At 65.4% G+C, this 57,671-nt stretch carries 53 protein-coding genes and 1 pseudogene (2 of these 54 running past the window's edge); 39 read left to right on the top strand and 15 right to left on the bottom strand.

Features of this window, described 5'->3' with window-relative positions; genetic code table 11:
- The 5 genes from AB0362_RS14870 to proB form a co-directional block, all read left to right on the top strand.
- On the top strand, positions 1-1,006 hold the final stretch of the coding sequence (locus AB0362_RS14870) for a translation initiation factor IF-2 N-terminal domain-containing protein (RefSeq protein ID WP_366235748.1). The gene continues 2,360 nt to the left of window position 1, outside the view; the window shows 1,006 of its 3,366 coding nt (coding positions 2,361-3,366); the start codon falls outside the window, past its left edge; the stop codon is at positions 1,004-1,006.
- Positions 1,007-1,241: 235 nt separating this feature from the next.
- Positions 1,242-1,553 (top strand): 50S ribosomal protein L21, encoded by a 312-nt coding sequence (rplU, locus tag AB0362_RS14865; protein WP_032394581.1) that lies wholly within the window; start codon positions 1,242-1,244, stop codon positions 1,551-1,553.
- Positions 1,554-1,613: 60 nt separating this feature from the next.
- On the top strand, positions 1,614-1,877 hold the full coding sequence (gene rpmA / locus AB0362_RS14860) for a 50S ribosomal protein L27 (protein ID WP_032379202.1): 264 nt from the start codon (positions 1,614-1,616) through the stop codon (positions 1,875-1,877).
- Positions 1,878-2,052: 175 nt separating this feature from the next.
- Complete coding sequence (gene obgE, locus AB0362_RS14855) at positions 2,053-3,504, top strand: GTPase ObgE (RefSeq protein ID WP_366235747.1); 1,452 nt, start codon at positions 2,053-2,055, stop codon at positions 3,502-3,504.
- 2 nt (positions 3,505-3,506) lie between these two features.
- Positions 3,507-4,646, top strand: a complete 1,140-nt coding sequence (gene proB / locus AB0362_RS14850; RefSeq protein WP_188078663.1) for a glutamate 5-kinase — start codon at positions 3,507-3,509, stop codon at positions 4,644-4,646.
- Here proB and AB0362_RS14845 read toward each other — a convergent pair.
- The 5 genes and pseudogenes from AB0362_RS14845 to AB0362_RS14825 all read right to left on the bottom strand — a co-directional run bounded on the left by AB0362_RS14845 (position 4,619) and on the right by AB0362_RS14825 (position 10,149).
- Entirely contained in the window at positions 4,619-5,485 is an 867-nt protein-coding gene (locus tag AB0362_RS14845; RefSeq protein ID WP_255183236.1) for a Sir2 family NAD-dependent protein deacetylase, read from the bottom strand. The genes proB and AB0362_RS14845 overlap by 28 nt on opposite strands.
- A gap of 103 nt (positions 5,486-5,588) precedes the next feature.
- Complete coding sequence (locus AB0362_RS14840) at positions 5,589-5,987, bottom strand: ectoine synthase (protein ID WP_032379201.1); 399 nt, start codon at positions 5,985-5,987, stop codon at positions 5,589-5,591.
- Positions 5,988-6,028: 41 nt separating this feature from the next.
- The gene (gene ectB, locus AB0362_RS14835; protein ID WP_317532873.1) at positions 6,029-7,306 is read right to left on the bottom strand and encodes a diaminobutyrate--2-oxoglutarate transaminase; all 1,278 of its coding nucleotides are present in this window, start codon (positions 7,304-7,306) and stop codon (positions 6,029-6,031) included.
- Positions 7,307-7,354: 48 nt separating this feature from the next.
- Positions 7,355-7,855: pseudogene (gene ectA / locus AB0362_RS14830) on the bottom strand (diaminobutyrate acetyltransferase); the annotation flags it as partial.
- A 176-nt stretch (positions 7,856-8,031) separates the two neighbouring features.
- Positions 8,032-10,149, bottom strand: coding sequence for a DEAD/DEAH box helicase (locus AB0362_RS14825; RefSeq protein ID WP_366235746.1), 2,118 nt, complete (start codon positions 10,147-10,149; stop codon positions 8,032-8,034).
- 83 nt (positions 10,150-10,232) lie between these two features.
- Between AB0362_RS14825 and crcB (AB0362_RS14820) the strand changes: the two genes are divergently transcribed.
- Complete coding sequence (gene crcB, locus AB0362_RS14820; RefSeq protein ID WP_317532785.1) at positions 10,233-10,676, top strand: fluoride efflux transporter CrcB; 444 nt, start codon at positions 10,233-10,235, stop codon at positions 10,674-10,676.
- Entirely contained in the window at positions 10,673-11,047 is a 375-nt protein-coding gene (gene crcB, locus AB0362_RS14815; protein WP_149406230.1) for a fluoride efflux transporter CrcB, read from the top strand. Before crcB (AB0362_RS14820) ends, crcB (AB0362_RS14815) begins: the two co-directional genes overlap by 4 nt.
- Positions 11,048-11,130: 83 nt before the next feature.
- On the opposite strand, the gene AB0362_RS14810 is transcribed toward crcB (AB0362_RS14815), so the two are convergent.
- Positions 11,131-11,958 (bottom strand): ribokinase, encoded by an 828-nt coding sequence (locus AB0362_RS14810; protein WP_366235829.1) that lies wholly within the window; start codon positions 11,956-11,958, stop codon positions 11,131-11,133.
- Between the two features lie 138 nt (positions 11,959-12,096).
- Here AB0362_RS14810 and AB0362_RS14805 point away from each other — a divergent pair, with 138 nt between their 5' ends.
- The 9 genes from AB0362_RS14805 (at position 12,097) to AB0362_RS14765 (ending at position 24,926) form a co-directional block, all read left to right on the top strand.
- The gene (locus AB0362_RS14805; protein WP_366235744.1) at positions 12,097-13,362 is read left to right on the top strand and encodes an aminotransferase class III-fold pyridoxal phosphate-dependent enzyme; all 1,266 of its coding nucleotides are present in this window, start codon (positions 12,097-12,099) and stop codon (positions 13,360-13,362) included.
- Positions 13,363-13,415: 53 nt separating this feature from the next.
- On the top strand, positions 13,416-16,271 hold the full coding sequence (locus AB0362_RS14800) for an FAD-binding and (Fe-S)-binding domain-containing protein (protein ID WP_366235828.1): 2,856 nt from the start codon (positions 13,416-13,418) through the stop codon (positions 16,269-16,271).
- Complete coding sequence (locus AB0362_RS14795) at positions 16,268-17,740, top strand: NAD-dependent succinate-semialdehyde dehydrogenase (protein ID WP_317808887.1); 1,473 nt, start codon at positions 16,268-16,270, stop codon at positions 17,738-17,740. Before AB0362_RS14800 ends, AB0362_RS14795 begins: the two co-directional genes overlap by 4 nt.
- A 15-nt stretch (positions 17,741-17,755) precedes the next feature.
- Positions 17,756-18,469, top strand: a complete 714-nt coding sequence (locus AB0362_RS14790) for a GntR family transcriptional regulator (RefSeq protein ID WP_230596661.1) — start codon at positions 17,756-17,758, stop codon at positions 18,467-18,469.
- A gap of 223 nt (positions 18,470-18,692) precedes the next feature.
- On the top strand, positions 18,693-19,871 hold the full coding sequence (locus AB0362_RS14785) for a Xaa-Pro peptidase family protein (RefSeq protein WP_366235826.1): 1,179 nt from the start codon (positions 18,693-18,695) through the stop codon (positions 19,869-19,871).
- A complete protein-coding gene (locus tag AB0362_RS14780; protein ID WP_366235743.1) occupies positions 19,868-21,232 on the top strand; it encodes a PLP-dependent aminotransferase family protein in 1,365 nt (454 codons plus the stop codon). Before AB0362_RS14785 ends, AB0362_RS14780 begins: the two co-directional genes overlap by 4 nt.
- Positions 21,229-22,425, top strand: a complete 1,197-nt coding sequence (locus tag AB0362_RS14775; RefSeq protein ID WP_366235742.1) for a M20 family metallopeptidase — start codon at positions 21,229-21,231, stop codon at positions 22,423-22,425. The genes AB0362_RS14780 and AB0362_RS14775 overlap by 4 nt, the downstream gene beginning before the upstream one ends.
- Before the next feature lie 114 nt (positions 22,426-22,539).
- The gene (locus AB0362_RS14770) at positions 22,540-23,970 is read left to right on the top strand and encodes an MFS transporter (RefSeq protein WP_366235741.1); all 1,431 of its coding nucleotides are present in this window, start codon (positions 22,540-22,542) and stop codon (positions 23,968-23,970) included.
- A gap of 20 nt (positions 23,971-23,990) precedes the next feature.
- Positions 23,991-24,926 carry a D-2-hydroxyacid dehydrogenase gene (locus AB0362_RS14765; RefSeq protein ID WP_366235825.1) on the top strand — a complete coding sequence of 312 codons (936 nt, stop codon included), beginning with the start codon at positions 23,991-23,993 and terminating at the stop codon, positions 24,924-24,926.
- A gap of 4 nt (positions 24,927-24,930) precedes the next feature.
- On the opposite strand, the gene AB0362_RS14760 is transcribed toward AB0362_RS14765, so the two are convergent.
- Positions 24,931-26,049, bottom strand: coding sequence for an NADH:flavin oxidoreductase/NADH oxidase (locus AB0362_RS14760; protein ID WP_317548658.1), 1,119 nt, complete (start codon positions 26,047-26,049; stop codon positions 24,931-24,933).
- 113 nt (positions 26,050-26,162) lie between these two features.
- Between AB0362_RS14760 and AB0362_RS14755 the strand changes: the two genes are divergently transcribed.
- The 11 genes from AB0362_RS14755 to holA all read left to right on the top strand — a co-directional run bounded on the left by AB0362_RS14755 (position 26,163) and on the right by holA (position 36,829).
- A complete protein-coding gene (locus AB0362_RS14755) occupies positions 26,163-27,440 on the top strand; it encodes a glutamate-5-semialdehyde dehydrogenase (protein WP_366235740.1) in 1,278 nt (425 codons plus the stop codon).
- A 45-nt stretch (positions 27,441-27,485) separates the two neighbouring features.
- On the top strand, positions 27,486-28,367 hold the full coding sequence (locus AB0362_RS14750; protein ID WP_366235739.1) for a MoxR family ATPase: 882 nt from the start codon (positions 27,486-27,488) through the stop codon (positions 28,365-28,367).
- Position 28,368: 1 nt separating this feature from the next.
- Positions 28,369-29,784: a VWA domain-containing protein gene (locus AB0362_RS14745; RefSeq protein WP_366235738.1), complete on the top strand. Its 1,416-nt coding sequence runs from the start codon at positions 28,369-28,371 to the stop codon at positions 29,782-29,784.
- Positions 29,785-29,882: 98 nt separating this feature from the next.
- Positions 29,883-30,605 carry a nicotinate-nucleotide adenylyltransferase gene (gene nadD, locus AB0362_RS14740; protein WP_262498407.1) on the top strand — a complete coding sequence of 241 codons (723 nt, stop codon included), beginning with the start codon at positions 29,883-29,885 and terminating at the stop codon, positions 30,603-30,605.
- Positions 30,602-30,991 carry a ribosome silencing factor gene (rsfS, locus tag AB0362_RS14735; RefSeq protein ID WP_032394567.1) on the top strand — a complete coding sequence of 130 codons (390 nt, stop codon included), beginning with the start codon at positions 30,602-30,604 and terminating at the stop codon, positions 30,989-30,991. The genes nadD and rsfS overlap by 4 nt, the downstream gene beginning before the upstream one ends.
- Positions 30,988-31,641, top strand: a complete 654-nt coding sequence (locus AB0362_RS14730; RefSeq protein WP_317808890.1) for a histidine phosphatase family protein — start codon at positions 30,988-30,990, stop codon at positions 31,639-31,641. The genes rsfS and AB0362_RS14730 overlap by 4 nt, the downstream gene beginning before the upstream one ends.
- A complete protein-coding gene (octT, locus tag AB0362_RS14725) occupies positions 31,628-32,377 on the top strand; it encodes a diglucosylglycerate octanoyltransferase (RefSeq protein ID WP_317808891.1) in 750 nt (249 codons plus the stop codon). The genes AB0362_RS14730 and octT overlap by 14 nt, the downstream gene beginning before the upstream one ends.
- Complete coding sequence (locus AB0362_RS14720; protein ID WP_317808893.1) at positions 32,374-33,222, top strand: DegV family protein; 849 nt, start codon at positions 32,374-32,376, stop codon at positions 33,220-33,222. The genes octT and AB0362_RS14720 overlap by 4 nt, the downstream gene beginning before the upstream one ends.
- Before the next feature lie 108 nt (positions 33,223-33,330).
- Complete coding sequence (locus AB0362_RS14715; protein WP_317808895.1) at positions 33,331-34,215, top strand: helix-hairpin-helix domain-containing protein; 885 nt, start codon at positions 33,331-33,333, stop codon at positions 34,213-34,215.
- Positions 34,212-35,804 (top strand): ComEC/Rec2 family competence protein, encoded by a 1,593-nt coding sequence (locus tag AB0362_RS14710; RefSeq protein ID WP_317808897.1) that lies wholly within the window; start codon positions 34,212-34,214, stop codon positions 35,802-35,804. The genes AB0362_RS14715 and AB0362_RS14710 overlap by 4 nt, the downstream gene beginning before the upstream one ends.
- Before the next feature lie 50 nt (positions 35,805-35,854).
- Positions 35,855-36,829 (top strand): DNA polymerase III subunit delta, encoded by a 975-nt coding sequence (holA, locus tag AB0362_RS14705; RefSeq protein WP_317808899.1) that lies wholly within the window; start codon positions 35,855-35,857, stop codon positions 36,827-36,829.
- 81 nt (positions 36,830-36,910) lie between these two features.
- Here the strand turns inward: holA and rpsT are convergent, their stop codons facing one another.
- Entirely contained in the window at positions 36,911-37,171 is a 261-nt protein-coding gene (gene rpsT, locus AB0362_RS14700; protein ID WP_027497522.1) for a 30S ribosomal protein S20, read from the bottom strand.
- A 355-nt stretch (positions 37,172-37,526) separates the two neighbouring features.
- On the opposite strand from rpsT, the gene AB0362_RS14695 reads away from it, so the two are divergent.
- The 3 genes from AB0362_RS14695 to AB0362_RS14685 are packed head-to-tail and all read left to right on the top strand — an operon-like array spanning position 37,527 to position 40,900.
- Positions 37,527-39,086, top strand: a complete 1,560-nt coding sequence (locus AB0362_RS14695) for a circularly permuted type 2 ATP-grasp protein (protein WP_255183248.1) — start codon at positions 37,527-37,529, stop codon at positions 39,084-39,086.
- The gene (locus AB0362_RS14690) at positions 39,087-40,061 is read left to right on the top strand and encodes an alpha-E domain-containing protein (protein WP_068052387.1); all 975 of its coding nucleotides are present in this window, start codon (positions 39,087-39,089) and stop codon (positions 40,059-40,061) included.
- 8 nt (positions 40,062-40,069) lie between these two features.
- Positions 40,070-40,900 carry a transglutaminase family protein gene (locus AB0362_RS14685; RefSeq protein WP_094671346.1) on the top strand — a complete coding sequence of 277 codons (831 nt, stop codon included), beginning with the start codon at positions 40,070-40,072 and terminating at the stop codon, positions 40,898-40,900.
- Between the two features lie 48 nt (positions 40,901-40,948).
- On the opposite strand, the gene AB0362_RS14680 is transcribed toward AB0362_RS14685, so the two are convergent.
- Positions 40,949-41,518, bottom strand: coding sequence for a type II toxin-antitoxin system PemK/MazF family toxin (locus AB0362_RS14680; protein ID WP_269593796.1), 570 nt, complete (start codon positions 41,516-41,518; stop codon positions 40,949-40,951).
- A gap of 156 nt (positions 41,519-41,674) precedes the next feature.
- Here AB0362_RS14680 and lepA point away from each other — a divergent pair, with 156 nt between their 5' ends.
- Together lepA and AB0362_RS14670 are read left to right on the top strand one after the other, a co-directional pair.
- Positions 41,675-43,516, top strand: coding sequence for a translation elongation factor 4 (gene lepA / locus AB0362_RS14675; protein ID WP_032379185.1), 1,842 nt, complete (start codon positions 41,675-41,677; stop codon positions 43,514-43,516).
- 147 nt (positions 43,517-43,663) lie between these two features.
- Positions 43,664-44,671: a nitronate monooxygenase gene (locus tag AB0362_RS14670; RefSeq protein ID WP_317808900.1), complete on the top strand. Its 1,008-nt coding sequence runs from the start codon at positions 43,664-43,666 to the stop codon at positions 44,669-44,671.
- Between the two features lie 10 nt (positions 44,672-44,681).
- Here AB0362_RS14670 and AB0362_RS14665 read toward each other — a convergent pair whose 3' ends face one another.
- Positions 44,682-46,727 carry a glycoside hydrolase family 15 protein gene (locus AB0362_RS14665; protein WP_094640199.1) on the bottom strand — a complete coding sequence of 682 codons (2,046 nt, stop codon included), beginning with the start codon at positions 46,725-46,727 and terminating at the stop codon, positions 44,682-44,684.
- Between the two features lie 93 nt (positions 46,728-46,820).
- Here AB0362_RS14665 and AB0362_RS14660 point away from each other — a divergent pair, with 93 nt between their 5' ends.
- The 6 genes from AB0362_RS14660 to AB0362_RS14635 all read left to right on the top strand — a co-directional run bounded on the left by AB0362_RS14660 (position 46,821) and on the right by AB0362_RS14635 (position 51,240).
- Entirely contained in the window at positions 46,821-47,054 is a 234-nt protein-coding gene (locus tag AB0362_RS14660) for a hypothetical protein (RefSeq protein ID WP_317548650.1), read from the top strand.
- Between the two features lie 118 nt (positions 47,055-47,172).
- Positions 47,173-47,262, top strand: a complete 90-nt coding sequence (locus AB0362_RS14655; RefSeq protein ID WP_310180897.1) for an Ms4533A family Cys-rich leader peptide — start codon at positions 47,173-47,175, stop codon at positions 47,260-47,262.
- 203 nt (positions 47,263-47,465) lie between these two features.
- Positions 47,466-48,488 carry a sulfate ABC transporter substrate-binding protein gene (locus AB0362_RS14650; protein ID WP_317548649.1) on the top strand — a complete coding sequence of 341 codons (1,023 nt, stop codon included), beginning with the start codon at positions 47,466-47,468 and terminating at the stop codon, positions 48,486-48,488.
- 6 nt (positions 48,489-48,494) lie between these two features.
- Entirely contained in the window at positions 48,495-49,388 is an 894-nt protein-coding gene (cysT, locus tag AB0362_RS14645) for a sulfate ABC transporter permease subunit CysT (RefSeq protein ID WP_262498381.1), read from the top strand.
- Positions 49,385-50,185: a sulfate ABC transporter permease subunit CysW gene (gene cysW / locus AB0362_RS14640; protein WP_149406210.1), complete on the top strand. Its 801-nt coding sequence runs from the start codon at positions 49,385-49,387 to the stop codon at positions 50,183-50,185. The genes cysT and cysW overlap by 4 nt, the downstream gene beginning before the upstream one ends.
- Complete coding sequence (locus AB0362_RS14635) at positions 50,185-51,240, top strand: sulfate/molybdate ABC transporter ATP-binding protein (protein ID WP_300522287.1); 1,056 nt, start codon at positions 50,185-50,187, stop codon at positions 51,238-51,240. Before cysW ends, AB0362_RS14635 begins: the two co-directional genes overlap by 1 nt.
- On the opposite strand, the gene AB0362_RS14630 is transcribed toward AB0362_RS14635, so the two are convergent.
- The 5 genes from AB0362_RS14630 to AB0362_RS14610 are packed head-to-tail and all read right to left on the bottom strand — an operon-like array spanning position 51,200 to position 56,703.
- Positions 51,200-52,036, bottom strand: a complete 837-nt coding sequence (locus AB0362_RS14630; protein WP_317808901.1) for a sirohydrochlorin chelatase — start codon at positions 52,034-52,036, stop codon at positions 51,200-51,202. The genes AB0362_RS14635 and AB0362_RS14630 overlap by 41 nt on opposite strands.
- On the bottom strand, positions 52,033-53,337 hold the full coding sequence (locus AB0362_RS14625) for a GTP-binding protein (protein ID WP_317548647.1): 1,305 nt from the start codon (positions 53,335-53,337) through the stop codon (positions 52,033-52,035). Before AB0362_RS14625 ends, AB0362_RS14630 begins: the two co-directional genes overlap by 4 nt.
- Positions 53,337-54,281, bottom strand: coding sequence for a sulfate adenylyltransferase subunit CysD (gene cysD, locus AB0362_RS14620; RefSeq protein ID WP_037193075.1), 945 nt, complete (start codon positions 54,279-54,281; stop codon positions 53,337-53,339). Before cysD ends, AB0362_RS14625 begins: the two co-directional genes overlap by 1 nt.
- Complete coding sequence (locus AB0362_RS14615; protein ID WP_317784451.1) at positions 54,278-54,988, bottom strand: phosphoadenylyl-sulfate reductase; 711 nt, start codon at positions 54,986-54,988, stop codon at positions 54,278-54,280. The genes cysD and AB0362_RS14615 overlap by 4 nt, the downstream gene beginning before the upstream one ends.
- Entirely contained in the window at positions 54,985-56,703 is a 1,719-nt protein-coding gene (locus AB0362_RS14610; protein WP_317784450.1) for a nitrite/sulfite reductase, read from the bottom strand. The genes AB0362_RS14615 and AB0362_RS14610 overlap by 4 nt, the downstream gene beginning before the upstream one ends.
- A 334-nt stretch (positions 56,704-57,037) precedes the next feature.
- Between AB0362_RS14610 and hemW the strand changes: the two genes are divergently transcribed.
- Positions 57,038-57,671, top strand: partial view of a radical SAM family heme chaperone HemW gene (hemW, locus tag AB0362_RS14605; RefSeq protein WP_317808904.1) — the 5' portion only. It continues 578 nt past the right edge of the window; 634 of the gene's 1,212 nt are visible here — the first part of the coding sequence; it begins with the start codon at positions 57,038-57,040; the stop codon falls past the right edge of the window.

The following is a 57,671-nucleotide window of genomic DNA, read 5'->3' as shown; positions in this document are numbered from 1 at the left end:
CGCCGAGGAAGTCGTGCGCCAGATGCGGCTGCGAGACATCGGCGGCATGATTGTCGTCGACTTCATCGACATGGTGCTCGAGTCCAACCGCGATCTCGTACTCCGACGACTCACCGAGTCCCTCGGACGCGACCGGACTCGCCACCAGGTCTCCGAGGTGACCTCGCTCGGTCTGGTGCAGATGACTCGCAAGAAGCTCGGCACGGGGCTCGTCGAGGCGTTCTCCACCACGTGTGAGCACTGCCAGGGTCGTGGCATCGTCGTGCACCCGTTCCCCATCGACGCCAAGCCGGACAACGACGGCGGTCGGTCGAACTCGTCGCGTTCGGAATCGGGCAACTCGGGAACCAGCAGCAGGCGTCGTCGTGGCAAGGACAACAAGGCCGAGGTCAACGATCGGTCCGACGGCAACGAGCGGGCCTCCTCGAACGATCGTGCCGGTGCGGCAGACGGTCAGGAACACCCCGTGGTCGATCCGTCGATCAAGCGGGCGCATCCGGTGGCACTGGCCATGGCGGCGCACCACGACGACGTGGTGGCCGACGTCAGCCCCGCCGATGTCGAGACACCGGCCCCCGAAGCTCCCGGCGGCGACGCCGAGGTGACCGTGGTCTCCGCCGACGATGTGGAGGTTGCGGCCGCTGCGGTCGCCGACGCGGAGACGAACGTCACGGCAGCCGATGCGGCCACCGAGACCGAGGCCGACCGGCCTTCCGTCGAGCCGGTGGCACCGAAGGCTCGACGCGGACGGCGGGTGGCGCGCAAGGCAGCCGCGCCGACCGGCACAGCGCCCGACGCGGGCATGGTGATCGTCGTTCCTGTCGCGGACGACTCCGCGGACGCCACGGCCTCCGACCAGGCGGGGACGGCACCCGACGAGGCGGCGGCTCCGCTCACGGCGGCGGCCGAGCAGTCCGTGGAGCCGGTGGAGGTGCCGGCGGCACGTCCTCGCAGACGGCGCGCAGCAGCGCGGCCTGCAGGGCCTCCGGTGGACATCGATGCCTAGCAGCGCGGGGCAGTTTGACCCTGGCCGTCTCTCTGCCGTAACCTTGATAAGTCGCTCCCGGTGACACCGTTCTGTTGTGCCGTAGTGGCCTTGCAGGAAACAACGGTTCTCGAGCGGGCCTAGGTGAACATCGCCGTGGCCGGCCGATAGGGAGCAAGCAAACACGTTTTACCAGACCAGTCGTGTTGCCATGCGCAACGCGAGCAAGTTCGAAGAAGCAAGGGGTAGCCCTCCGATGGCAACGTACGCGATCGTCAAGACCGGCGGAAAGCAGTACAAGGTCGCTGTTGGTGACCTCGTCAAGGTCGAGAAGATCGAGGGAGCGCCCGGCACTGCTGTCTCGCTTGCTCCGGTCCTCGTCGTAGACGGATCCGACCTGACCACAGATGCAGACAAGCTGGCGAAGATCTCGGTCGCCGGTGAGATCGTCGAGCACACCAAGGGCCCGAAGATCCGCATCCACAAGTTCAAGAACAAGACCGGATACCACAAGCGTCAGGGACACAGGCAGAAGCTCACTGTCCTCAAGGTCACCGGCATCAAGTAACCAGGTCCCCGCAGGACCTGAATTCTTCCAAGCTGATTCACCCCGAGGAGGGTATGCAACATGGCACATAAGAAGGGTGCATCAAGCTCCCGTAACGGTCGCGACTCGAATGCTCAGCGCCTCGGCGTCAAGCGTTTCGGCGGCCAGACCGTAGGCGCAGGCGAGATCCTGGTTCGTCAGCGTGGCACGCACTTCCACCCCGGCGTCAACGTCGGCCGTGGCGGCGACGACACCCTGTTCGCACTCGCCCCCGGCGCAGTCGAGTTCGGTGCCAAGCGCGGTCGCAAGACCGTGAACATCGTTCCGGTTGCTGTAGAGGCCTAGTCCTTCTGCAGCGCTGGCGCTCACGATGGCCGACGCGACCGGGCAACTGCTCGTGTCGACCATCCACGGCGTACGTTCACAGCTCCCGATAGGGGCGGACCAGGGTCATGAGACCGGTCCGCCCCTATCGCTTTTTTCTCCCGCTTTCTCTTTCACGAAAGGATCGAAGACAGCTATGTCACGATTCATCGACCGCGTGGTGCTGCACGTCAGCGCCGGCAAAGGTGGCAACGGCTGCTCTTCGGTTCACCGCGAGAAGTTCAAGCCTCTCGGCGGCCCGGACGGCGGTAACGGAGGGCAGGGCGGCGGAGTCGTGTTCGTCGTCGACAGCAACGTCCACACTCTGCTCGACTTCCACTTCTCCAGCCATGCCAAGGCAGGCAACGGAACTCAGGGCATGGGTGGCAACCGTGAGGGTGCCAACGGCGAGGACCTGATTCTCAAGGTTCCCGACGGCACCGTCGTGCTCGACAAGAAGGGCAACGTGCTCGCCGACATGATCGGCGAGGGAACACGTTTCGACGCCGCTCCCGGCGGCCGCGGCGGCCTCGGCAACGCAGCTCTGGCCTCGAAGGCTCGACGGGCACCCGGATTCGCGCTGCTCGGCGAAGAGGGCATCGAACGCGAGCTCGTCCTCGAACTCAAGTCCGTCGCAGACGTTGGCCTCGTCGGTTTTCCGTCGGCCGGTAAGTCGTCGCTGGTCTCGGTGCTGTCCGCAGCGAAGCCGAAGATCGCCGATTACCCCTTCACCACATTGGTGCCCAACCTCGGCGTGGTCTCCAGCGGAGACACAACCTTCACCGTCGCAGACGTTCCCGGGCTGATCCCCGGCGCGAGTCAGGGCCGAGGTCTCGGTCTCGACTTCCTGCGTCACCTCGAACGGTGTGCCGTTCTCGCGCACGTCGTCGACTGCGCCACACTGGATCCCGGCCGCGATCCGATCTCCGACGTCGACGCCCTCGAAGCCGAGCTGGCCGCGTACAAGCCGGCGCTGTCCGGAGACGCCAGCCTCGGCGATCTGGCCGATCGGCCCCGCATCGTGGTGTTGAACAAGGCCGACATTCCCGAGGGTGCCGAGTTGGCCGAGATGGTCACCGCCGAGTTCGAGTCCCGTGGCTGGCCCGTGTACACCATCTCCGCGGTGACGCGTGCCGGTCTCAAGCCGCTGACGTTCGCATTGGCCAAGCTCGTCGAGGAGTACCTCACCGCGCATCCGGCTCCCGAGCCGCGGCGTCAGGTGCTGCGCCCGGTCGCTCGGAACGACGACAGCTTCAAGGTCGTCAAGGATCCGGACATCCCGGACGGCTTCATCGTTCGCGGTACCCGACCCGAGCGTTGGGTGCGTCAGACGCAGTTCACCAACGACGAGGCCGTCGGTTACCTCGCCGACCGTCTCGCGCGGCTCGGAGTCGAGGACGCACTCATCAAGGCCGGCGCTCAGCCCGGTGCTTCGGTCACCATCGGCGACGTGTCGTTCGACTGGGAGCCGCAGACTCCGGCCGGTGTCGAGATCACGATGACAGGCCGTGGCACCGATGCCCGCCTCGATCAGGTCGAGCGCATCGGCGCATCCGAACGCAAGCATGCCCGCCAGGTACGTCGCGGGCTCGATACCGAACAGGAGTAGACGTGGCGGCGGTGCGTGAATCCGATTCGCTCGCAGAGGCTCTCACCGATACCCGTCGCACGATCGCCGATGCCAAGCGCATCGTGGTCAAGATCGGTTCCTCGGCGCTCACCAGCCTCGACACCGGTCTGGATCTGACTCGACTCGACCTGCTCGCCGACGCCATCGAGTCTCGGATGCGCAGCGGCACCGATGTGGTGGTCGTGTCCTCCGGTGCGATCGGCGCAGGGATGGCACCGTTGGGCCTGACCAAGCGTCCACGGGACCTGGCCACAAAGCAGGCCGCTGCGAGCGTCGGTCAACTCGCTCTGGTTCATGCATGGAGCTCGTCGTTCCACCGGTACGGGCGCACGGTCGGACAGGTTCTGCTGACCGCCGAGGACATCGCGCGGCGAACCAACCACCGCAACGCTCAGCGCACCCTGGATCGGTTGCGCTCGCTCGGTGCCGTGGCCATCGTCAACGAGAACGACACGGTCGCCACCGCGGAGATCCGGTTCGGCGACAACGATCGCCTGGCTGCTCTGGTCGCCCACCTCGTCGGTGCGGACGCACTGTTCCTGCTCTCGGACGTGGACGGTTTGTACGACGGTGATCCCCGCAAGGGCAAAGCGACACTGATCCCGGAAGTGACCAGCCCCGAGGATCTCGACGGTGTCGTCGCCGGTTCGGGGGGAGCGCTCGGCACCGGCGGAATGGCCTCCAAGCTGTCCGCTGCGCGTCTCGCGGCCGACGCCGGCGTTCCGGTGTTGCTGGCCGCGGCATCCGATGCTGCTCATGCGCTGACGACGTCCGCGGTGGGTACCGCTTTCGCTGCCCGGCCGACGCGGTTGTCGGCGCGCAAGTTCTGGGTCCGTCATGCCGCCGATGCTGCCGGAGAACTGCACCTCGACGCCGGGGCAGTGCGTGCCGTGGTGGAGCGGCGACGATCGTTGTTGTCCGCTGGTATCACGTCGGTGACGGGTTCTTTCCACGGCGGAGACGTGGTCTCGTTGGTCGATCACGCGGGCGTACTGGTGGCTCGCGGGGTCGTCGCGTACGACTCGGGGGAACTCGCCGGGATGCTCGGGCGGTCGACAGGGGAGTTGGCCGCAGAGCTACAGCGCCCGGTGGTTCATGCCGACGATCTGGTTCCTGCCTGATCGACGTCGTCGGCCAACGCGGTCGCTACCTCGGAACACCCGGCGTGCAGTGTGAGAGAAGCGAATTCGTCGCCCCGAGTGGTGCCGCGGTTGACGATGACGATGGGCTTCGACGTCTTGGACGCGTGTCTGACGAACCGCAGGCCCGACATCACGGTCAGTGAGGATCCGAGCACCAGCAGCGCGTCGCTTCGGTCGACGAGATCGTATGCCTCGGCCACGCGCGGCTTGGGCACGCTCTCACCGAAGTAGACGATGTCGGGTTTCAGTATGCCCGAACATGATTCGCAGTCGACCATGCGGAAGTGCGCGGTCGAGGAAATGATGGCGTCGGCATCGGGGGCGATCTCGACGCCGTCCGCGGGCGCAACGGACTCGAGAAAACCGGGATTGGCGCGATCGAGTCGGCGGGCCAACTCGAAACGCGAGATCAACCGCTCGCAGTTCAGGCAGCGAACTCGGGCGTAGACGCCGTGCAGGTCGATGACGCGTCGGCTGCCCGCCTTGGTGTGCAACATGTCGACGTTCTGGGTGATGATCCCGGTGACGACGCCTGCTCGTTCGAGTCGGGCGAGAGCCCGGTGGCCGTCGTTGGGCACGGCGGCGTCCATGTGTCGCCACCCGACATGGTTACGTGCCCAGTAGTGCCGACGGAATTCGGCGTCACCGATGAACTGCTGGAACGTCATCGGGTTGCGCGGCGGTGACTGCGGACCGCGGTAATCGGGAATCCCGGAGTCGGTGGACATGCCCGCGCCGCTGACGACGGTGACAGTCTTCCCGTCGAGCAGGGAAGTCAGCTGCTCGTACGGTGCCGCGGACACAGGGGTTGCATTCACTTCGTCCAGGATAGCGATCCCTCGCCGGATGGGCACCGTAGATACGCCAACGGCCCGCACCGACCTGGATAGCGTCGGTGCGGGCCGTGAGGACGTGCCGGTGTTACGCGGGTACCTCGACGAGGGGGTACACACCGTTCTCGTCGTGCGTCTCGTTGCCGACGACGGGAGGGTTGAACACGCAGAGCATGCGCATCTGGGTGCGCGGTTCGACAGTATGGCGCTCGTGTCCGTTGAGCAGGTACATCGATCCCGCACCGAGCTCGTAGGTCTCGCCGGTCTCGCGGTCCGTGAGCGTTCCCTCGCCCTCGATGAGCCAGACGGCCTCGACGTGATTGGCGTAGTGGAAGTTGTTCACCGTGCCGGCCTGGATCGTCGTCTCGTGGAACGAGAATCCGACCTTGTCGCCGCCGAGAATGATTCTCTTGCTGCGCCAGTTGCCGTCTTCGCTCGAGATGTCGCGGTCGGTACCGGTGATCTCCTGCGTGGTGCGAACGATCATGTCGATTTCCTCCTTCGATATCGGTGCGTGCGAACGGGTCTCTAGGAGAGGACCTTCGCGACGGCACTTTCGATGATGTCCAGGCCGCGATCGAGCTCGTCGATCGTCGTGGTCAGCGGGGGAAGCAGCTTGACGACCTCGTCCTTGGGGCCGGCGGTCTCGACGAGCAGACGCTCGTCGTAGCACAGCTGAGACACCTTGCCGGCGAGTTCTGCGTCGTCGAACACCAGGGCCTGAACCATGCCACGGCCGCGGGTGGAGATGCCGTCGAACTTGGCGCACAGCTTCATGAACCGGTCCTGGATGTGCTCGCCCTTGACGAGGGTTTCCTTCTCGAACTTGTCGTCGGACCAGTAGTGATCGATGGCGGCCTTCGCCGTGACGAACGACGGGTTGAACCCGCGGAAGGTGCCGTTGTGCTCGCCCGGTGCCCAGACGTCCAGCTCGGGCTTGAACAGAGTCAGTGCCAGCGGCATGCCGTAGCCGCCGATGGACTTGGACAGCGTGACGATGTCCGGGGTGATGCCGGCTTCCTCGAACGAGAAGAACTGGCCGGTGCGTCCGCAGCCCATCTGCACGTCGTCGACGATCAGCAGGATCTCACGGCGCGAGCACAGCTCGGCCAGGGCGCGCAGCCACTCGGGGCGCGCGACGTTGATGCCGCCCTCACCCTGGATGGTCTCCACGATCACTGCGGCCGGGCGGTTGAAACCGCTGCCGGAGTCGTCGAGCACGCGCTCGAACCACTGGAAGTCCTCGGTGACGCCGCCGAAGTAGTTGTCGTACGGCATCGGAGTGGTGTGCACCAACGGAATTCCGGCTCCCGCTCGCTTCATCGAGTTGCCGGTGACCGACAGCGCGCCGAGGGTCATGCCGTGGAATGCGTTGGTGAAGTTGATGATTGCCTCGCGGCCGGTGACCTTGCGAGCAAGCTTGAGTGCGGCCTCGACGGTGTTGGTGCCCGTCGGCCCGGGGAACTGAACCTTGTAGTCCAGGCCGCGGGGATCGAGGATGTTCTTCTTGAACGACTCGAGGAACTCGCGCTTGGCGACGGTGGACATGTCGAGTCCGTGGGTGATGCCATCGCTGGTGATGTAGTCGACCAACGCGCTCTTGATCATGTCGTTGTTGTGGCCGTAGTTGAGAGCGCCTGCGCCACCGAAGAAGTCGAGGTAGTCGTTGCCGTTCTCGTCGGTGATGACCGAGTTCTTCGCGGTGGTGAACACGGCGGGCCACTGGCGGCTGTAGCTGCGCACGCCGGACTCGACGGTCTCGAACACATCGGGCTTCTCTGTTGTCACGGTGTTCTTTTCGGTCATGTTCTGCTTGTTCCTTTCGTAATTCCGCGACGCGTCGGGGCCTACTGTGTAGAGCTCCTCGGCTTCGTGGCTATCAGGGAAATCGTTGGGCGCGAACAAATCCGACCTGACGATATCGGTGCCTCGCTTGCGTGCGAGGCTCGTGAAGGTTGCGATGGACGCTTCGTTGTCCGGGCTGATCGTCGTTTCCAGATGCGTGATGCCCTGTGGCTCGAGGCGGTCGAGCAGCTCCATCAGCATGCGACCGGCAAGTCCCTTGCCACGCTGGTCCGCATCCACGGCGACCTGCCACACGAACAGTGTGCGCGGGGCGTCTTGGCGAATGTATCCGGTGACGAAACCGACTGCGCGGCCGTCGATGTCGGATACGACGGTGGTGGCCGCAAAATCACGGCACCACAACACGTACGAGTAGCTGGAATTGAGATCCAGAACTCGCGAATCTCTTGCGATCTCCCAGAGCCGGACTCCGTCGGAGATCTGTGGCTTACGAAACTTCACTGCGTCCGGCGCAGTGAGCGGGGTACCTCTCAGCAATGCGGGCTTCATAGGAAATACAAACGTAACAAGGTCGCCGAGGCATATCGAGTGCGCCGGGAAATCGACCCCGGAATCGGACATGCTTCCCCAGGTTAACCCGTCGATGTGATGCTGGTCACTTCATCGGCGCCCGGCTGGCTGTACCCGCAACGACCGAATTCAAACCACTCGCTTCCGACGGACCGCTACTTGGGTGTCGCCAGAGCGAACGGAAGTACCGCTTCGGCACCCGCAGATCGCAGAGCCGACGTGGCGCAGGTGAACGTCCACCCAGTGTCGGTCAGCAGATCGATCAACAGAATCGGCCCTGTCACGGACGATACGTCCGGAACGTCCCAAGAGTCCACCAGCCCGGCGACCCTGAACGCCGAATTGGCCGCCGAGACCGGCGGATGACCAGCCCTGACCTGCATGACACCGAGATCGTCCAATTTTCCGACGGCAGCCAATCGCTCGGCGATCGATCGCACCAGCACCGGATGGGTGGGGGAGTCGAGAGCCAGAACGGCAGTCGGTCGCTGCTTCCAGTCCCAGTTGGCGAGCACGGTGATGCACGCCTTCTCCAATGCGTCGGTGGCCGGAGCATCGGGTGCATCGAGCAAGGCACGCAGCCGGCTGCCCCAGCCGAGGTCGGTGAGTCGACCCAGCACGCGCCCGGGTTCGTGTGGGTCGGCGATCTTGCCCGAGAGCGAGACACCCAGCTTCTTCATGCCACTGGGCCACTGCTTTCTCGGTTGCAGGTCGATGCCAGGCCGGTCCAATCGTGCCCGTGCCGAGTCGACTGCGGCCGCATCCACCGATGCCGACAAGTGCTCACCGGTGCAGTTGTCGCACCGTCCGCACTTGTCGGACTCGCTACCGGGTGCGCCCAGATCCGGGTCGTCGAGCTGCCTCCGCAGGAACTCCATCCGGCAGCCGTCGGTGCCCTGGTAGTCGATCATGGCCTGCTGTTCGCGGTCCCTGGCCTGTTCGAGACGCTCGTAGCGTCCCGCGTCGTACGTCCACTGTTCGCCGGTGGCCATCCAACCGCCACGAACGCGTCTGACCGCGCCGTCGACGTCGAGGACCTTCAGCACCATCTCCAGCCTGCTGCGATTGAGCTCGACCAAGGGCTCCAGCGCCTGCGTCGACTGGGCCTTGTCGGTGTTCAAGGCCTCGATGACCTGCCGCACCAGATGCTCGCGGGGGAACGCGACGGAGGCGAAGTAGCTCCAGATCTGGCGATCCTCGTGACCGGGTAGCAGCACCACATCGGCGCGCTCGGTGGCGCGACCGGCTCGGCCGACCTGCTGGTAGTACGAGATCGGGGACGACGGTGCCCCCATGTGCACGACGAAGCCGAGATCGGGCTTGTCGAAGCCCATGCCCAGTGCGGACGTGGCGACGAGGGCCTTGACTCGGTTGGCCAGCAGGTCACCTTCGAGCGATTCGCGCTCGGTCGGATCCGTCTGACCGGTGTACGACGCTACGACGTGGCCCTGATCGGTGAGCAGCGCCGCGAGGTCCTTCGCGGCCGAGACCGTCAGCGTGTAGATGATTCCCGAACCCGGCAGGGTTTTCAGGTGATCGGCGAGCCACGCGGCCCGTTCGGTGGCGTTGTCGATCTTCACCACTGCCATGCGCAGAGAGTCGCGTGCGAGCCCGCCGCGCAGTACCAGCGTGTCGCCGCCGCCGACACCCAGCTGTGCGGCGACGTCGTCCACCACGCGGTCGTTCGCCGTCGCTGTGGTCGCGAGCACGGGGATACCGTCGCGCAACTCGGCGATCAGGGTTCTGATACGTCGATAGTCGGGCCGGAAATCGTGGCCCCAGTCGGAGACGCAATGTGCTTCGTCGACCACGACCAGGCCCGCATCGCCTGCCAGGGACGGCAGCACCTGATCGCGGAAATCCGGATTGTTCAATCGCTCCGGACTGACCAGCAGCACGTCGAGCTCGCCCGAGGCGACCTGCTGATGGATGTCGTCCCACTCGGTCATGTTGCCCGAGTTGATGGTGGCAGCCCGGACGCCCGCCCGCTCGGCGGAGGCAACCTGGTTGCGCATCAACGCCAACAGCGGAGAGACGATCACCGTCGGACCGAGTCCCTGTGCGCGAAGCAGTTTCGCCGCGATGAAGTAGACCGCCGACTTGCCCCAACCGGTCCGCTGCACCACCAACGCCCGCCGCCGGTGCACGACGAGGGCCTCGATGGCCGTCCACTGGTCTTCCCGCAGCACCGCAGCCGGGCCGGCGAGTTCGCGCAACAACTCTTCGGCGCTCGCGCGCAAGTTCCCGGTCGTGGGCTCCGTGGTCGTTGTCATAGGCTCCATCGTGCAGCAAGCATCCGACATCCAACGCGGGCCGGTCGGAAACGGTCGGACCGTGCAGCCCGAGAGGACCAGCGGTGTTCGATCCCGATTCCGATTCGATGCCGGCCGACCAGGGTCCCGTGCACCGTCACCTCTGGGCACTGGCCGTGGTGTTCGTCGGCGGAGCGGCCGGTACGGCAGTCCGCTATGCGATCGAGGAGCAGCTTCCGCACTCGGCGTCGCAATGGCCGACGGCCACCTTCGGGATCAACATCGCCGGTGCGTTCGTGCTCGGGCTTCTGCTCGAGTCGCTGGTTCGCGGCGGGCCCGATGCAGGAGTTCGGCGCAGGTTACGGCTGCTGCTCGGTACCGGTTTCTGCGGCGCGTTCACCACGTACAGCACCTTCGCCCTCGAGACGGTCGAAGGTATTCGGGGTGGGTTCACCGGTCTGGCAATGGCATACGCAGTGGTCAGCGTGATTCTCGGAATACTTGCGGCCTGGGCTGGAATCGCGTTGGCAGGCAGGGTGGTTCGATGATCGCGCTGTGGATCGCGGCGGCCGGCGGTTTGGGGGCAGTCTTTCGCTTCGTCGTCGACGCTGAAGTGAAATCACGTCTTGCGGCGCGGACGAGCTTTCCCTGGGCGACGGTCGGCATCAACGTGTCCGGATCGTTTCTGCTGGGTGTGCTGGCCGGATGGGTGATGTTCCGAGCCGGCTCCACCGACGTTCAAGCCGTCATCGGTACCGGGTTCTGCGGCGGGTACACCACGTTCAGCACGGCGAGTGTCGAAACCGTGCGGTTGCTCCAGCAGGGGCGTCGACGCGATGCCGCCGTGAACGTGACAGTCACCGTGCTCGCGTCCGTACTCGCGTGCGCAGGCGGCCTGGCGCTCGCGTCGTCGATGTAGGACGGTCGCGACGAGGACGAATTCGCGATCCATCCGGTCTCGCGCGCGACGTAGAAGTCGAAGCTCCTCGAGGTCGGGGCCATTCATCCTGCGGCCGCATCTCGCAGTGCGTCGATGTCTGCGCGAGTACCCGAGGACGTACTCGCACCAGGCCTCGTCGCGGCGAAAGACCCGGCAGCGCAGGCCCATTCGACTGCTGTGCGCGGTCCGTCGAACCAGGACGCGGCCAGTGCTCCGGCAAATGCATCGCCGGCACCGGTGGTGTCGACGGCGTCGACGCGCGGAGCGGCGACCTCGAACGATTCCGAGCCGCGGTATCGAGCGCCTCTGGCACCGAGGGTGGTGATCACGTGCGCCACTTCGTTCACTCGGTTTCCGAGACGGGCTTCCTCGGCTTCGTTTACCACGAGCACGTCGGTGGCCGCCACCAGGGCGTCGGGCAAATCCTGAACCGGTGACGGGTTCAGCATCGTCACCACGCCGCGAGAGCGGGCGTACTCGAATGCGGTCACCACGGTGTCGAGCGGAATTTCCAACTGACACAACAGGATAGCGGCATCGGAGATGATGGCGAGGTCGTCGTCGGTGAGGTCCCGAACGTGTTCGTTCGCCCCTGGGACGACGACGATGCTGTTCTCGGCGTGATCGTCGACGGAAATGGCGGCAATTCCGCTCGAACCCGGTGCCGTACGCAGCGCTCGGTCGTCCACGCCCGCGCTGGACAGTGTTCGGCGCAGTGTCTCACCGAATTCGTCGTCTCCGACCGCTCCGATGAACGACACGGGAGCGCCGGCCTTGCCGGCGGCGATGGCCTGGTTGGAGCCTTTGCCGCCCGGTGAGGTGGTGAACGATGTGCCCAGCACTGTTTCGCCGGGGTCGGGCAGGGAGGGAGTGCGGGTGATCAGATCCATGTTGATGCTGCCGAGAACGACGATGCGGGGGCTCGAAGCGGACACCGACGAACTGTATCGCTCCGGCAGTTGGCTCTGGCCCGAACTGCCAATTGCAGATTGTTGACAATCTGAATTCGGTGAGTGACGATGGCACGCATGACAGCGTCGACTCGCACCCACCTCAGCCCGGCACTCAAGCAGGCGACCCCGATCGTCGTCGATCACGGAAAGGGCAGCTGGATCATCGGCACGGACGGGCGCAAGTACCTCGACTTCACCACCGGTATCGGCGTCACCAGTACCGGGCACTGCCATCCCCGCGTGGTCGAGGCCGCGCGCGAGCAGGTGGGCAAGATCATCCACGCGCAGTACACGACCGTCATGCATCAGCCGCTTCTGGCGCTGACCGACAAGCTCGGCGAGGTGTTGCCCGCGGGGCTGGACAGCGTGTTCTACGCGAACTCCGGGTCCGAGGCTGTCGAGGCATCGATTCGGTTGGCTCGCATGGCAACCGGACGGCCCAACATCATCGCCTTTCACGGGGGGTTCCACGGACGCACGGTAGCGGCCGCGTCGTTGACCACCGCGGGCACCAAGTTCCGTTCCGGATTCTCACCGATCATGGGCGGAGTGCACATCGCACCGTTCCCCTACGCCTTCCGGTACGGCTGGGACATGGACACCGCGGTCGCCTTCGCGCTCAAGGAACTCGACTACCTGCTGATGACGATGTCCAGTCCCGCGGATACCGCTGCGTTCATCATCGAACCGGTACTCGGTGACGGCGGTTACCTGCCCACGCCTCCCGAGTTTCTCGAGGGACTTCGCGAACGGGCGGACACCCACGGGATCGTCCTCATCGTCGACGAGGTCCAGGCAGGAGTCGGGCGCACCGGAAAGTTCTGGGGCCACCAGCATTCGACCATCACACCCGACATTGTCATCACCGCGAAAGGTCTGGCCAGCGGATTCCCGATCTCGGCCATCGCGGCATCGACGGAGTTGATGGGCAAGGCGTGGCCCGGATCGCAGGGCGGCACGTACGGCGGCAATGCCGTCGCCGCTGCCGCGGGTGTCGCCACGCTCGACGTCGTGCGTGAGGAAGGTCTGGTCGACAACGCTGCCGCGCAGGGCCGAGTTCTGCTCGACGGCCTGCTGGCACTGAAGTCCGAGCACTCCGCCATCGGTGATGCACGTGGACTCGGCCTGATGCAGGCACTCGAATTCGTCGACAGCGCAGGCAATCCCGATGCTGCGGCCGCGCTGCGCGTGCAACAGGGTGCGATCGACGAGGGGTTGTTGCTGCTGACCTGCGGCGCGCTCGGCAACGTGGTCCGGATCATCCCGGCGCTGATCGTGAGCGACGAAGAGATGCGGCAGGGCCTGGACGCGTTGTCGCGCACGCTGAAGAACGTGCTGTGACGTCTGCTCCGGTGCGGTCCCCGGTGCCGGCACTCGTGCAGCGAGTGCTGGAGATGGGTATCGAGATCGACGATTCGTCTCGACGGCTCGCCGAGTACTCCTACGACGCCTCGAACTACCGAATTCCGCCTGCGGCTGTGGTCTTCCCCCGTAGCGCCGACGAGGTTGCCTCCGTGTTGGTGCTGTGCGGGGCCGCGGGAGTCGCAGTGATCGGCCGCGGCGGTGGAACGTCCATGGCAGGCAACGCGATCGGCCGCGGAATCGTGATCGACTTCTCCCGCCACATGAATCGCGTGATCTCGGTGGACACCGACGCGCGGACCGCGGTGGTGGAGCCGGGAATCGTGATCTCGGAGTTGCAGCGTGAACTGGTGGCGCGCACCTCGGGGGCGTTCACCTACGCACCCGACCCGTCCAGCAAGACACGCGCGACGGTGGGCGGGGCAGTCGGCAACGACGCGTGCGGCAATCACTCGGTGCGCTACGGACGAACAGCCGACCACACGGTGGCCATGGACGTGGTCACCGCCGACGGGCACCTACTTCGGGTGACCCGTAGCGGTGTGGAGGCAGTGCATTCGGAGGATGCGGCGGCAACCGATGCAGCCGAAAGTATCTCGCGCGAGTTGCAGTCGCTCGCGGCCGACAACCTCGCGCTCTTCAGAGTCGAGTTGGGCCGCATACCGCGACAGGTGTCCGGATTTCACCTCTCGCATCTACTGCCCGAGAACGGATTCGACGTTGCTCGTGCACTCGTCGGGAGCGAGGGCACGTGCGCGGTGATCGTTTCGGTCACCGTCGCCGTCGTTCCCGTGCCTCCGGCGGCGTTGTTGCTCTGCCTCGGATACGAGAACGTGGTGGCTGCTGCCGCCGACGTGACGGCCATTCTCGAGTTCTCGCCTGCCGCTGTGGAGGGTATCGACGACAACATCGCCCAGACGATGGAGTACCGGCGCGGACCGGATTCCATCCGCGGTCTGCCTGCGGGAAACGCGTGGCTCTACGTCGACCTCGACGGGGCCGATGCGGCCGAGGTCGAGGACAAAGCGGCCCGTCTGCTCGAGGCGCTCGGTCGTCTCGGCCGCGTCAAGGAAGGTCGCATCGTCACCGACCCGGCCGATCGAACAGCGCTGTGGCGAGTACGTGAGGACGGCGCAGGTCTGGCGACTCGACTCGCCAGCGGAGTCGAGTCCTGGGGTGGCTGGGAGGACGCCGCCGTCGCACCCGAGAACCTGTCCGCCTACCTCGCCGACCTGAACTCGCTTCTGGCCGAACACGATCTGACCGGCGTGATGTACGGACACTTCGGTGCCGGCTGCATGCACGTACGCATCACGTTCGATCAGCGCACCGACGCCGGGCGACGGGTGATGTACGACTTCCTGCGCGCCGCCGCGCGGGTGGTGGTCAAGCACGGGGGCAGCCTGTCGGGCGAGCACGGTGACGGCAGGGCCCGGTCGGAATTGCTCCCGGTGATGTACTCACCGCGCATGCTCGACGCCTTCGCGCGGTTCAAGCGCATCTGGGATCCCCGCGGGATTCTGAACCCGGGTTCGATCACCGATCCGGAACCGATGATGGACAACCTCATGCTGCAGGGCATCCCGCAGCGGGAATGGAAGACGACCTTCGATCTGCACCAGATCGGAACGCGGGCAGATCTGGATCCGTTCGTGCACGCCACTCAGTCGTGTGTCGGCGTCGGCAAGTGTCGTACGACGTCGGGAGGCGTCATGTGCCCCAGTTTCCGGGCGACCGGCGACGAGAAGGACTCGACGCGCGGCCGGGCCCGAGTGCTGCAGGAGATGGTGCGCAGTTCGCCGACCGTTGCCGACGGATGGGCATCGAAGGACGTAGCCGAATCGCTCGACCTGTGCCTGTCCTGCAAGGCCTGTTCGTCGGATTGTCCGGTCGGCGTGGACATGGCGACGTACAAGTCCGAGTTCCTCGATCATCACTATGCGGGGCGACTGCGGCCGCTTTCGCACTATTCGCTGGGCTGGTTGCCTCGCTGGCTGAAGGTGACACAGCGAACGGCACCGCTGCTCAACCGTCTGCTCACCCCGCGCATCGCCGCGCTGGCGGCTCGACTCGGTGGGCTGACCACCGAGCGGCCGTTGCCGCGCTTCGCGTCGGCGAAGGAACTTGCTGACGAAATACGGATCGGCGGAGGCCGCGCCGCCGACGTGGTGTTGGTCGTCGACACGTTCACCCAGGGTTTTCGGCCCGAGGTCGCGGGCGCGGCGCAGCGCGTGCTCGAGGATTCCGGCCGCAGCACCGAATGCCGGACCGACGTGTGCTGTGGCCTGACCTGGATTTCGACGGGCCAGCTGAAGGCCGCCCGCAAGCACCTCACGAAAGCCGTTGCTGCACTGGACGACGGCACCGACCGACCCATCGTCGTCACCGAACCGAGCTGCGCTGCGGCGTTCCGCAAGGACATGCCGGAGCTGGTTCCCACCGCGGCCGCGAGACGGGTCGCGGCGCGGGTGCAGAGTTTCGCCGGCGCGGTGATCGACCAAGCCGCCGCCGGGTGGGTGCCCTCGGCCGAGGTTCCCGAATCGGTGACGGTGCAGACCCATTGCCACGAATACGCGGTGTTCGGCAACGCCACCCAGCGCACGGCGTTGGCCGCCGTCGGTATCGAGGCGGTGCGCGAGGCCACCGGATGCTGCGGCGTGGCAGGGAACTTCGGCTTCGAGTCTCGGCATTACGAGCTCAGCATGGCCGTGGCCGAGCAGGCCCTCGCCCCGGCGGTTCGCGCCGCCGAGCCCGACACCCCGATTCTGACCGACGGATTCTCCTGCCACATGCAGGTGCGTCAACTCACCGGTGACCTGACCAGCGATGCGTCCGTACACCTGGCGCAAGTACTCGATCCACGTTCGACGAAAGGACCGCGGCCATGACCGCCAGTTCGACCAGCCTCACGCGTCCCACGATCACCGCTCCGACCGAACTGTTCGTCGGGGGCGCGTGGACTGCCGCGGCATCCGATGCCCGATTCGATGTCGTCGATCCCGCCAGCGGCGAGGTCATCGCCAGGGTCGCCGACGGCGGCATCGTCGACGCCGAGAACGCCATGGCCGCAGCGGTCGACGCCGCCGCCGACTGGGCCGCGACTGCGCCGCGGGCACGCAGCGAAATCCTGCGCAGAGCATACGAATTGATCATGGCGCGGCAAGAGGAGCTCGCTGAGATCATCACCGCGGAAATGGGAAAGCCACTGGCCGACGCTCGTGGTGAGGTGGCGTACGGTGCCGAGTTCTTTCGCTGGTTCTCCGAGGAAGCGGTGCGCATCTCGGGCGATCACACCCTCACCGGAGACGGCAAGAACCGCATCGTGGTCACCCGGGCACCGGTGGGTCCGTGCATTCTCGTCACTCCGTGGAACTTCCCGTTGGCAATGGGAACTCGCAAGATCGGACCGGCGTTGGCCGCGGGATGCACCGTGGTGTTCAAGCCGGCCGAGCAGACGCCGCTGACCGCACTGGCCCTGGCGGAAATTCTGCACGACGCGGGTGTTCCGGCGGGAGTGGTCAACGTCGTGACCACCACCGACGCGTCGGGCGTGGTCGGCTCGTGGATGAGCAGCGGTGCGGCCCGCAAGATCAGCTTCACCGGATCGACGGCGGTGGGCAAGATCCTGCTCGAGCAAGCTGCGTCGACGGTGATGCGCACCTCGATGGAGCTCGGCGGCAACGCACCCTTCATCGTCATGGACGACGCCGACCTCGCCCGCGCCGTGGACGGTGCCATGGTCGCCAAGATGCGCAACATGGGTGAGGCGTGCACCGCCGCCAACCGGTTCTTCGTACACCGAAGTGTCACAACGCAGTTCGCGGACAAGCTCGCCGAGCGCATGGGTGCGCTGTCGGTGGGGGCCGGTAGTGCGCACGGAACCGAGGTTGGTCCGCTGATCGACGAGGCGGGCCGCGCCAAGGTGCAGACACTCGTCGACGACGCACTTCGGCGTGGCGCACGTGCGATCGTCGGGGGAGTGGCTCCGGACGGACCCGGCTACTTCTACCCGCCGACGGTCCTCACCGACGTCGATGCGGCGTCGGATCTGATGTCCCAGGAAATCTTCGGACCGGTGGCCGCAATCGTCCCGTTCGACACCGAGGACGAGGTGATCGCCCTCGCGAACGACACCGAATGGGGACTCGTCGGATATGTCTTCACCCAGGACATCGACCGGGCTCTGCGGATGGGGGAGCGCCTCGAGGTGGGAATGGTCGGCCTCAACACGGGTCTGGTGTCCAATCCGGCTGCGCCGTTCGGTGGCGTCAAACAGTCCGGACTCGGCCGTGAGGGCGGAAAAGTCGGAATAGACGAGTTTCTGGAGTACAAATACTTCGCCATTCCCCGAGGCTGAGAGAGGTTTTCGATCATGCCCAGTTCGAGACGATTGACGCCCATCGACGCACGCAACACGTCGATGGTCATTGCCGACCAGATTCGCGACCGCATCATCGACGGGTCCTACGCCCCCGGGGAGCAGATCAACGAGGCCAACGTCGCCGCGGAACTCGAGATCTCGCGGGGACCGGTGCGGGAGGCGCTGCAGCGCCTCAATCAGGAGGGGCTGCTCGTCAGCTACCGAAATCGCGGCGTGTTCGTCGTCGAGCTGAGCAGTGAGGATGTCACCGAGATCTACGAATCCCGGGCGGCCATCGAGGTCGGCGCCGCGTGGACTCTGGTGCACGGGGATCGTGCGCGCCTGGTGTCGGCTGCCGACGAGCTCTCGGCCATCGTGATGCAGATGCAGCCGTTCATCGATCGGGCGGATTGGCGAGGTCTTGCCGAACGGGATCTGGCGTTTCACACCGCACTGGTCGCGGCGACGCGCAACAGCCGAATGTCGCGCATGTACGCCACGCTCGCTGCGGAGGCACGTATCTGCATGGCCAACCTCGAAACCGCGTACTACCGGCCCGAGGCGTTAGTGGAGGAACACCAGCTGATCGTCGACCTGTTGCTCGGATCGGATTGGGACGCACTGGAAAAGGGCGTGCACGAGCACATGGACACCGCCATCCACGACCTGACCCGTGCCATGGTCGAAGAGCAGGCCGAACACTCGGCACTGGCCACTCCTGGATAGTCGCCGGTCCGGCAACACAGCATTTACATCCGAAGTCTTGCGAACCTCTCACGCCAGCGCCTAGCCTGATTGTCAACAATCTACTAAACCGACCTCATTGAAGGGGGTGCCCGTGAACGACTCACCCGACGCCGCCTACGTCACCGCACTCGGACCCGACGAGACCACAGGACGGGCCGCTCCCGGCCTCGCTCGGTACCCCGATGTTCCGAACAGCACGCCGATCACGTTCACCGACGAGGAGTACGCCTTCCGGCTCGCTGCCGTCCGCGAGCGGATGGCAGCGCAGAACCTCACCGCGCTCATCGTCACCGATCCCGCGAACCTCTACTACCTGCTCGGATACAACGCGCTCTCGTTCTACACCCCGCAGATGCTGTACGTGCCCCTCGAGGGAGAGATGTACTTCTTCGCCCGCGAGATGGACGCCAACGGCGCGTTCCGCACGTCGTGGCTGCCGCAGGATCGGACGTTCGGCTATCCCGAAACGTTCGTGCAGCGCAAGGACACGCACCCGTTCGTCTGGGTTGCCGCGAAACTGCGCGAACTGGGGTTGGTGAACAACTTCGAGCACGGCCAGGTGGGGCTGGAGATGGACTCGTACTACTTCAGTCCCAAGGCTTTCGAGGCACTGGTGAAGTCGCTGCCCGAATATCGCTTCACCGACTCCTACGAGCTCATCAACTGGGTGCGCGTGGTCAAATCGCCCGCGGAGATCGCCCTGATGCGCGGAGCCGCGAAAGTCTGCGAATCGGCGATGTCGGCTGCGTACCAATCGATCTCGGTCGGTGAACGGCAGTGCGACGCGGCCGCAGCCATCATGAACGCACAGGTACGCGGCACCGAGGAGTTCGGCGGCGACCATCCGGCCATCGTCCCGATGCTGCCCACCGGAGCCGGAGCCGACACCCCACATCTGACCTGGTCGCACCAACCCTTCGTGCGCGGCGAGACCACCGTCGTCGAACTGGCCGGAGTGTTTCGGCGCTACCACATCCCGATGGCCCGCACGATCGTGCTCGGAAAGCCGAGTCCGCGTATGGATTACCTCGCCAAGTCCACCGGAGAAGCATTGAACGACGTGCTCGCGACCGTGCAGGCAGGCGTCACCGCGACCGAACTGGCCCAGGTATGGAACACGAGCCTGGCCAAGCACGGACTGCACAAACCGTCGCGCATCGGCTACTCGATCGGCATCGCCTACGCACCCGACTGGGGTGAGCGCACCGTGAGCCTACGAACCGACGACGACACGGTGCTCGCCGAGAACATGACCTTCCACATCATCGGCGGAATGTGGATGGACGACTACGGATACGAGGTATCCGAGGCCGTTCGCGTCACCGAGACCGGCCTCGAAACCTTCACCGCATTCCCCCGAGAACTACTGACGAAGGAGTGAGCATGACCGCATCAACGAAGGGTCGTTCCGCAGGCTCCACTCCTGCCACGAAGGGTCGTTCCGCAGGCTCCACTCCTGCCCCAACCGGTCGTTCCGCAGGCTCCACTCCTGCCGTACCTGGTCGTTCCGCAGGCTCCACTCCTGCCATTCCCTGGGCCCTGCGGACCGACAAACTGGTGGGATCGGTGATCGATTCCTCGACATCGCTCCTCGCTGCACAGAAGCACGACATCGTCAGATTTGCCATGGGATCTCCTGCAGCCGAGACCGTTCCGGCCGCTGCGTTCACCGAGATCGCCGGCAGCGTACTGACTGCCGACGCGTTCGACTACGGTGCCACCGAGGGCGATCCCGGCTTGCTCGACGCGTTGCTCTCGTACCTCGATTCGGTCGGCGAACCCACGTCCGAGGAGCGAGTAGTGATCACCTCGGGCGGAATGCAGGGGCTCGACATCGCGTGCAAACTGTTCGTCGATCCGGGCGACCTGGTGATCGTCGAAAGTCCCACGTACACCAACGGAACCGCCACCGTGCTCAGCTACGGAGGCGACATCCTCGAGGCCCCGATGGACAGTGACGGCCTCATCGTCGAGGCATTGCCGGAGCTCGTCGAGCGTGCTGGTCGAGTGCCGAAGATGATCTACGTGATCCCCAACTTCCAGAACCCGTCCGGCGTCACCCTGTCGCTCGAGCGCCGACAGCTGCTGATCGAGCTGGCGCACCGGTGGGGATCGGTGATTCTCGACGACGATCCGTACGGCCTGCTCCGCTTCTCGGGTGATCCGATTCCCAGTTTCGGCACGCTCAGTCCCAACGACCCATTGATCTTCTCGGTGCGGACCTTCTCCAAGATGATCGCCCCAGGCCTGCGCGTGGGGTGGGTGGACGCGGCCCCGGAGGCACGGCAGTTGATCGTCAACGCCAAGCAGGCCATGGACACGTGCACCAACCTGCCCGGTCAGCGGATGGTGGCCGAGTACATCCGGCGCGGCCTGCTCGACGAGCATCTTCGATCGTTGGCCTCGGTGTACCTGCCCCGCAAGGTCGCGATGCAGAACAGCATCGACAAGTACTTCGGCGAGTCGATGTCCACGACGGACCCCGAGGGAGGGTTCTTTCTCTGGGCGACGTTGCGCGGCAACGACGTCGACTTCTCGACGCAGGACCTGTTCGAGACGGCACTGGCAGAGGGTGTGGCTTACATACCCGGGCCGGCGTTGTCGGTGGGTGGGAAGTTCCACGATTCGTTGCGGCTGTGCTTCGCCTCGTCGACGCCCGAACGCATCGACGAGGGAATCAGACGGCTGGCGGCAGCGGTGGACAAGTCGAAGCACCTGCTCGCCTCCGATCCCACCCGATGACCGTTTCGACTTCCGAAGGCGCTCTTCTCCGTTCGATCGACGAGCACGAGATCGTCTCTCTGACTGCGGCATTGATCGACGCCGGCGGCGAGAACCCCGGCGACACCGAGGAAAAGACTGCGAAGGTGCTCGGCGAGCACTGTCGCGCACTGGGATTCGACGTTCGGACCGTCGAGGTGGCTCCGGGGCGACCCAACGTCATCGTGTCCATCGGACCCGACGAGCGGCCGGGAGTCCTGTTCGTCGGCCACTCGGACGTGGTTCCCGCGGGTACGGGCTGGACCACCGATCCGTTCTCCGCAGTCGTTCGAGACGGCCGAATCTTCGGCCGCGGGGCCTGCGACATGAAAGGCGGCCTGGCCGCAGTGGTCGCGGCGATGACGGCAGTGCACCGTGCCGGTCTCGCGGACGAGTATCCGATGACCTTGGCGTGTCTGGTCGACGAGGAGGACACCGGTCTCGGTATCCGAGCATTCGTCGCCGCGCTTCCGCACCGGAACTACAGCTGCTGCGTGGTGGCAGAGCCGACGGACCTGGTCACCATCGTCGGATGTCGAGGGGCGGCGAACCTGGAGATAGAGGTGCGTGGCCGTTCCGCGCATGCGGGGCAGCCGCGCAACGGGGCCAACGCAATTTCCGCGGCAGCGCGCATCATCGGGATCATCGAGGGCTCCCAGGCCGAGCTGGATGCCAACCCCGACACCGATCTGGGTCCGGCCACGTGGAACGTGGGGACGATAACGGGAGGCACCGGCACATCGATGGTCGCCGATCGCTGCGTGCTCACCGTCGACCGCCGTCTGGTACCGGGAGAGAGCGCTGCCGGTGTCGTCGGCGACCTGCGATCGCGCATCGAATCGGCCGGCCTGACCGGCGGCGACATCGACGTTCGCATCGGAATCGCGATGGAGATGCCGGGTTTTCTGACCAGCGTGAACGACGGATTGGTCACCACCGCAGTGCAATCGGTCCTCGACACCGGATCTGGACGTTCGACTGACATCTGGACCGCATCGTGCGATGGTGGTTTCGTGGCACAACAGATGGGTATCAAGACCGTCGTGCTCGGTCCGGGGGAGATCGAAAGCCAAGCACATCGGCCGGACGAGTCCATCGCCGTGCAGCAATTGACCGACAGCGCAAGGGCGTACGCGTTGATCGCCACCAGAATTGCTGCGCTACCAGCGCTTTAGCGTTGCACGAGGGGGTGGGCCGAACCGTATGTTCCGCATCGTCGTAATGTCGAACGCTGCGAAGTACCACACCGACGCTCCACTTTGACCACAAAAGCGAGAGGTATTTCGACCGTGACCGAAAAATCAGGGTCGGCAGCATCGCCGACCGGATATCCCCCGAGCACCGACACTCTGAGCCCGGACGAGACCAAGGTTCTGCATCGCGCCATCGGCGGATCCGCGCTCGGTAACGCCGTCGAGTGGTTCGACTACGCGGTGTACGGCTATCTGGCCGTGTACATCGCCGCCAACTTCTTCCCGTCCGAGGACGGGGGAGCGAGTCTGCTCTCCACGTTCGCCGTGCTGGCCGCGTCGTTCATCATTCGCCCCATCGGCGGCATCGTGCTCGGCCCACTCGGAGACCGCATCGGCCGCCAGAAGGTCTTGGTTCTGACCGTCTCGATGATGACGTTGGCCACGGCGACCATCGGCGTGCTGCCGACGTTCGACACCATCGGCATCGCCGCACCGCTGCTGCTGCTCGTCTGCCGATTGGTGCAGGGCTTCTCCACCGGTGGTGAATACGGCGGCGCAGCTGTGTTCATGGCGGAATACGCGCCGGACAAGCGCCGCGGATTCTTCGGATCGTTCCTCGAATTCGGCACCCTCGCAGGAACCGTGGGCGGTGCCACCCTGTGCACCCTGCTCAACGTCGCGCTCGGCGACGAAACGATGGAGGCGTGGGGCTGGCGAATCCCGTTCCTGGTGACTCTGCCGCTCGGCATCGTCGCACTGTGGTTGCGTACCCGGCTCGAGGATTCTCCCGTGTTCGCCGAGGCCAAGGAAGACGGCGGTACGGTCGAGGAAGGCTCAGGTGGGGCCATGGCCTCGCTCAAGACCACGATGACGTACTGGCAGCGGATCCTGATCCTGATGGGATTCGTGCTGCTGCTCAACATCGCCTACTACACGGTGCTGACGTTCTTGCCCTCGTATCTCAGCGACACGTTGGGGCACAGTACGACTCAGTCCAACTTCACCCTCGTGGCGATCATGATCATCATGATGGCGATCATCAACCCCATAGGTGCGCTGTCCGACCGAGTGGGCCGAAAGCCGTTGCTGCTGGCGGCCTGCATCGGGTACTTCGTGTTCAGCGTTCCGCTCTTCCTGCTGATCATCAACACCGGACTGATCGGCCAGAGCGTCGGCCTGCTCGGTCTCGGAGTGTTGCTGGTGATCATGTGCTCCTGTGTGTCGTCGACCCTGCCAGCACTGTTCCCGACTCAGGTGCGTTACGGAGCGTTCGCCATCGGGTACAACGTTTCGACGGCGCTCTTCGGCGGTACGGCTCCGCTGATCCTGACGTTCTTGATCGACCGAACCGGATCGAACCTGGTCCCGGGTTGGTACATGATGATCGCGGCTGCCATCGCCTTCGTGCCGATTCTGCTGATGCCGGAAACCGCCGGCCGCTCGTTGCGCGGAACCCAGTGCCCCGGCGACAACGACGACGAGGTGGCCGCGTCCGGCGTCGAACTCGTCGGATACAAGAAGAAGTAGTGGCACCTGTTCTCGTCGTTCTGCACGCCGGCGACCTTCCCGACGGTCTCGACTCCGTCGAGGAGGTCGCCGACGTCCGGTACGCCACCGCCGACACCCTCGGTGATGCGGTCGACGGGGCCGACGCGCTGCTGCTGTGGGACTTCTTCTCTCCCGCAGTCCGATCCGCGTGGCCCCGCTGCGGCTCGCTGAAATGGATACACATCGCCGCGGCAGGCGTCGACTCGTTGATGTTCGACGAGTTGGTCGATTCCGATGTGATCGTGACCAATTCGCGGGGCGTATTCGATCGGCCGATCGCGGAGTTCGTGCTGGCGCAGATCCTCGCGTTCGCCAAGGACTCCGAACGTTCTCGCGCACTGCAGCAATCGAAGGTCTGGCAGCATCGCGAGACCGAACGAATCGACGGTGCCCACGCGATGATCGTGGGAACAGGAGCGATCGGTCGGGCCATTGCCACCCTGCTCACTGCAGTGGGGATGTCGGTCTCGGGCGTGGGGCGAACACAGCGAGAGGGTGATCGCGATTTCGGAACCGTGTACGCCAGCGACGATTTGGGTTCCGTGGCAGCCCGAGCCGACTATCTGGTGCTCGTCGCGCCACTCACCGAACAGACGAGGGGACTTGTCGACGACGCGGTGTTGGCCGCGATGACGCCCGGATCCCGGGTGATCAACGTCGGCCGTGGGGAGTTGCTCGATACCGATGCACTGCTGGCACACCTTGCCACCGGGCACATCGCGGGGGCCGCACTCGATGTGTTCGACACCGAGCCGCTCTCGGCCGACCACCCGTTGTGGACGGCCGAGAACGTCATCGTCACCCCGCACATGAGCGGTGATGCCTCGGGGTGGAAGCAGCGGCTCGCAGAGTTGTTCGTGGACAACGCACTTCGGCATTTTCGAGGCGAACCGCTGCGCAACGTGGTGGACAAGAAGCTCGGGTTCGTGGTGTGAGCCCTCAGTAGGCCCGCTCGTACTGCGGTGCCACGGCCGGGAGCATCTCGACGCCGAGTTCGCGAGCTGCGCGCCGCGGCCAGTACGGATCACGCAGCAGTTCGCGTGCCAGCAGTACAGCCGTTGCCTCGCCCAGCGAGACGATGTCCTCGGCCTGCTTGGGTTCGGTGATCATGCCGACCGCAGCGGCCGGCATCGTGGTCTCGTTCTGGATTCGCCGGGCGAACGGAACCTGGTAACCGGGACCGACCGGGATCTTGGCGTGCACGTTGCCTCCGGTGGAGGTGTCGACCAGATCCACCCCGTGCTCGGTGAGTATCTGCGACAACGCGACAGTCTGATCCGACGTCCAGCTCGGGGCTTCCAATTCGGCTGAATGCTCACTGTTCTCGGGCTCGTCGAGCCAGTCCGTCGCCGACAGGCGAACGAACAGCGGCAGCTCTTCCGGCCACACCTCACGCACGGCGTCGACGACCTCGATCAGCAGACGCGTGCGGCCCGCGAAATCTCCGCCGTACGAGTCGGTACGGGTGTTGCTGGCAGGAGAGAGGAACTGGTGCAGCAGGTATCCGTGCGCGCCGTGCACTTCGGCCACCTGGAATCCTGCTCTCAACGCACGCTGGGCGGCGGTCCGGAAGTCGTCGACGATCTTCGCGATGTCCTCGGTCGTCGCCTCCCGCGGGCTCGCGTAGTCACCGAACGCAACCTCGCTGGGGCCGACGGTTTCCCAACTTCGGGGGTCCTCGGCGGGCAGGGACTTGCCACCCACCCATGGCGCAGCGGTCGACGCCTTGCGCCCCGCGTGTGCCAGCTGAATGCCCGGGACGGTTCCGAAGGAAGAGATCTCGGTGACGATTTTTGCCAATGCATCGGCCTGGGTGTCGTTCCAGATGCCCAGGTCCGACGGGCTGATGCGCCCCTCGGGGCTCACGGCGGCGGCTTCGGTGATGATCAGACCGGCACCGCCGATCGCCCGGCTCACCAGGTGGGTGCGGTGCCAGTCGCCCGCGACACCGACGTTGTCACCCGCCTCGTCGGCCGAGTACTGGCACATCGGTGCCATCCACACCCGGTTCGGGAAGGTGACGTTGCGTAGGGTCAGAGGCTCGAACAGCACACTCACAAGGGGTTCCTCCGGTCTTCGGGCAGCGCCGACGGTCGGTCGACGATCTTCACGCTGTGCTGCAACGACGCGGCGATGCAGCTTCATTCCCGGCCCCTATTAGTGTGTAGTTCATGACAGCTTCCGTCTCGGCCGAACCGGTGACCAGCACTGCCGACGAGCGAGAGAACGTTCACGCCGCAGCACGCCGAGCGCGCTCCGCATCGCGGGCGCTCGCGCTGCTGACGACTGCAGAGAAGGACGCGGTGCTGCACGCCGCGGCAGATGCCGTCGTCGCAGCCTCGGAGTTGGTACTCGCCGCGAACGCAGTCGACATCGAGAACGCGCGGGCGGCCGGTACCGACGAGGGTCTGCTCGACCGGCTGCGGCTGACCGCGTCGCGCATCGACGGCATCGCGGCGGGACTGCGTCAGGTGGCCGGGTTGCCCGATCCGATCGGCGAGGTCATCCGCGGTTCGACGCTGCCCAACGGGCTGGAGATTCGTCAGCTGAGAGTTCCCCTCGGTGTGGTGGGGATGGTCTACGAGGCCCGGCCCAACGTCACCGTCGACGCGTTCGGCCTCGCGTTCAAATCCGGCAACGCGGTGCTGCTCCGCGGTTCGTCGTCGGCGGCGCAGTCCAATGCGGCGTTGGTCGAGGCACTGCAGGGAGCGTTGCGCGGTCATAGTCTGCCCGAGGCAGCGGTGCAACTTCTGGGAAGTGCCGATCGTGCCACGGTCACGCACCTCATTCAGGCTCGCGGTTTGGTCGACGTGGTGATTCCGCGTGGTGGAGCCGGTCTGATCGCTGCGGTCGTGCGCGATGCCACGGTTCCGACCATCGAGACCGGCGTCGGAAACTGCCACGTGTACATCCATGCCTCTGCCGATCCTGAGACGGCCGAGAAGATCGTGCTCAACGCCAAGACCCGGCGAGTCAGTGTCTGCAACGCCGCCGAGACAGTATTGATCGATGCCGCGATCGCCGAGACCATGGTTCCGCGCTTGCTCCAGGCCTTCCAGATGCACAGCGTCACGGTGCACGGGGATCTGCCCGGGCTCGTGCCTGCGCACGACGAGGACTGGTCGCAGGAGTACCTCTCGCTCGACATTGCGCTGAAGGTGGTAGGCGGTATCGACGAGGCGATCGAGCACATCGACCGATACGGCACCGGCCACACCGAGGCGATCGTCGCTGCCGATATCGGTGCCGCGCGCGAGTTCACCCAGCGGGTCGACGCGGCGGCGGTGATGGTCAACGCCTCCACGGCGTTCACCGACGGCGAGCAGTTCGGCTTCGGGGCCGAGATCGGTATCTCGACGCAGAAGCTGCACGCGCGTGGACCCATGGGATTGCCCGAATTGACCTCGACCAAGTGGACCGTGTGGGGCGACGGACACGTCCGAGACTGACAACCCTCGAACTACCGGCCAGACCCGATCATCAGGAGCTGTGACATGGATCGTGCCCTACCGACGACACCCCCGCTGTTCGCCAGCGTGGACGACGTCCAGAGGCGCCTGGCCGAGACGGGCTATCTGGCCGACAAGGCCACTGCCACCTCGGTGTTTCTCGCCGATCGCCTCGGCAAACCGCTGCTGATCGAAGGTCCGGCGGGAGTCGGCAAGACCGAGCTGGCCCGTGCGGTCGCGCAGACGACCGGGGCCGAACTGGTGCGGCTGCAGTGCTACGAGGGTGTCGACGAGGCTCGCGCGCTGTACGAGTGGAACCACGCCAAGCAGATTCTGCGCATCCAGTCCGGTACCGCTGCCGACTGGGACTCGACCAAGCTGGACGTGTTCTCCGAGGAGTTCCTGCTTGCGCGCCCGCTTCTGCAGGCCATTCGCCGGACCGATCCCACGGTTCTGCTCATCGACGAGACCGACAAGGCCGACGTCGAGATCGAAGGACTGCTGCTCGAGGTACTGAGCGACTTCGCGATCACCATTCCCGAACTCGGCACGATCGTGGCCGAGAGGACGCCGTTCGTGGTGCTCACCTCGAACGCCACCCGTGAACTGTCCGAGGCCCTCAAGCGTCGGTGCCTGTTCCTGCACCTGGACTTTCCGGACGCCGACCTCGAGCGTCGGATTCTGGCCAGCAGGGTTCCCGACCTACCCGAGGCGATCGCCGAACAGATGATCAAGACCGTGCGGGTACTGCGCGCGATGCAGCTCAAGAAGTTGCCCTCGGTGGCCGAGACCATCGACTGGGGACGCACTCTGTTGGCGCTCGGTATGGACACCCTCGACGACGATGCGGTTCGCTCCACACTCGGTGTGGTGCTCAAGCATCAGTCGGACCAGGTTCGTGCGGCAGCCGAACTCCGGCTCAACTGACATGCAGGCCCCACACGGAATTCCCGGTCACCTCATCGGTTTCGTCGACGCTCTGCGTCGGCGTGGAATTTCGGTCGGGCCGTCGGAGACGGTCGATGCCGGACGCGTCCTGTCGGTTCTCGATCTGCTCGATCGGGAGGCCGTGCGCGAGGGTCTGGCCTGTGCACTGCTGCGCCGTCCGACGCACCGCGGAGTGTTCGACGCCCTGTTCGACCTGTGGTTCCCGGTGGCATCGGGTACCAGGGACTCGGGGCAGATCGATACCGCCCTGCCCCGCACCGATGCCGGCGACGTCGACATCGATGCTCTCCGCGAGCTGTTGGTCGATCTGCTCTCGGACGATTCGGCCGAGGCCGCCGAGTTGACCCAGATGCTGGCGGCGCAGATGGTCGAGGAACTCGGACAATACAAGTCCTCGAACGGGCCCTCGTTCTCGGCATATCAGGCGCTGCGCGACGTAGCGCCCGAAACGTTGCTGCGCAAGATTCTCGACGGATTGCTCGGGCGCAGCGACGACGCACCCGATCGCCCCACCGACGACTACGAGTCCGAGGTTGCCAAACGCACTGCAGCGCAACGCATCGCAGATCTGCGCAAGATGATCGAGAGCGAGACGAGGCGTCGGTCGGCAGAAAAGCTTGGCCGTGAGCGAGTGGCGAGCTACGGGGTACCCAAGCTCGCGGAGGAAGTCGATTTCCTGCGGGCCTCGGACACGGAGATGGCGGCGCTGCGACGCAACGTCACCCCTCTCGCCCGGTTGTTGGCATCGCGACTTGCGGTGCGGCGCAGCCGAAGCAGACACGGCTCGATCGATCTGCGGCGTACGCTGCGCAAGTCGATGTCCACCGGCGGTATTCCGATCGACCTGGTCGAGCGCAAGCCGCGGCGAGCGCGCCCCGAATTGGTTGTACTGTGCGATGTCTCGGGCTCGGTGGCAGGATTCAGTAATTTCACTCTGCTGTTGGTGCATGCACTGCGAGAGCAGTTCTCGCGCGTGCGCATCTTCGCGTTCATCGACTCCACCGACGAGGTGACGCGATTCTTCGATTCCGGTGCCGACCTCGGAGCGGCGATGAGTCGCATCGTTCGCGAGTCCGATCTGGTGACGTACGACGGCCACTCGGACTACGGCCATGCACTGACGACGTTCGACGAGAAGTACGCGCACGCGGTCACCAGTCGCAGCTCGGTGCTGATTCTCGGGGACGCCCGCACCAACTACCGCGAGCCGAAGCTGCCGGCGTTGGCGCACATCGTGTCGGTGGCCAAACATGCGTACTGGCTCAATCCCGAACCGAAATCGCAGTGGGGTTCCGGCGATTCGGCTGCCAAGGTGTACTCCGACGTGATCGCGATGCACGAGTGCCGATCGGCTCAGCAGCTCGCCACCGTGGTCTCGCGTTTGCTGCCGGTGTGAGGCGTGTGACGGCCGGCGGCACGCCGGCCGTAGAATCGGCGGTTGTGCAGCGCGAATCCGACCCCGGCGACGACACCGGTAGGCAGTCCGTCCGCCGTTTGGGCGTGATGGGCGGCACCTTCGACCCGATTCACCACGGGCACCTCGTCGCGGCCAGCGAAGTGGCGAACAAGTTCCGCCTGGACGAGGTCATCTTCGTCCCCACCGGAAACCCGTGGCAGAAGGAAGGCAAGACGGTCAGCCCGGCAGAGGATCGCTACCTGATGACGGTCATCGCGACCGCGTCCAATCCGCGTTTCTCGGTCAGTCGGGTGGACGTCGACCGGGAGAAGTCGACCTACACCGTCGACACCCTGCGCGATCTGCGGACCCAGCATCCCAACGCCGAGCTGTACTTCATCACCGGGGCGGATGCGCTCGAGTCGATCCTCACGTGGCAGAACTGGGAGGAGTTGTTCGAGCTCGCCAAGTTCGTCGGTGTCTCGCGTCCCGGGTTCGAGCTCGGCGTCGAACATCTCGCCAACCACCTTCGGTCGTTGCCCGCGGACACTCTCACATTGATGGAAATCCCTGCACTCGCGATATCGTCGACGGACTGTCGACTCCGAGCCGGTGAGAATCGGCCGGTCTGGTACCTGGTACCGGACGGCGTCGTGCAATACATCTCGAAGAGGAATCTCTACAGACCACGAGGCGCTCAGCGTCTCGACGGATCCGTCACCATGTCGGAACCAGCGCCCCAGAAGAAGCAACCGGCAGGGTCGGTCACCAGCGCAATGACCGCGAACCCGAGCCATACGAGTGGGAGTACACCGAAGTGACTGCAACAGCCGAAGCCGCCGAGATGGCGCGTATCGCCGCGCTCGCAGCCGACGACAAACTGGCCGGCGACGTGGTGATTCTCGACGTCTCCGATCAGCTCTACATCACCGATTGCTTCGTCATCGCCTCGGCACCGAACGAGCGTCAGGTCAACGCGATTGTGGAGAACATCGAGGATCAGCTGCGTGAGGCCGGACACAAGCCGGTTCGTCGCGAGGGCACCAGGGAAGGCCGTTGGGCACTGCTGGACTACTCCGACATCGTCGTGCACGTCCAGCACAACGAAGAGCGCAACTTCTACGCGCTCGAGCGGTTGTGGAAGGACTGCCCGACCATCGAGGTTCCCGGTCTCGGACAGCATCCGGCTCCGGAATCGGAGCAATGATCAGACGGCTCATCCTGCTTCGGCACGGTCAGACGGAATACAACGCCACCGACCGCATGCAGGGTCAGCTCGACACCGATCTGTCCGAACTCGGCCGCAGCCAGGCGAAGACGGCCGCCGCCGAGCTCGCGACGCGTGAGCCGATCAAGATCGTCTCCTCGGATCTGCGGCGAGCTCTCGACACCGCGAACGCGCTCGGAGATGCAGCCGGGGTGGCGGTCTCGGTGGACGAGCGTCTGCGCGAAACCCACCTCGGTCAGTGGCAGGGACTCACCCACACCGAGGTCGACGACATCGCCCCCGGTGCACGACCGGCCTGGCGCGCCGACGCCACCATCGCCCCGCCCGGTGGGGAGAGCCGCATCGACGTCGCGCGACGCAGCGTGCCGCTGGTTCGTGAACTCACAGCAGGCGTGCCCGAGTGGGGTGCCGACGGCAACGAGAGACCGCTCGTCCTCGTCGCGCACGGAGGTCTGATCGCGGCACTGACCGCCGCGCTGCTCGATCTGCCGACCGATCGCTGGGCGGTGCTCGGTGGCCTCGCGAACACCAGCTGGGTGCAACTCGGTGCGCACGGGCCCGGGGAGAACCCGTCCTGGCGACTGGACGTGTGGAACGCCTCGGCGCGAGTGGCCAGTGACGTCCTCTGACACGGCGGCGCAGCCCGCGCTGCTCGTGCTCGCGGACTCGCTGAGCTACTACGGACCCGAGGGCGGACTGCCCGTCGACGATCCGCGGCTCTGGCCCAATCTCGTTGCAGCGGAACTCGGTTGGACGGTCGAGTTGGTTGCGCGCATCGGCTGGACGAGTCGGGACGCGTGGTGGGCTCTGACCCAGGATCCGCGGGTGTGGGCAGCCATTCCCCGTGCCGGTGCCGTCGTACTCGGAATCGGCGGCATGGATTCACTTCCCTCGCCGTTGCCGACTGCGCTCCGGGAACAGATCAGATACGTCCGTCCCCCTGCCCTGCGGCGCGTGGTTCGCGCGGGATACCAAGCGGTGCAACCTGTTCTGTCGCATCTCGGTTGGCCCGTGGCGCTTCCGCCGCGGCTCAGCGTCGAGTATCTGGAACAGACCCGCGCGGCACTGGCGTACGTGCGCCCCGAACTTCCGGTCATCGGTACCTATCCGTCGGTGCACCGCTGCGATGCCTACGGCAAGGTGCACTCGGGTCGCGAACCCGCCGTACGCGCACTGCGCTCATGGAGCGCGGACAAGAACGTCCCCATGGTCGACCTCGCCGACGCCGTCCGACCGAACATCGAGTCCGAGAACGCGAACCCCGACGGCATCCACTGGGGATGGGACGCTCATGTCGCGGTCGCCGAGGCGATGCTGGAGGTGCTGCGACCCGTCGCCGCCGGATCGGTGACCCGATCGCCATGACCGTCGCCGTCGTCACCGACTCCTCGTCCTGTCTGCCGGCCACACTCGCCGCCGAACGCGGCATCGCGTTGGTGCCACTGCACGTGCTGGTCGACGGAATCGACCATCGCGAAGGCGTCGACGACATTCCCGAGCAGACCACCTCGGGCAAGCCCGTGACCACAGCGGGGGCTTCCCCGGGCGAGCTGACCGAGGTCTATGCCGCGGCTCTCGAACGCAGTCGAGGTGCCGGTGTGGTGGCCCTGCACATTTCCCGGGGACTGTCGAGCACGTGGGAGGCAGCACGCCAGGCCGCAGATCACGTGGGCTCGGCCGTCCGAGTCGTCGATTCCGCCTCGGCCGGCATGGGACTGGGCTTCGCGGTGCTCGCTGCGGCCGCGACGGCCGCCGGGGGAGCAGAACTGGACGAGGTGTACCGCGACGCCGTCGCCGCGTCGACGACCTCGCGATGCTTCATCGTCGTCGATCGACTGGACCACCTGCGACGTGGAGGCAGAATCGGTGCCGCCGCGGCGTTGCTCGGCACTGCGCTGGCCATGAAGCCGGTACTGCACATCAGCGACGGCAAACTCGTGTTGAAGGAGAAGGCGCGCACCTCGTCCAAGGCTTTGAACAAGCTGGTCGACGCCGCCGTCGCTGCCGCGACCGAGGTCGGTGACGAATCGGGGGTTGCGCTCGCGGTGCACCACATGCAGTGCCCGGAGCGAGCCGAGGACGTAGCCGCGATGCTGACCTCCCGAATTCCGCACTCGACCAGCATCGACGTCTACCCCTTCGGTGCCGTTCTCGGCGCTCACGTCGGCCCCGGCGCGGTCGGTGTCGTCGTGGCTCCGGGACGCCGATAACCGGGCCCAGCCCTCGGTTCATCCACAGCCTCCGGGTTGTACACAGGGCAATCGGCGACCTGTAATCACCGGGGAGTGAACCGATCGCGGGCACTAGCGTCCTCGAGCATGGGCGGCAACGACGATCGGGCACACACGGTGGCGCGATTGAACTCCGTGCGCAGACAACACGATTCCGACCGCGATCGCGTCTTCCCCGAGGACTCGCGAGCTGACGCCGGATCCACCGACCCGGATTGGCTGCTGCCGCAAGCGGAACGATCAGGCACCCCGTGGTCGGCCTTGCTGCCGTCGCGATGGCGATCCGCCCGCGTCGACCCCGGGAAACCGGGGGCAGTGGCGATGGCGGCGGCCGGGGTGTTCGTCGTGCTCGTGGCGGGATTCGCGGTGCTTCGAGACGCACCGACCCCGGCACCTGCGCCACCGCTCGCTGTGGTCGCGACCGGCACGGCTGATGCCGACGACACGGCGGATGCCGACGACGTTGTCGATCCAGAGCCGAGTGCCGACGCCGAACTCGTGGTGAGCGTCGTCGGGCTCGTGACGAGCCCCGGATTGGTTCGGCTGCAACCGGGTTCGCGAGTCGCCGACGCGCTTGCCTCGGCAGGCGGCGCAGTGGAGGGTGCCGACCTGCTGGCACTCAACATGGCCGCGCGAGTCGCCGACGGTGATCAGATCGTCGTCGGAGCAGTGCCGCCGGATGCCCCTCCACCGGTCAGCAGTACGACATCCGGGATCGGCACACCGGCAGACGGTAGTAGCGGCGCACCGGTCGGTGTCGGAGGGTCCACACCCGATGGGACTGTGGACCTCAACGCCGCGACCGTCGCAGAACTGGACGCGTTGCCCGGGGTCGGGCCGGTCACCGCGACCTCGATCGTCGGTTGGCGAGAGACCAACGGCCGCTTCGCAACCGTGGATCAGCTGTCCGAGGTGGACGGGATCGGGCCCGGCCGACTGGCGAAGATCCGAGACCTGGTGCACGTCGGATGAACACCGAGGCCGCGTCGACCGATGCAGCGCAGACCGAGGATCGTCAGCCCTTCGATGTGCGACTGGTCCCGGCCGCTGCGGTGTGCTGGTCGATCACCGCGATCGGAATTCTCGGAGGCCCGGGTGCTGCTCTCGCTGCTACCGCGTCTGCGGTTGCGGTGGTGCTGCTCATCGCAGTATCCCTGCACCGGTTGTCGACTCGGCGCGCCTTGCCTGGTTTGAGTCGGTCCGGTGCGGCCGCGGTGATCGGGCTGGCGCTGTGCTTCGGGGGAGCGATCTGGCTTCAGATGAGTTCGTTGGCCGAACATCCCGTCGCAGCGGCCGCGGAGAACCGAGCGTGGATCACCGCGTCGGTGCTGTTGGAGGAGGACCCACGCCGGTTGTCGTCCGCCGGACCGTCGACGGTGATGGTGAAGGCCGAGATGACGCGCGTCGATGTGAGCGGCAAGGCACTGCACGTCGGTGGTCGGGTGTCGATCGTTGCTCCGGAGTCGAGTTGGTCGGTACTGCTGCCGGGCCAGGAGGTCACCGTGCGGGGCAGGCTCGGTGCGCCGATCAGACCCGACATGAGTGTGGCCGTCATCCGCGCTTCGGGTCCGCCCGTCACCGTGACCGAGCCCGGGGCGATCTCCGCTACCGCCGGCACGTTCCGGTCGAATCTGGCAGCGGTAGCGCAGAATTCGATGCCACCGGATCGTGCAGGTCTGTTACCCGGGCTCGTGGTCGGAGACGTCTCGCGGCTGGACGAGACGGTGGCCGAGAACTTCCGGGCGGCAGGCCTGACGCATTTGACGGCTGTGTCCGGAGCAAATTTTTCCATCGTGATCGGCGCGGTTCTGTTGGTGTTGCGGGGTATCGGAATCGGGCCCCGCGCGACGGTTGCGGTGGCGTTCGTCGTGCTCGTTGCGTTCGTGATCGTGGCCAGGCCGTCGCCGAGTGTGTTGCGTGCCGCAATCATGGGGTCGATCGGCCTGCTCGCCCTCGTCACCGGCAGACGGCGGCAGGCGGTACCGGCGCTGTGCGGAGCGGTGTTGGGTTTGCTCGCGTGGTGGCCGAGGTTGGCGGTGGATGTCGGATTCGTGCTGTCGGTGTTCGCCACCGCAGGGCTCGTGCTCGTCGCGCCGATCTGGGTCGACTGGCTTAGAGCGCGCGGCTGGCCCAGAGCGGCAGCGGAGGTGGTGGCCGTGGCCGCGGCGGCGCACGCGGTGACGGCACCGGTGGTTGCGGCCATGGCCGGAACGTTCAGCGTGGTGGGGGTGGCGGCGAATGTGTTGGTTGCACCTGTCGTCGCTCCGATCACGGTGGTGGGGATCGTCACAGCAGTGATCGCTGCCGTCAGCGGCTCGCTGGCGGAACTGGTCGCGCAGCTGGCGTCCGCACCGCTGTGGTGGTTGATCACGGTGGCGGAGAGGGCCGCGTCGGTGCCGGGCGCGGGCATCGTCGTCCCCGACGGCGTCGGAGGCGCAGCACTCGCGGCGTTCTCGACGGTCGCGCTGCTGACGGCGTTGCGTTTCACAGTGTTTCGTTGGCTGGCCGCGGCGGTGGCGATAGCGGCACTCGCGATGTGGACGGCACACGTTCTGTGGTGACCGCTCGGACGAAGCGGATGCCGAGTGTGTCGGCCGCGCATGGCACGATCATGGTCGTGACTTCGAGTGTGGCTCCTCTGCATCTGGTTCTCGGCGACGAGGAACTTCTGATGGATCGCGCGGTAGCTGCGATCGTGGCTCAGGTGCGTGCGAATGCTGCGATTCCGGGGGAGGACCTGCCGGTCACGCGGTTGCGCACCGGCGATGCCAGCGCTCCGGAGCTCGCCGAACTGCTCAGTCCCTCGCTGTTCGCCGAGGACCGTGTTCTCGTGCTCGAGGCCGCCGCCGAGGCAGGTAAGGACGCCGCAGCGCTGGTACTCGACGCGGCTACCGATCCGCCCGAGGGTGCTGTGGTGGTGGTCATGCACTCCGGCGGCGGCCGGGCCAAGGCGATGGTCGGAGCGCTGCAGAAATGCGGCGCAGAGGTGCACGAGTGCGCCAAGCTCACCAAGCCCGCCGAACGCATCGACTTCGTGCGCGGAGAGTTCCGTACCGCCGACATCCGGGTGAGCGGCGACGTGATCGAGGCGGTCGTCGAGTCCGTCGGCAACGAACTTCGCGAATTGGCTTCGGCCTGTTCGCAGTTGGTCTCCGATACCGGGGGCAAGGTCGACCTCGCCGCGGTGCGTCGGTACTACTCCGGCAAGGCCGAGGTCTCCGGATTCGACGTCGCGGACAAAGCGGTGATCGGAGACCGAGCCGGCGCTCTCGAGGCTCTGCGCTGGGCGATGCACCGGGGCGTGGCGCACGTGCTGCTCGCCGACGCGTTGGCCGATGCCGTCCGCACCATTGCGTTGGTGGGTTCGGCGGGCCGCGGCGACCCGTTCCGAATGGCAGGGGAACTGGGGATGCCGCCGTGGAAGATCAAGAAGGCGCAGGGCCAGGCGCGCGGCTGGAACGGCCGATCCATAGCCCAGGCGCTGCGCGTGGTGGCGCAGCTCAATGCAGACGTCAAAGGTCAAGCAGCGGACGCGGACTATGCGGTGGAGAAAGCAGTGGCCGAGGTCGCATCACTGGGTAGGTAGCGTCGGCAGAGTGCAGAGAGCACGAAAAAGCCCGCTGCATCCTGATCGGATGCGGCGGGCTTTTTCGAGCTCAGTGATGGATCAGAGCTTGTTGACTGCGAGAGCCAGTGCCGACTTCTTGTTGGCGGCCTGGTTCTTGTGGATGACGCCCTTGCTGGCGGCCTTGTCGAGCTTGCGGCCTGCATCGAGAAGAATCTCGGAAGCCTTGTCCTTGTCGCCCGCAGCCTGTGCCTCGCGGAACGAGCGGATGACGGTACGAAGCGAGGACTTCACCGACTGGTTGCGCAGGCGTGCACGCTCGTTGGTGAGAATCCGCTTCTTCTGGGACTTGATATTGGCCACGCGTAAAATCCTTGTCGTCTTCGTCGGTATTCCGGTCAGGGCTATCCATGCTGGAATGCCCGAAGTCTGCTGCTGAGCGTTGGAGCCCTGCGCCGAAGATCGAGAATACCAGTACCGCTGGACAGAACCCAATTCGGACTCTCCTCGAACACCGTTTCAAGAAATTAACGCTTCCACCGCGCCTAACTCCTGTCTCTGTAGCAACATGGCCAGAATGAGTCCGCGATCGGCAACGCATGCCGCCACCAAGGCCAAAGCGACCAGAACCAAGACAGCGGATCGCGTCGAACCCGAGCTCGACGGGGTGTTCGGGGGATACTCCGACGTCGGCAAGTACAGTCTCGCCTTCGACGAGATGTTCGACGCGGACGGGCGCACCCGAACTCCGTACAAGGGCATCCACACCGCGCTCGCGCCGGCGAACGCAGTGGACCTGGACGCGAGATCCGACGCGCTGGGACGCGCCTTCATCGACCAGGGCATCACGTTCTCCCTGTCGGGCCAGGAACGCCCGTTCCCGCTCGACCAGGTTCCCCGCGTCATCGCCGCAGGTGAATGGTCACGACTCGAGCGCGGCATCAAGCAGCGCGTCAAAGCCCTCGAGATGTTCCTGGCCGACATCTACGGCGACCAGGAAATCCTGCGCGACGGCGTCGTACCGAAGCGGCTGGTGACCTCCTGCGAGCACTTCCACCGCGAAGCGGTCGGCATCACACCGCCCAACGGTGTGCGCATCCACGTCGCCGGCATCGACCTGGTTCGTGACGCCCAGGGCACCTTCCGAGTGCTCGAGGACAACTTGCGGTCTCCGTCTGGCGTGTCCTACGTCATGGAGAACCGGCGCACGATGGCCCGGGTGTTCCCCGACCTGTTCGCCAGCCATCGCGTCCGCGCCGTCGGCGATTACGCCTCGCACCTGCTGCGAGCACTGCGCGCATCGGCCGCCCTCAACGAGGCCGATCCGACCGTGGTGGTTCTCACTCCCGGCGTGGCCAACTCGGCGTACTTCGAGCATTCGCTGCTCGCGCGACTGATGGGCGTCGAGCTCGTCGAGGGACGAGACCTGTTCTGCCGAGACAACATCGTCTACATGCGCACCACCGAGGGCGAGCGTCAGGTCGACGTCATCTACCGGCGTATCGACGACGACTACCTCGACCCCATGCAGTTCCGGCCCGACTCGGTGCTGGGAGTGGCAGGTCTGGTCAACGCCGCCCGCGCTGGCAACGTCGTCATCTCGAGTGCCGTCGGAAACGGCGTCGGCGACGACAAGCTCGTCTACACCTATGTTCCGACGATCATCGATTACTACATGGGCGAGAAGCCGCTGCTGGCCAACGTCGACACGTTCCGGTGCTGGCTCGACGACGAGTGCGAGGAAGTCCTCGACCGCATCGACGAACTGGTCATCAAGCCGGTGGAAGGTTCGGGCGGCTACGGCATCGTCTTCGGACCCGACGCCTCGCCGAAGGAACTCGCCACCATCAGCAAGAAGGTCCGCGCAGATCCGCGCGGTTGGATCGCCCAACCCGTCGTGCAGCTCTCGACGGTGCCGACCAAGATCGGTGACCGATTGGTACCCCGCCACGTCGACCTGCGTCCGTTCGCCGTCAACGACGGCGACGACGTCTGGGTGTTGCCGGGCGGCCTGACCCGCGTGGCGCTGCCGGAGGGATCCCTGGTGGTCAACTCCAGCCAGGGCGGTGGCAGCAAGGACACCTGGGTGCTCGCCACCCGAACCTCTCAGGAGGAGCAGGAACTTGCCGGCGAGGAGATCGTCAGCGTTCCGCCGGAGTCACCGATGGCCGAACAGGGCCCGGAGCTGACGATGGACCAGCAGATGAATCAGCAGCAACAGCAACAGCAGCAACAACAGCAGGCAACGAACTCGGACTCGAACGGCGGTGGACAGTAAATGCTCGCGCGCAACGCAGAGTCGCTCTACTGGATCGGACGGTACGTCGAGAGAGCGGACGACACTGCCCGCATTCTCGATGTCACCGTCCACCAGCTACTCGAAGACGCCACGGTCGATCCCGACCACACTTCGCGAGTGCTGTTGCGAGTACTCGGGTTCAAGCACGAGCCCGATGTCTCGCTCGACGTGTGGTCTCTGACCGAGGTCGTCGCCTTCAGCCGCGACGGACTGGGTTCGATCGTGGACTCGCTGTCGAGTGCCCGTGAGAACGCCCGTGGTGCTCGTGAAGTGACGTCCAGTGAGATGTGGGAATGCTTGAACACCACGTACAACGGGCTGAACGAGCGCATCAAGGCGTCCAAGCGCACCGGCCCGGCCGAGTTCTTCAGCTACATCGAGGAGCGCGCCGCGATGTTCGCCGGTCTCGCGGACTCCACCCTCAGTCACGACGACGGCTACCGCTTCCTCCTGCTCGGTCGCTCGGTCGAGCGCATCGACATGATCGTTCGGTTGTTGCTCTCGCGAGCCGGTGACCGGCCGTCGTCGCCGGCGTGGGTCACCGTGCTTCGCTCCGCCGGTGCACACGACACCTACCTGCGCACCTACCGCGGCGCGCTCGACGCGCAGCGAGTTCTCGAATTCATGCTGTTGGACAGGCTCTTTCCGCGATCGGTGTTCTACGCACTCAACGAGGCAGAACGTTCGCTCGATCAGCTCGACCACCAGCCCAACAGTCGAGTCGGTGCGCGCGCCGAGGCTCAGCGCCTACTCGGTCGCGCTCGTAGCGAACTCGAATTCCTCCGTCCCGGTGAAATTCTCGACGATCTGCAGGAGCGCTTGCTCTCGCTGCAGGAAACCTGCCGTGAACTCGGTGACGCGATCTCCAAGCAGTATTTCCACGCCGCTCCGTGGGTCGCGTGGACCGATGCCGGCTCCGGAACATTCGAAGATCAATTGGAAGGTGAACTGTGAGCTGGCGTATGCGTGTCGTGCACACCACGGGCTATCAGTACGACGCACCGGTGACGTCGTCGTACAACGAGGCTCGGTTGACGCCGCGAAGTGACAATCGGCAGAACGTGATTCTGAACCGAGTCGAGACCAACCCGGTGACGCGTTCCTACCGCTACACCGACTACTGGGGGACAGCGGTGACGGCGTTCGATCTGCACGCACCGCACACCGAGCTGGAGGTCACCGGATCGTCGGTGGTCGAGACCGATCCCTTCGTCTACCCGGACGAGAACGCTTCCTGGGAGGAACTCGCGAGCGAGCCGGTCATCGACCGCTTCAACGAGGTCCTCGACAACACCGAATACGTGCCGAAGAACAGGCAACTCGCGTCGGTGGCGAAGAAGCTGTCGAAGGGCCTACCGCCACAGGAATCGGTGGTGGAGATCTCCAACTGGGTCAACCAGGAGATGTCCTACGTGCCGGGAACCACCGGCGTGCACACCTCGGCCGTGGAAGCGTGGTCGGAGAAGAAGGGTGTCTGCCAGGACTACGCCCACCTGACGCTGCTGATGCTGCGCAGCATCGGCATCCCCAGCCGGTACGTCTCGGGTTACCTGCATCCCAAGAAACAGGCCGCGATCGGTGCGACGGTGGAGGGTCAGAGCCACGCGTGGATCGAGGCCTGGACCGGTGCGTGGTGGGGCTACGACCCGACCAACGCCATCGCCGTCAACGAGCAGCACGTGTCGGTCGGACTCGGCCGCGACTACGCCGACGTGCCGCCGCTCAAGGGCATCTTCTCCGGCGGCGGTTCGACGGCTCTCGACGTGGTCGTGGAGATCACCCGGTTGGCGTGAGCCTGGTACGCGTTGTGCGCCCGTTCATGGGCGCACAACGCGCACCCATCAGTTCCAGCCGAAGTCGCGGCGCAATCTCTGTGCGACGGAATCGAATTGGGGCTTGCTCAGAATCGCACCCTCGCGTCGGATGCCGTCCTCGGGCACGTCGAGCACTCGATCCAGACGAATCCAGCTCGGTCGGCCTTCGGCGTCCCACGGACCGGACCCGATCGACTGCCAGTCACGGTCTCCGTCGCGGCTGCTCTGACTCGACAACATCAGGCCGAGCAGATCGTTGCCCTCGCGGCCGATGACCAGGACCGGGCGGTCCTTGCCCTGGCTGGCGTCCTCCTCGTAGGTGACCCAGGTCCAGACGATTTCGCCGGGGTCGGCCTTGCCGTCCAGGTCGGGGGAGTACTCGATGGTGCGGGCGCGTTGCGCCGTGGGCCTTGTCTGCGACGCCACCGGTCGGCCAGGACGAGGAGTCGGAGCAGACGTGCGTGTGGCCGTCCCGCTGATCGCGTCCTTGCCCTTCTGCAGGGCTCCGGACTTCTGTAATTGACGCAGCAGTCGGGGACCCTCGCGCATCGCGATCTTGCTCAGTTCCTTGCCGAATCTGCTCCAGTTGCCAGCCATGCGGCGAGTGTAGCGATGCAGACTCTGCTGCTCATCGCCCGAACCGCGGCGACGAGAACACCCGAGTCGGACAGCCGGGGACGGCGAACCGTTCTCGGCGTGGGACGATAGGGAAACCCGTTCGCTCATTTCGAACACGCCAGCCGAAGGATACGAGTGCCCAGCTTCGCCGACACGACGTTCACCGATCCGTCCAGGATCAGGAACTTCTGCATCATCGCCCACATCGACCACGGCAAGTCGACGCTGGCCGACCGGATGTTGCAGCTCACGGGCGTCGTCGACGACCGGTCGATGCGCGCTCAGTACCTGGACCGGATGGATATCGAGCGCGAGCGCGGCATCACCATCAAGGCGCAGAACGTCCGGCTCCCGTGGGTCGTCGACGGCGAGGAATTCGTGCTGCACCTCATCGACACGCCCGGCCACGTCGACTTCACCTACGAGGTATCGCGCGCCCTCGAGGCTTGCGAAGGTGCAGTGCTGCTCGTCGACGCCGCGCAGGGCATCGAGGCGCAGACGCTCGCGAACCTGTACCTCGCTCTCGACAAAGAGCTCACCATCATCCCGGTGCTGAACAAGATCGACCTGCCCGCCGCCGACCCGGACCGCTACGCCGCCGAGATCGCCCACATCATCGGGTGCGAGGCCGACGACGTGCTCCGCGTGTCCGGTAAGACGGGTGTGGGCGTCGAGGAACTTCTCAACGAGGTCGTCAAGCTGGTTCCGGCCCCGGTCGGCAACCCGGACGGGCCTGCCCGCGCGATGATCTTCGACTCGGTCTACGACACCTACCGCGGCGTCGTCACCTACGTTCGCGTCGTCGACGGTGCGCTGAATCCGCGCGAGAAGGTCACGATGATGTCGACCGGCTCGACGCACGAGCTGCTCGAGGTCGGGATCGTCTCACCCGATCCGAAGGCGACCAAGGGCCTGGGCGTCGGCGAAGTGGGTTACCTCATCACCGGTGTGAAGGACGTCCGTCAGTCGAAGGTCGGCGATACCGTCACCACCTTCCGCAAGGGTGCGACCGAGCCGCTCACCGGCTACCGCGAGCCCCGTCCGATGGTGTACTCGGGCCTCTATCCGCTCGACGGTTCGGATTACCCCGACCTGCGTGACGCCCTCGAGAAGCTGCAGCTCAACGACGCGGCACTGACGTACGAGCCGGAGACGTCGGTGGCTCTCGGCTTCGGTTTCCGCTGTGGCTTCCTCGGTCTGCTGCACATGGAGATCACCCGCGAGCGGCTCGAGCGAGAGTTCAACCTGGACCTGATCTCGACGTCGCCGAACGTGGTCTACCGCGTCGAGATGGAAGACGGTGCCGAGCACATCGTCACCAATCCGTCGTACTGGCCCGAGGGCAAAGCGCGCGAAGTGTTCGAGCCGATGGTCAAGTGCACCATCATCTCGCCGAGCGAGTTCATCGGTTCCATCATGGAACTGTGCCAGGGACGACGCGGAGAACTCGGGGGCATGGACTATCTGTCCGAGACCCGCGTCGAGTTGCGGTACACCATTCCCATGGCCGAGATCATCTTCGACTTCTTCGACATCCTGAAGTCCCGAACACGCGGATACGCCAGCCTCGATTACGAGGAGATCGGCGAGCAGGCCGGTGCGCTGGTCAAGGTCGACATCCTGCTGCAGGGCGAGGCCGTGGACGCGTTCTCGGCGATCGTGCACAAGGACAACGCCGCGGCCTACGGCAACAAGATGACGACCAAGCTCAAGGAACTGATTCCGCGCCAGCAGTTCGAGGTGCCGATCCAGGCCGCCATCGGATCTCGCATCATCGCCCGCGAGAACATCCGCGCGATCCGCAAGGACGTTCTGGCCAAGTGCTACGGCGGCGACATCAGCCGTAAGCGCAAGCTGCTCGAGAAGCAGAAAGAGGGCAAGAAGCGGATGAAGACGATCGGCCGCGTCGAGGTGCCACAGGAAGCCTTCGTCGCCGCACTGTCCTCGGAATCCTCGTCGGACAAGCCCAAGAAGTAGGGCAGCGGTTGCCTGGCGCAACCTCACACCCTTTCTGTCGACTGCACGCCCCCGCTCGCATCGGAGCCGGGGCGCGCAGTTGTCAGTGAGGGCGCGCGGTCCCCACCACCTCCAGTCGCACATGGCGGGCGAGTACATTTCGAACCTGTGACGACGCCGATTCTGAAGCAGCTGCGTGTTCCCGTTGTCGGTGCGCCGATGGCAGGCGGCCCGAGTACTCCCGAACTCGCCCGTGCGGTGTCGGAGGCAGGTGGGCTCGGCATGATCGCCGGTGCGCTGTTGACACCCGAAGCCTTTGCGGCGCAGATCGATTCGGTGCGCAGTCTGCTGTTCGGTGTCAATCTCTTTCTGCCGGAGGAGCCATCGGGTGCGGATGTGGCGTCCTATGCCGAGCACCTGACGTCCTGGTTCGAGCGTTTCGACGCGGAGCCGGGAGAGTTGGTGCGCCGGGACGACTTCTACGCCGAGAAGTTCGCCTGGCTGCTGGCACACCCGGTACCGCTGGTGTCGAGTACGTTCGCGACGTTCGACGCGGACGAGGTCGCCCAGTTGCACGCCGTGGGAACCGAGGTGTGGGCCACCGTCGCCACCGCGTCGGACGCATCGGTGGCCACCGCGAACGGGGTGGACGCGCTCGTGGTGCAGGGACCCGAAGCGGGCGGGCACCGAGGCACGTTCGACGGGTCGGCCCCGGACGAGCCACTGACCGAACTGCTGATCGCAGTGCGTGAGACATCCGACCTACCGCGAATCGCCGCGGGCGGACTGATGGACGGCAACGACATTACGCCACTGCTCGATTCGGGTCTTGCGCACGCGGCTCAGCTCGGTACGGCGTTGTTGAACACGCCCGAGGCCGGCACCAAACCCGTACACCGCGAGCAACTGACGCTCGCTCCCGACACCGCGGTGACCAGGGCATTCTCCGGCCGCCCTGCGCGGGGTCTGGTGAACGAATTCATGCGCGAGAACTCCGGCGCCGCGCCGCTGGCCTATCCTGATCTGCACTACCTGACCGCGCCGATGCGAGCGAAGGCCGCGGCGGCAGGCGATCCGTCGGGACTGTCGATGTGGGCGGGCACCGGTTTTCGCCGGGCAAGGGCAAGGCCCGCGGCCGAGCTGATCGCCGAATGGGCGAGGCAACTCGGCCGCTGAGCCCTCCCTCTCAGGGGTTGGAGTGGGCGGGCTGGAAGTGCCCTGCCACCTGAGCTTCCTCGGCGCGGATGACGTGCACCACCGCGTTGATGAGTGCGAGGTGGGTGAACGCCTGCGGGAAGTTACCGAGGTGACGGCCGGTGCGGTGGTCGATCTCCTCGGCGTAGAGCTTGAGTGGGCTCGCGTATCCCAGCAGACGCTCGCAGAGGTGCTTGGCCCGAGGGAGCTCACCGATCTCGACCAGCGCCGACACCAGCCAGAAGGAGCAGATGGTGAACGTCCCTTCCTCGCCGGCCAGACCGTCGTCGGTGGTGTCGGTTCGGTAGCGCAGGACCAGGCCGTCCTCGGTCAGCTCGTCGGCGATGGCGAGCACTGTCGCGCGGATGCGTTCGTCCTCGGCAGGCAGGAATCGAAGCAGCGGTGCGAGCAGCAGTGACGCATCCAGCGACGGGTCACCGTAGCGCTGAGTGAGGACACCCCGAGAATCGGTGCCGTTCTCGAGAATGTCCGCCTTGATCTCGTCGGCGATTTCGTTCCACTTGGCCGAATACTCCTTCTCGCCGTGGATGTCGGCGAGCTTGGCCCCGCGGTCGAGTGCGACCCAACACATGAGCTTCGAGGAGGTGAAGTGCTGCGGTTCACCGCGCACCTCCCAGATGCCGCGATCGGGCTTGCGCCAGTTGGCGATCGCCTCCTCCACCTGTCGCTTGAGCAGGGGCCACAGGAATTCGGGGACGTGCTCGCGCGACTTGACGTGCAGATACACCGAGTCGAGCATCGTGCCCCAGATGTCGTGCTGCTCTTGGTCGTAGGCTCCGTTGCCGATACGTACCGGACGTGCACCGTCGTATCCGGACAGGTGCGGCAGCTCGCTCTCGTCGAGAGTCTTCTCGCCGCCGATGCCGTACATGACCTGGAGCGGATTGACCTCGCCGTTCGCCGTTGTCGCCACATCGGACATGAACGCGAAGAAGTCGTTGGCCTCACGGTCGAGTCCGAGTGTGTAGAGGCCCCACAGTGCGAACGTCGAGTCACGCACCCACGTGTAGCGGTAGTCCCAATTCCGTTCTCCACCCGGCGTTTCCGGAAGCGAGGTGGTCGACGCCGCGAGCAGTGCGCCGGTGGGGGCGTAGGTCAGTCCCTTGAGCGTGAGGGCACTGCGCTGCAGGTAACCCCGCCACGGGTGATCGGGGAACCGGCCGATCGTGATCCACTGCCGCCAGCATTCGGACGTGCGCCACATCTTGTCCGCGGCCTCCTCGAACGTCTGCGGCGCAGGCAGATCCGACCACGACAGAGCGACGAACACGTTGTCGCCCTCCGTCATTCGAGTGCGGGCGCGGGCTTCACGTCCTTCGATGCCGATGCGGAGATTGGTGGTCAGCTTCAACGTGGGCTGATCGCCGCCCGCACTGGCTTCGCAGGTGGCGGTGGTCTCCTCGTACACCTTGCCGGTGTACTCCCACTTCGCCGGCGCGCGGTGGTAGTCGAAGGCAGGCTCGCAGCTCATCTCGAGTTCGACTGTGCCGCTGACGCACTTGATGGTGCGCAGCAGGATGTGTTCGGCGTCCCAGTCGCTCGGTGCGCGCTTGTGGGTGCGAGAGCGCTGATCGGTGTTGTGCCACGGTCCCATGACGAGCGCGTCGCGGACGATGAGCCAACCGGTCTCGGTCTGCCACGTCGTCTCGACGATCAGGCCACCGGGCAGGTACCGCCGTGCCGCGGGCACCGACTGACCGTACGGCCCGACCCGGAAATGGCCTGCACTGCGATCGAGAACCGCGCCGAAGATGCTGGGGGAGTCCGGCCGAGGCACGCACATCCACTCGACCGATCCGTTTCGAGCGATCAAGCAGGTCGTCTCGCAGTCCGAAAGGAACGCATAGTCGTCGATCGGCGGAAAGGCGCTCCGGTAGGACGTCAGGGTGGACACCGGTGCGTCGGTGCTGCCCAACGCTCCCTGGACCTCGACGCCGCCCAACCCTGGATGCCCCGACCCCATGGCGGGCTCGTCGGCCACCGGGGGCACTGGCGAAAGATCTTCGTATGCCGTCATGGCGTAATCATCGACCGATAGATGGCATGCGTCCACTGCTGGTCGTCGATCGGCGTGGCGTGAGAGCGGAACGAGCTGGTTTAAGCTGCGAGGGTGGAATCGATCGCACGCTGGTGGGACGGCGTCGAACTGTGGGTGACGGGTTTGCCGTTCGTGCCACAGTCGGTAGTCGTGCTGCTGGTCATCGTGCCTACCGCGTTCCTGCTGGCACGAGTGTTCGATCGTGTGCTCGCGGTGGTTCTGCACCTGCTCGGGCGTGATGCACGGGCGGCTCGCGATGCGGAGCCGACGGGTGCGGCCACCACTACGACGAAGGATGGACAGTAATGCCACGGTCTCGGGTCACGTTGGCGCTCATCGCGCTGCTGGTGCTGGTTGTCATCGCCTGGTTGCTCACTCGATAGCCGATTAGAGTCGGTCCGGAACCTCTGCTAGATTTCTGACCGTGTCTTCTGCCGCCGAGTACCGCGTCCGCCATCAGTTGGCGTTGATCGCTGTCGGCATGCTGGCAGTCGCCGATATCGACTGTTGTTGATTCTTTCCTTCGTCGAATCGGTTCCGTCGATCCGTTGCCCACGCGCGTACTTCTCGCGGTCGGGCGGTTCACGACGTACTTTCTGCCGCCCTCGGTGATCTCGCGATGACTCGCGGCCACGGTGGTGCACCGGTTCGACTTCGGGAATGTCGACCATGCCCAGTTCGTACTCATTGCACACTGTCACGAAAGGCCTTTTCTCGATGAGGCACAGCTCTCGCTACCTGCTGACCACGTTCGCAGCTGTGGGAACCCTTCTGCTCACCGCATGCAACGGCGGATCCAGTGACGTCGTCGGCGGCGAGCCGGACACCGCGAGCGGCCCCGCACTGACCCTCGTGGGCTACGCCGTCCCCAAGAATGGTTGGGACGCAATCGGTCCCGCCTTCGCCGCAACCGAGGACGGTGACGGAACGGCGATCAACGCGGACTACGGCGCATCGGGCAACCAGTCACGCAAGGTGGCCGACGGCGCACCCGCCGATATCGTCAACTTCTCGGTCGAACCCGACATCACCCGTCTGGTGCAGGCAGGCAAGGTCGACGAGGACTGGAACCAGAATGCCTACGCCGGAGTGCCGTTCGGCTCCGTGGTGACCATCGTCGTGCGCGAGGGCAACCCCAAGAACATCCGTACCTGGGACGATCTGATCAAGCCCGACGTTCAGGTCATCAGCCCCAGCCCGCTCAGCTCGGGCTCGGCCAAGTGGAACCTGCTCGCTCCCTATGCGGCGAAGAGCAACGGCGGCCAGGACAAACAGGCCGGTCTCGACTTCGTTCGCACACTCGTCGCCGATCACTTCCCGGTTCAGCCCGAATCCGGCCGCGCCGCAACCGAAGCCTTCCTGCAGGGCCAGGGTGATGCGTTGCTCAGCTACGAGAACGAAGCACTCCTGATCGAGGAGCAGGGGCAGAACGTGGAGCACGTCGACGTTCCCGTGACATTCCGCATCGACAATCCCGTGGCAGTGATCAACGACAGCGCCAATCTCGATCGCGCCAATGCGCTGAACGATTTCGTCTACACCGACGAGGGCCAGAAGATCTGGGCGGAGGCCGGTTTCCGCCCGACGAACCCGGACATCGCCTCGGAGTATTCGGACAAGTTCTTCACTCCCGAAAAGCTGTACACCATCGATGATCTCGGTGGCTGGACGCAGGTCGACGCGGACCTGTTCGGCGACAACGGCGCAATTGCCACGATCTATCAGGAAAGTACTCGGTAGAGATCGATGCCATCTTCGACCACCGAAGCCGCAACTGCGGATTCGCCAGTCCCGCCCGGTACGAGACCTCGGTTTCGTGCCGGGCGGGAAGGCCGAAAGTTCAGGGGCCCTGGGTCGGTGGGGCCACTCGGTCTCGGGGTCGCCGTGTTGTGGCTGAGCGTCATCGTGTTGCTTCCTCTGGCGGCGTTGACGGTCCAGTCGTTCGACGACGGTCTCACCGGCTTCTGGAACGCGGTCACCGAGCAACGCGCGCTGGCCACGTTCAAGGTGACGTTGCAGGTGTCGGTGGCCGCGGCCGTGGTCAACCTCTTTCTCGGCACCCTCATCGCGTGGGTCCTGGTTCGTGACGAGTTTCCGGGCAAGCGTTTCGTCAACGCCCTGATCGATCTGCCGTTCGCACTGCCGACCATCGTGGCCAGCCTGGTTCTGCTGTCGCTGTACGGTCCGGCGAGTCCGGTCGGGTTGGTGTTCAACGCAACCAAGCCCGCGGTGATCGTCGCGCTGCTCTTCGTCACATTGCCGTTCGTGGTGCGAGCGGTTCAACCGGTGCTGATCGAGCTCGACAAGGACGTCGAGGAAGCCGCGGCCTCGCTCGGCGCGAACAACTGGACCATCTTCCGTCGCATCGTCCTGCCGGTCCTGCTGCCGGCGATCCTCAGCGGTGGGGGGCTCGCCTTCGCGCGCGCCATCGGTGAATTCGGGTCGGTGGTGCTCATCGGCGGCAACATCCCCAACGACACACAGGTGGCGTCGCAGTACATCCGTGAGCTCATCGAGTACGACCGCCCAACCGATGCGGCGGCGATCTCCGTGGTGCTGCTGGCGATCGCGTTCGCAGTGCTGTTCGTCCTTCGCGTGGTGGGCAATCGCCTGGCCCGACGTGAGGAGCAGATCTCGTGAAAATCGGTCTGCCGATCAAGCTGACGCTGCGCACCGTGGCTCTGCTGTATCTCGCCGTTCTGGTGCTCTTTCCACTCGCCACCATCCTGTTTCGCACGTTCGAGGACGGTGTCGTCACGTTCTGGGAGCAGATCACCACCCCGGCTGCACAGTCGGCACTGCAGCTGTCGTTGTTGATCGTCGCCATCGTGGTTCCGATCAACATCGTGTTCGGTGTGGTCACCGCACTGGCGCTCGTACGCGGACGGTTCCGTGGCAAAGGTGTCCTGGAAGCCATCGTCGATCTGCCGTTCGCGGTGTCGCCGATCATCACCGGCGTTGCGCTGATCCTGCTGTGGGGTGCCAATGGATGGTTCGGCGGAGTCGAAAGCCTCGGTTTCAAGGTCATTTTCGCGCTTCCCGGCATGGTCATCGCGACGATCTTCGTCACGCTGCCGTTCGTCGTGCGCGAGGTCGAACCCGTGCTGTACGAGATCGGTGAGGAGCAGGAAGAGGCCGCCTCGACGCTCGGTGCGTCGTCGTGGCAGACGTTCTGGCGCATCACTCTCCCGGCGATCCGGTGGGGGTTGACGTACGGCGTCGTACTCACCGTCGCACGGTCGCTCGGTGAATTCGGTGCGGTGATCATGGTCTCGACCAATCTGCCCGGTATCTCCCAAACGCTCACGCTGCTGGTCAATTCACGGTACGAGGACTTCAATCAGCAGGGCGCGTACGCCGCGTCCACACTGCTCATGGCGATAGCCGTCGTCGTGCTGCTGTTGATGACGGCCCTCGACAAGAAGAGGACGAAGTAATGACCGAGACATCCCCCGAGATCGAGATCTCCGTCGTCGGTGCCAACAAGCACTACGGCGACTTCGCAGCGCTCGACGACGTCAGCATCGACATCCCCAAGGGATCGTTGACGGCGCTGCTCGGGCCCAGTGGCTCGGGCAAGTCCACTCTGCTGCGCTCCATCGCCGGGCTCGAACAGCTCGACTCCGGTCGGGTGGTGCTCGCCGGCCAGGATGTGACGTGGGTGAGCCCGCAGCGCCGTGAGATCGGGTTCGTTTTTCAGCATTACGCGGCGTTCAAACACCTCACAGTGCGTGACAACGTCGCCTTCGGCCTGCAGATTCGTAAACGGCCCAAGGCCGAGATCGCCAAGAAGGTCGACGAGTTGCTCGAGATCGTCGGGCTCGCCGGGTTCCAGAGTCGCTACCCGGCCCAGCTGTCCGGTGGACAGCGCCAACGCATGGCGTTGGCCCGCGCACTCGCCGTCGACCCGCAGGTGCTGCTCCTTGACGAGCCCTTCGGCGCGCTCGACGCCAAGGTGCGGGCCGATCTCCGTACCTGGCTGCGTCGACTGCATGACGAGGTTCACGTCACCACCGTGCTGGTGACCCACGATCAGGAGGAGGCGCTCGACGTCGCCGATCGGATCGCGGTGCTCAACAAGGGCCGCATCGAACAGGTGGGCAGCCCGGAAGATCTCTACGATCGCCCGGCCAACAATTTCGTGATGTCGTTCCTGGGGCAGGTCGCCAAACTGAACGGACTTCTGGTGCGGCCGCACGACATACGCGTCGGACGCGATCCGTCGTTGGCGCAGGCTCAGGCCAGCGGGACGGCCGAATCGGCCGGTGTGACGCGGGCCGTCGTCGAGCGGGTGGTACACCTCGGCTTCGAGGTGAAGGTCGAACTGAAGAATGCGGCCACCGGTGAACTGTTCGCGGCGCAGATCACCCGCGGCGACAGTGAGGCGCTCGGTCTGCGCGAGGGCGAGACGGTGTACGTACGAGCGACTCGGGTGCCGAAAATCGCAGACGCTAGCGGTGCAGACGCGATTGCTGGTGCACCGGTTCGTTGAACCGGTGCGGTAGAGCGTTCGGCTCCGGTGCTGCACCAGCTCGTGCCGCAGGAGTGGAGCCTGCGGAACGACCCATCGAGACCGCGGAGTCGTAGCGCCGCGACACCAGATCTGCCAGCGCCGGATGTGCTCCGATGACCTCGGCATGCACCACGTTCGGCAGGCCGGCGACCGAGGCTTCGATCCTGTCGGTGAGCAGTCCCGGGGCCAGGAACCAGGGGGCCACGACGATGCGGTCGGCTCCCAGCGTGCGCAGTTGTGCGATCGCATCGGTGGGGGACGGGGAGACCGAGGTCGCAAAGCAGGTCACAGCTCCGGCCCAGTCTGTTCCGGCGAGCAGTTTCTGCGCGATCACCCGGGTGCGCTGATTCGCCGGTGCCACCGAGGAACCGACGGCTGCAAGGGCGATGCCGACCGTCGAATCGGTTACTGCGACACCGGTGTCGGTGATCCGGTCGCGGACTGCATCGATGAGGAGTCGGTCGTCTCCCAGAACGTCGGCCTGCGTTATCGAGACGTGCGGGTGTCGCGTTCTCGCGGCCTGCAGTAATTCGGGCAGATCGACTTTTGCGTGAAAAGCCTTGCCCAGCAACATCGGAACTGCGACTATGCGTCCGTGTCCGGCATCGGCCAGGTCGTCGACCACCTGATCGACGCCGGGCTCGGAAAGATCGAGAAACGCCACGCGCACGTCCAGATCCGGTCGCCGCCGACGCAGGGCGTCGACGGCGCGGTGAATCGTGGCGCTCGAGCGCGGGTCACGGCTACCGTGGGCAACCGCGATCAGTGCGCTCACGCGGGAACTGCCGACCCCAGCTCGACGGCAGCCAGAGCGTTGCCCACGAGCCCGGCAGCCAACGTGTTGCCGCCGGCCGGATCGATCAGCAGGAAGCTGCCCGTGTGCCGGTTGACGGCGTAGTCGTCTGCCACGATGGGCTCCGCGACGCGCACCGAAATTCGGCCGATCTCGTTGAGCTCCAACGACTCCGGGCCTTCCTGTGCGGTGAGCTCCTGCTCGTCGAACCGCTCGATCAGTGTCCCGACGATGGCCTGGGTGGTGCGAGTGCCGTGCTTGAGCAGCAGGCGAGCGCCCGGGCGAAGCGGCTTCTCGGCGAGCCAGCACACCGTGGCCTCGAAGTCGCCGATCGGCTCCGGTGCGTCCTGCGGGGAGGCGATGGTGTCGCCGCGCGAGACGTCGACATCGTCGGCGAGGACGAGGGTGACACTGCGTCCGGCATGAGCGGTACGCAATTCGCCGTCCGCGGTATCGATGCGCTCGACTGTCGTTCGGGTGCCGGAGGGCAGGATGACGACCTCGTCGCCGACGTCGACGGAGCCCGCTGCGACCTGGCCGGCATATCCGCGGTAGTCCGGGAAGTCCGCTGTGCGCGGCCGGATCACGTACTGCACGGGGAATCGCAGACCGACCCGGTGCGGTTCGGCGTCGACCGGAACCGACTCGAGGTGTTCGATGAGGGTGGGTCCGTCGTAGTACGGGGTCTTGTCCGACTTCACCGCGACGTTGTCGCCGTGCAGTGCGGACACCGGGATCTCGATGACGTCCTCGCTGGACCAGCCGAGGGAGGAGGTCAGCGAGTTGAACTCCGCCGAGATCTCGGCGAACACCGTTGCGGGGTCCTCGACCAGATCGATCTTGTTGACCGCGAGCACCAGGCGCGGAACGCCGAGCAGAGCGAGAACCGCTGCGTGCCTGCGGGTCTGCGTGATGACACCCTTGCGGGCGTCGACCAGCAGGATGACGAGCTGAGCCGTCGACGCACCGGAGACGGTGTTGCGGGTGTACTGCACGTGGCCGGGGGTATCGGCCAGTACGAACGAGCGGTGCGGCGTCGCGAAGTAGCGGTAGGCGACGTCGATGGTGATGCCCTGTTCACGTTCGGCGCGCAGACCGTCGACCAACAGCGACAGGTCCGGCGTGGCCAGGCCCTTGTCCACCGAAGCCCGAGTGACCGCGTCGATCTGGTCTGCCAGAACGGATTTGGTGTCGTACAAGAGCCGTCCGACGAGGGTGGACTTGCCGTCGTCGACGCTCCCCGCGGTGGCGAGGCGAAGAAGCTGCGTTCCTGTGCTGCTCATCAGAAGTATCCTTCTCGTTTGCGATCTTCCATGGCAGCCTCGGAGACGCGGTCGTCGCCGCGGGTGGCTCCGCGTTCGGTCAGCCTGGACGCGGCTACCTCGGCGAGGATTGCCTGGTTGTCGGCGGCCTCGGACAGCACTGCGCCGGTGGTGGATCCGTCGCCGACGGTGCGGTAGCGCACCGACAGGGTCTGCAGCTCCTCGTTCTCGGCCGGTCCGCCCCAGACGCCGGGCGTCATCCACATGCCGTCACGCTGGTAGACGGGTCGCTGATGGGCGTAGTAGATGCTCGCCAGTTCCACGTCGTCACGGGCGATGTAGCGCCAGATGTCGAGTTCGGTGAAGTTGCTGAGAGGGAACACGCGCACCTGCTCGCCGGGGGAATGCTTGCCGTTGTACAGGTTCCACAGTTCGGGTCGCTGTTTCTTGGGCTCCCATTGGCCGAATGCGTTGCGCAGCGAGAAGATTCGCTCTTTCGCACGAGCTCGTTCCTCGTCGCGTCGGGCACCGCCGAAGACGGCGTCGAACCGATTCTCGGAGATCGCGTCCAGGAGGGGCACGGTCTGCAGCGGGTTGCGGATGCCGTCGGGGCGCTCGGTGAGGCGTCCGTCGGCGAGGTACTCCTCGACGCTGGCCACGTGCAGGCGCAGGTTGTACTTGGCGACCACGTGATCGCGGAAGTCCAGTACCTCCTGCAGGTTGTGTCCGGTGTCGACGTGCAGCAGTGCGAACGGCAGGGGAGCGGGCCAGAACGCCTTGATTGCCAGGTGCAGCAGAACTGTCGAGTCCTTGCCGCCGGAGAACAGGATGACGGGGCGCTCGAACTCGCCCGCCACCTCACGGAAGATGTGGATGGCCTCGGATTCGAGTGCGTCGAGGGTGTCGAACCGATCTGCGTCGAGATGGGTCCGACCGACGGTGGCCGAGGTGAGATCGAGTGTCATGAGGCGTGCAACCCACATTCGGTCTTGGCCTTGCCGGCCCAACGACCGCTACGCGGGTCGGCTCCGGGGGCAGGTTTGACGGTGCACGGTGCGCACCCGATGGACGGATAGCCTTCGTCGACGAGGGGATTGACCAGAATCGAATGTTCGTCGATGTAGGCCTGCATCTGCTCGTCGGACCACGGCGCGATCGGGTTGATCTTGACCAGACCGAAGGCGTCGTCGAACGAGATGAGCGGGGCGTTGGCGCGGGTGGGGGCCTCGACTCGGCGGATACCGGTGACCCAGGCGCTGTAGTTGGCCAGTTCCTTCTTCAAGGGTGCGACCTTGCGCATCGCGCAGCAGCGATTGGGCTCGCGGGCGAACAGGTCCTTGCCGTCGATCGCATCCTGTTCTGCGACAGTCTTCTCGGCTCGGGCGTTGACGACCCGGACGCCGTAGACGGACTCGACGGCGTCGCGCGTCCCGATGGTCTCGGCGAAGTGGTAGCCGGTGTCGAGGAACAGCACGTCCACACCGGGATGAATCTGTGCGGCGAGGTGAACGAGCACCCCGTCCTGCATGTTGGAGGCAACGATGAAGTCGTCACCGAAGTTGTCCTCGGTCCACTGCAACAGCTCCAGTGGGCTCGCTCCGTCGAGTTCGCGGGCACCGCGCTCGGCGATGTCCTTCAATTCCTCTACCGTCAAATTCAGCCTGGTACTCATCGCAAATCCGCCTCGTCTGCTCGCACGGCCCACTGAGCGAACCGTTCGCCGTCCTCGCGGTGCTTGTCGAAATTGCGCACCACTCTGTCGATGTAATCTCCCAGCTCGGAGCTGTTGACCTTGTGCTGGCGCAACTTTCGGCCGAACGCACTGTCCAGGCCGAGGCTGCCTCCGAGATGAACCTGGAAACCCTCGATCTGATTCCCGTCCCCGTCGTCGACCAACAGGCCCTTGAAGCCGATGTCGGCGATCTGCGATCGTGCGCACGAGTTGGGGCAGCCGTTGATGTTGATCGTGATCGGCACGTCGAGCTTGCTGTTGATGTCGGACAGGCGCTCTTCGAGCTCCGGTACGAGAACCTGTGAGCGCTTGCGTGTTTCGGCGAACGAGAGCTTGCAGAATTCGATTCCGCTGCACGCCATCAGGTTCTTGCGCCAGTGCGAGGGTCGGGCAGGTAGGCCCAACGCATCGAGGTCCGAGATCAGCTGTTCGAGCGTTTCGTCGGGAACGTCGAGGACGATCAGCTTCTGGTACGGCGTGAATCGCACGCGATCCGACCCGGCCTTCTCGGCGGCGTCGGCGACGGCGGCGAGGATGGTGCCGGAGACGCGGCCCGCGATGGGTGCCACCCCGACGGCGTTGAGGCCGTTCTTGAGCTTCTGGATCCCGACGTGATCGCGGGGCCGAGCGGGCTTCTCGGGTGCCGGGCCGTCGATGAGCTTGCGGTGCAGGTATTCGTCCTCGAGGACCTGGCGGAACTTCTCGATGCCCCAGTCCTTGATGAGGAACTTCAGGCGTGCCTTGGTACGAAGCCGGCGGTAGCCGTAGTCACGGAAGATCGAGACGACGCCTTCCCACACGTCGGGAACGTCCTCGAGCGGAACCCAGACGCCGACTCGCTGAGCGAGCATGGGGTTGGTGGACAGGCCGCCGCCGACCCACAGGTCGAGTCCGGGCCCGTGCTCGGGATGCACGACGCCGACGAACGCGCAGTCGTTGATCTCGTGCACCACGTCCTGCAGGCCCGAGATCGCCGTCTTGAACTTGCGCGGCAGGTTGGAGTACTCGGGCTTGCCGATGTAGCGCTCGACGATCTCGTCGATGGCGGAGGTGGGGTCGAGGATCTCGTCGACGGCCTCGCCCGCGAGCGGGGAACCGAGCACCACTCGGGGGCAGTCGCCGCACGCCTCGGTGGTCTTCAGGCCGACCGCTTCGATTCGACGCCAGATCTCGGGGACGTTCTCCACCTCGACCCAGTGGAACTGCACGTTCTCCCGATCGGAGAGGTCTGCGGTGTCGCGACCGAACTCCTGGGAGATCTGCGCCAGAGTGCGCAGTTGCTCGAGGTTCAGCGCACCGGCATCGCACCGGATCCGCATCATGAAGTACTTCGCCTCGAGGAGGTCGATGTTGTCGTCACCGGTGAAGGTGCCGTCGTAGCCCTGCTCACGCTGGGTGTAGAGGCCCCACCAGCGGAAGCGGCCGCGAAGATCGCCCTTGTCGATGCTGTCGAACCCCTGCTTGGAGTAGATGTTCTCGATGCGGGCTCGCACGTTGAGCGGGTTGTCGTCCTTCTTGGACTGCTCGTTGGCGTTCAGTGGCTCCCGGTACCCCAGTGCCCACTGTCCCTCGGCTCGACGCTTGGTCGGCCGCGGTGTGCGCTCCCGTGGTGTGACGGAGGCAGCGTCGGTGGTCGCGTCGCTGGTCGACGACATGCATTGCTCCTGCATCTTTGTGCTGGCCGGTACCCGGCACGAGCGCAGATGAGTGCGCTCGCGACGACAGTGGGAAACCGGTGGATCGAATGGACGTGCTCGAAGGAGGGCTGGTCAGCAGCCGGTCGTGTATCGACACGACGCGCTGCAGACACGGCCGAGATCGACATGGCGGCGCGCCACGAGTCGAATTCCTGAGTCGGTCACGGGAGTCATTGTGCCACGTCATCGGGGCGATGGACGACCGCGGCGGCTATTTACCCCGATTTCGAGGTAAATAGGCTGGCAGGGCGGGTGGGATCGGGTAAGCCCGAACTCTGGGACACTGGAGGGCGTGAATACCGTCGTACCCGTCCCGTCCACCTTCGAGTTGCCGACCGAGGCGTTCGACGGAGTGGGGGACCGCGCGTTCGGGATCTACGTGCACGTTCCGTTCTGCGCCACGCGGTGCGGGTACTGCGACTTCAACACCTACACGGCGGGTGAGCTGGGCACATCGGCGTCGCCGCAGTCCTGGCTGGAGGGCCTGCGACGTGAGTTGGACACCGCCGCGGGGCTGATGCAGGCCCGCACGGGTCGCGTTCCGACGGCAGACACCGTCTTCGTCGGCGGTGGCACGCCCTCGCTGCTGGGGGGCGACGGTCTGGCCGACGTCCTGGGTGCGGTTCGGTCCAGTTTCGGATTGACCGATGGCGGCGAGGTGACCACGGAATCCAACCCGGAATCGACGTCACCGGAATTCTTCGACCGGCTCCGCGACTCGGGCTTCACCCGCATCTCGCTCGGAATGCAGTCCGCTGCACCACATGTGCTTGCCGTCCTCGATCGCACCCACACGCCCGGTCGAGCGGTCGCCGCGGCAAAGGAAGCGCGCGCGGCCGGTTTCGAGCACGTCAATCTCGACCTCATCTACGGCACTCCCGGCGAGCGAGACATCGATCTGGACCAGTCCCTCGCGGCAGTGCTCG

It is taken from the genome of Rhodococcus sp. NPDC079359 (genome assembly GCF_040702585.1).
In the GTDB taxonomy this organism is placed as follows: domain Bacteria; phylum Actinomycetota; class Actinomycetes; order Mycobacteriales; family Mycobacteriaceae; genus Rhodococcoides.
Note: the sequence above shows the minus strand (reverse complement) of the source record. Positions and strands in the feature narration are given on the sequence as shown.

What these genes read in the sequence shown, in the direction of transcription:
- AB0362_RS14695 (WP_255183248.1), top strand. Translation starts at nt 37,527, where the DNA reads ATGTTCGACGCGGACGGGCGCACCCGAACTCCGTACAAGGGCATCCAC.
- AB0362_RS14625 (WP_317548647.1), bottom strand. Translation starts at nt 53,337, where the DNA reads ATGAGCAGCACAGGAACGCAGCTTCTTCGCCTCGCCACCGCGGGGAGC.
- AB0362_RS14635 (WP_300522287.1), top strand. Translation starts at nt 50,185, where the DNA reads ATGACCGAGACATCCCCCGAGATCGAGATCTCCGTCGTCGGTGCCAAC.
- AB0362_RS14710 (WP_317808897.1), top strand. Translation starts at nt 34,212, where the DNA reads ATGAACACCGAGGCCGCGTCGACCGATGCAGCGCAGACCGAGGATCGT.
- cysT (WP_262498381.1), top strand. Translation starts at nt 48,495, where the DNA reads ATGCCATCTTCGACCACCGAAGCCGCAACTGCGGATTCGCCAGTCCCG.
- holA (WP_317808899.1), top strand. Translation starts at nt 35,855, where the DNA reads ATGGTCGTGACTTCGAGTGTGGCTCCTCTGCATCTGGTTCTCGGCGAC.
- AB0362_RS14825 (WP_366235746.1), bottom strand. Translation starts at nt 10,149, where the DNA reads ATGACAACGACCACGGAGCCCACGACCGGGAACTTGCGCGCGAGCGCC.
- AB0362_RS14790 (WP_230596661.1), top strand. Translation starts at nt 17,756, where the DNA reads ATGCCCAGTTCGAGACGATTGACGCCCATCGACGCACGCAACACGTCG.
- cysD (WP_037193075.1), bottom strand. Translation starts at nt 54,281, where the DNA reads ATGACACTCGATCTCACCTCGGCCACCGTCGGTCGGACCCATCTCGAC.
- AB0362_RS14680 (WP_269593796.1), bottom strand. Translation starts at nt 41,518, where the DNA reads ATGGCTGGCAACTGGAGCAGATTCGGCAAGGAACTGAGCAAGATCGCG.
- AB0362_RS14720 (WP_317808893.1), top strand. Translation starts at nt 32,374, where the DNA reads ATGACCGTCGCCGTCGTCACCGACTCCTCGTCCTGTCTGCCGGCCACA.
- rpmA (WP_032379202.1), top strand. Translation starts at nt 1,614, where the DNA reads ATGGCACATAAGAAGGGTGCATCAAGCTCCCGTAACGGTCGCGACTCG.
- rplU (WP_032394581.1), top strand. Translation starts at nt 1,242, where the DNA reads ATGGCAACGTACGCGATCGTCAAGACCGGCGGAAAGCAGTACAAGGTC.
- AB0362_RS14715 (WP_317808895.1), top strand. Translation starts at nt 33,331, where the DNA reads ATGGGCGGCAACGACGATCGGGCACACACGGTGGCGCGATTGAACTCC.
- AB0362_RS14730 (WP_317808890.1), top strand. Translation starts at nt 30,988, where the DNA reads ATGATCAGACGGCTCATCCTGCTTCGGCACGGTCAGACGGAATACAAC.
- AB0362_RS14810 (WP_366235829.1), bottom strand. Translation starts at nt 11,958, where the DNA reads ATGGATCTGATCACCCGCACTCCCTCCCTGCCCGACCCCGGCGAAACA.
- AB0362_RS14665 (WP_094640199.1), bottom strand. Translation starts at nt 46,727, where the DNA reads ATGACGGCATACGAAGATCTTTCGCCAGTGCCCCCGGTGGCCGACGAG.
- AB0362_RS14690 (WP_068052387.1), top strand. Translation starts at nt 39,087, where the DNA reads ATGCTCGCGCGCAACGCAGAGTCGCTCTACTGGATCGGACGGTACGTC.
- crcB (WP_149406230.1), top strand. Translation starts at nt 10,673, where the DNA reads ATGATCGCGCTGTGGATCGCGGCGGCCGGCGGTTTGGGGGCAGTCTTT.
- AB0362_RS14750 (WP_366235739.1), top strand. Translation starts at nt 27,486, where the DNA reads ATGGATCGTGCCCTACCGACGACACCCCCGCTGTTCGCCAGCGTGGAC.
- AB0362_RS14615 (WP_317784451.1), bottom strand. Translation starts at nt 54,988, where the DNA reads ATGAGTACCAGGCTGAATTTGACGGTAGAGGAATTGAAGGACATCGCC.
- AB0362_RS14795 (WP_317808887.1), top strand. Translation starts at nt 16,268, where the DNA reads ATGACCGCCAGTTCGACCAGCCTCACGCGTCCCACGATCACCGCTCCG.
- AB0362_RS14800 (WP_366235828.1), top strand. Translation starts at nt 13,416, where the DNA reads ATGGGTATCGAGATCGACGATTCGTCTCGACGGCTCGCCGAGTACTCC.
- obgE (WP_366235747.1), top strand. Translation starts at nt 2,053, where the DNA reads ATGTCACGATTCATCGACCGCGTGGTGCTGCACGTCAGCGCCGGCAAA.
- ectB (WP_317532873.1), bottom strand. Translation starts at nt 7,306, where the DNA reads ATGACCGAAAAGAACACCGTGACAACAGAGAAGCCCGATGTGTTCGAG.
- AB0362_RS14610 (WP_317784450.1), bottom strand. Translation starts at nt 56,703, where the DNA reads ATGTCGTCGACCAGCGACGCGACCACCGACGCTGCCTCCGTCACACCA.
- AB0362_RS14650 (WP_317548649.1), top strand. Translation starts at nt 47,466, where the DNA reads ATGAGGCACAGCTCTCGCTACCTGCTGACCACGTTCGCAGCTGTGGGA.
- AB0362_RS14840 (WP_032379201.1), bottom strand. Translation starts at nt 5,987, where the DNA reads ATGATCGTTCGCACCACGCAGGAGATCACCGGTACCGACCGCGACATC.
- AB0362_RS14685 (WP_094671346.1), top strand. Translation starts at nt 40,070, where the DNA reads ATGCGTGTCGTGCACACCACGGGCTATCAGTACGACGCACCGGTGACG.
- AB0362_RS14775 (WP_366235742.1), top strand. Translation starts at nt 21,229, where the DNA reads ATGACCGTTTCGACTTCCGAAGGCGCTCTTCTCCGTTCGATCGACGAG.
- AB0362_RS14805 (WP_366235744.1), top strand. Translation starts at nt 12,097, where the DNA reads ATGACAGCGTCGACTCGCACCCACCTCAGCCCGGCACTCAAGCAGGCG.
- AB0362_RS14755 (WP_366235740.1), top strand. Translation starts at nt 26,163, where the DNA reads ATGACAGCTTCCGTCTCGGCCGAACCGGTGACCAGCACTGCCGACGAG.
- AB0362_RS14745 (WP_366235738.1), top strand. Translation starts at nt 28,369, where the DNA reads ATGCAGGCCCCACACGGAATTCCCGGTCACCTCATCGGTTTCGTCGAC.